The sequence below is a fragment of the Paraburkholderia panacisoli genome, from assembly GCF_008369935.1.
Classification (GTDB): domain Bacteria; phylum Pseudomonadota; class Gammaproteobacteria; order Burkholderiales; family Burkholderiaceae; genus Paraburkholderia; species Paraburkholderia panacisoli.
The window spans coordinates 115,343-156,822 of record NZ_VTUZ01000022.1 but is presented as its reverse complement, the minus strand read 5'-3'; the positions used below and the strand labels follow the sequence as shown (position 1 = coordinate 156,822).

At 63.8% G+C, this 41,480-nt stretch carries 41 protein-coding genes and 2 pseudogenes (1 of these 43 cut by a window edge); 25 read left to right on the top strand and 18 right to left on the bottom strand.

Translation table 11 applies throughout. From position 1 onward, the window contains the following. Positions 1-175: pseudogene (locus FVF58_RS29020) on the top strand (IS110 family transposase); the annotation flags it as partial. Positions 176-565: 390 nt separating this feature from the next. Here FVF58_RS29020 and FVF58_RS29015 read toward each other — a convergent pair. Next, entirely contained in the window at positions 566-1,186 is a 621-nt protein-coding gene (locus FVF58_RS29015; RefSeq protein WP_246217223.1) for a potassium channel family protein, read from the bottom strand. A gap of 1,392 nt (positions 1,187-2,578) precedes the next feature. Here FVF58_RS29015 and FVF58_RS29010 point away from each other — a divergent pair. Then, a complete protein-coding gene (locus tag FVF58_RS29010) occupies positions 2,579-3,637 on the top strand; it encodes an SDR family oxidoreductase (protein WP_188130957.1) in 1,059 nt (352 codons plus the stop codon). Positions 3,638-3,652: 15 nt separating this feature from the next. Here the strand turns inward: FVF58_RS29010 and FVF58_RS29005 are convergent, their stop codons facing one another. Beyond that, on the bottom strand, positions 3,653-4,516 hold the full coding sequence (locus FVF58_RS29005) for an SDR family NAD(P)-dependent oxidoreductase (RefSeq protein ID WP_188130956.1): 864 nt from the start codon (positions 4,514-4,516) through the stop codon (positions 3,653-3,655). Positions 4,517-4,762: 246 nt separating this feature from the next. On the opposite strand from FVF58_RS29005, the gene FVF58_RS29000 reads away from it, so the two are divergent. Continuing rightward, complete coding sequence (locus tag FVF58_RS29000; protein ID WP_149673215.1) at positions 4,763-5,191, top strand: ACT domain-containing protein; 429 nt, start codon at positions 4,763-4,765, stop codon at positions 5,189-5,191. Positions 5,192-5,605: 414 nt separating this feature from the next. Here FVF58_RS29000 and FVF58_RS28995 read toward each other — a convergent pair whose 3' ends face one another. Beyond that, positions 5,606-5,935, bottom strand: a complete 330-nt coding sequence (locus FVF58_RS28995; RefSeq protein ID WP_149673214.1) for a hypothetical protein — start codon at positions 5,933-5,935, stop codon at positions 5,606-5,608. Between the two features lie 352 nt (positions 5,936-6,287). On the opposite strand from FVF58_RS28995, the gene FVF58_RS53105 reads away from it, so the two are divergent. Together FVF58_RS53105 and FVF58_RS54470 are read left to right on the top strand one after the other, a co-directional pair. After that, on the top strand, positions 6,288-7,088 hold the full coding sequence (locus tag FVF58_RS53105) for a tetratricopeptide repeat protein (protein WP_246217222.1): 801 nt from the start codon (positions 6,288-6,290) through the stop codon (positions 7,086-7,088). 29 nt (positions 7,089-7,117) lie between these two features. After that, positions 7,118-7,894: pseudogene (locus FVF58_RS54470) on the top strand (sulfotransferase family protein). 102 nt (positions 7,895-7,996) lie between these two features. On the opposite strand, the gene FVF58_RS28985 reads toward FVF58_RS54470, so the two are convergent. Together FVF58_RS28985 and FVF58_RS28980 are read right to left on the bottom strand one after the other, a co-directional pair. Then, positions 7,997-8,242, bottom strand: a complete 246-nt coding sequence (locus FVF58_RS28985) for a hypothetical protein (protein WP_149673213.1) — start codon at positions 8,240-8,242, stop codon at positions 7,997-7,999. 216 nt (positions 8,243-8,458) lie between these two features. Beyond that, positions 8,459-8,671, bottom strand: coding sequence for a DUF3820 family protein (locus tag FVF58_RS28980; RefSeq protein WP_149673212.1), 213 nt, complete (start codon positions 8,669-8,671; stop codon positions 8,459-8,461). Between the two features lie 136 nt (positions 8,672-8,807). On the opposite strand from FVF58_RS28980, the gene FVF58_RS28975 reads away from it, so the two are divergent. Next, positions 8,808-9,860, top strand: a complete 1,053-nt coding sequence (locus FVF58_RS28975; RefSeq protein WP_149673211.1) for an NADP(H)-dependent aldo-keto reductase — start codon at positions 8,808-8,810, stop codon at positions 9,858-9,860. Between the two features lie 163 nt (positions 9,861-10,023). Here the strand turns inward: FVF58_RS28975 and FVF58_RS28970 are convergent, their stop codons facing one another. Next, positions 10,024-11,307 (bottom strand): MFS transporter, encoded by a 1,284-nt coding sequence (locus FVF58_RS28970; protein ID WP_149673210.1) that lies wholly within the window; start codon positions 11,305-11,307, stop codon positions 10,024-10,026. A 117-nt stretch (positions 11,308-11,424) separates the two neighbouring features. Beyond that, on the bottom strand, positions 11,425-12,861 hold the full coding sequence (locus tag FVF58_RS28965; RefSeq protein ID WP_149673209.1) for a M20 family metallopeptidase: 1,437 nt from the start codon (positions 12,859-12,861) through the stop codon (positions 11,425-11,427). Between the two features lie 228 nt (positions 12,862-13,089). On the opposite strand from FVF58_RS28965, the gene FVF58_RS28960 reads away from it, so the two are divergent. Both FVF58_RS28960 and FVF58_RS28955 read left to right on the top strand, forming a co-directional pair. Further along, positions 13,090-14,052, top strand: a complete 963-nt coding sequence (locus tag FVF58_RS28960) for a LysR family transcriptional regulator (protein ID WP_149673208.1) — start codon at positions 13,090-13,092, stop codon at positions 14,050-14,052. A 313-nt stretch (positions 14,053-14,365) separates the two neighbouring features. Next, positions 14,366-14,788, top strand: a complete 423-nt coding sequence (locus FVF58_RS28955) for a hypothetical protein (protein WP_149673207.1) — start codon at positions 14,366-14,368, stop codon at positions 14,786-14,788. A 143-nt stretch (positions 14,789-14,931) separates the two neighbouring features. On the opposite strand, the gene FVF58_RS28950 is transcribed toward FVF58_RS28955, so the two are convergent. Next, on the bottom strand, positions 14,932-15,759 hold the full coding sequence (locus FVF58_RS28950; protein WP_149673206.1) for an ABC transporter permease: 828 nt from the start codon (positions 15,757-15,759) through the stop codon (positions 14,932-14,934). Positions 15,760-15,852: 93 nt separating this feature from the next. Next, entirely contained in the window at positions 15,853-16,767 is a 915-nt protein-coding gene (nodI, locus tag FVF58_RS28945; protein WP_149673205.1) for a nodulation factor ABC transporter ATP-binding protein NodI, read from the bottom strand. Between the two features lie 278 nt (positions 16,768-17,045). On the opposite strand from nodI, the gene FVF58_RS28940 reads away from it, so the two are divergent. Further along, positions 17,046-17,510, top strand: a complete 465-nt coding sequence (locus FVF58_RS28940; RefSeq protein ID WP_149673204.1) for a universal stress protein — start codon at positions 17,046-17,048, stop codon at positions 17,508-17,510. Between the two features lie 77 nt (positions 17,511-17,587). Here the strand turns inward: FVF58_RS28940 and FVF58_RS28935 are convergent, their stop codons facing one another. The 3 genes from FVF58_RS28935 to lexA form a co-directional block, all read right to left on the bottom strand. Beyond that, a complete protein-coding gene (locus tag FVF58_RS28935) occupies positions 17,588-18,217 on the bottom strand; it encodes a DUF2939 domain-containing protein (RefSeq protein WP_149673203.1) in 630 nt (209 codons plus the stop codon). A gap of 164 nt (positions 18,218-18,381) precedes the next feature. Next, positions 18,382-18,726: a hypothetical protein gene (locus FVF58_RS28930; protein WP_149673202.1), complete on the bottom strand. Its 345-nt coding sequence runs from the start codon at positions 18,724-18,726 to the stop codon at positions 18,382-18,384. Positions 18,727-18,842: 116 nt separating this feature from the next. Then, complete coding sequence (gene lexA / locus FVF58_RS28925) at positions 18,843-19,493, bottom strand: transcriptional repressor LexA (RefSeq protein WP_149673201.1); 651 nt, start codon at positions 19,491-19,493, stop codon at positions 18,843-18,845. A gap of 313 nt (positions 19,494-19,806) precedes the next feature. Here lexA and FVF58_RS28920 point away from each other — a divergent pair, with 313 nt between their 5' ends. The 6 genes from FVF58_RS28920 (at position 19,807) to FVF58_RS28895 (ending at position 26,280) form a co-directional block, all read left to right on the top strand. Then, entirely contained in the window at positions 19,807-20,847 is a 1,041-nt protein-coding gene (locus FVF58_RS28920; RefSeq protein ID WP_149673200.1) for a sulfate ABC transporter substrate-binding protein, read from the top strand. A gap of 157 nt (positions 20,848-21,004) precedes the next feature. Further along, a complete protein-coding gene (gene cysT, locus FVF58_RS28915; protein ID WP_149673199.1) occupies positions 21,005-21,904 on the top strand; it encodes a sulfate ABC transporter permease subunit CysT in 900 nt (299 codons plus the stop codon). Beyond that, a complete protein-coding gene (gene cysW / locus FVF58_RS28910) occupies positions 21,901-22,989 on the top strand; it encodes a sulfate ABC transporter permease subunit CysW (protein ID WP_246217219.1) in 1,089 nt (362 codons plus the stop codon). Before cysT ends, cysW begins: the two co-directional genes overlap by 4 nt. Continuing rightward, complete coding sequence (locus FVF58_RS28905; protein ID WP_149673198.1) at positions 22,989-24,047, top strand: sulfate/molybdate ABC transporter ATP-binding protein; 1,059 nt, start codon at positions 22,989-22,991, stop codon at positions 24,045-24,047. Before cysW ends, FVF58_RS28905 begins: the two co-directional genes overlap by 1 nt. Before the next feature lie 99 nt (positions 24,048-24,146). Continuing rightward, on the top strand, positions 24,147-25,073 hold the full coding sequence (locus FVF58_RS28900; RefSeq protein WP_149673197.1) for a CysB family HTH-type transcriptional regulator: 927 nt from the start codon (positions 24,147-24,149) through the stop codon (positions 25,071-25,073). A gap of 169 nt (positions 25,074-25,242) precedes the next feature. Then, positions 25,243-26,280: an asparaginase gene (locus FVF58_RS28895; RefSeq protein ID WP_149673196.1), complete on the top strand. Its 1,038-nt coding sequence runs from the start codon at positions 25,243-25,245 to the stop codon at positions 26,278-26,280. A gap of 158 nt (positions 26,281-26,438) precedes the next feature. On the opposite strand, the gene lysM is transcribed toward FVF58_RS28895, so the two are convergent. The 4 genes from lysM to gcl form a co-directional block, all read right to left on the bottom strand. Beyond that, entirely contained in the window at positions 26,439-26,930 is a 492-nt protein-coding gene (gene lysM / locus FVF58_RS28890) for a peptidoglycan-binding protein LysM (RefSeq protein ID WP_149673195.1), read from the bottom strand. A 742-nt stretch (positions 26,931-27,672) separates the two neighbouring features. Then, complete coding sequence (locus FVF58_RS28880; RefSeq protein WP_281291300.1) at positions 27,673-28,713, bottom strand: 2-hydroxy-3-oxopropionate reductase; 1,041 nt, start codon at positions 28,711-28,713, stop codon at positions 27,673-27,675. Positions 28,714-28,717: 4 nt separating this feature from the next. Further along, entirely contained in the window at positions 28,718-29,527 is an 810-nt protein-coding gene (gene hyi / locus FVF58_RS28875; protein ID WP_149673192.1) for a hydroxypyruvate isomerase, read from the bottom strand. A 136-nt stretch (positions 29,528-29,663) separates the two neighbouring features. Then, a complete protein-coding gene (gcl, locus tag FVF58_RS28870) occupies positions 29,664-31,439 on the bottom strand; it encodes a glyoxylate carboligase (protein ID WP_149673191.1) in 1,776 nt (591 codons plus the stop codon). A 206-nt stretch (positions 31,440-31,645) separates the two neighbouring features. Here gcl and FVF58_RS28865 point away from each other — a divergent pair, with 206 nt between their 5' ends. The 10 genes from FVF58_RS28865 (at position 31,646) to FVF58_RS28820 (ending at position 39,632) form a co-directional block, all read left to right on the top strand. Further along, positions 31,646-32,560 (top strand): LysR family transcriptional regulator, encoded by a 915-nt coding sequence (locus tag FVF58_RS28865; RefSeq protein ID WP_149673190.1) that lies wholly within the window; start codon positions 31,646-31,648, stop codon positions 32,558-32,560. 143 nt (positions 32,561-32,703) lie between these two features. Beyond that, positions 32,704-33,522 carry an RNA polymerase sigma factor gene (locus tag FVF58_RS28860; RefSeq protein ID WP_188130955.1) on the top strand — a complete coding sequence of 273 codons (819 nt, stop codon included), beginning with the start codon at positions 32,704-32,706 and terminating at the stop codon, positions 33,520-33,522. Beyond that, positions 33,512-34,573 carry an anti-sigma factor family protein gene (locus tag FVF58_RS28855; RefSeq protein WP_149673188.1) on the top strand — a complete coding sequence of 354 codons (1,062 nt, stop codon included), beginning with the start codon at positions 33,512-33,514 and terminating at the stop codon, positions 34,571-34,573. Before FVF58_RS28860 ends, FVF58_RS28855 begins: the two co-directional genes overlap by 11 nt. 292 nt (positions 34,574-34,865) lie before the next feature. Next, complete coding sequence (gene rpsF / locus FVF58_RS28850; protein WP_006048823.1) at positions 34,866-35,240, top strand: 30S ribosomal protein S6; 375 nt, start codon at positions 34,866-34,868, stop codon at positions 35,238-35,240. A gap of 50 nt (positions 35,241-35,290) precedes the next feature. Further along, positions 35,291-35,590, top strand: coding sequence for a primosomal replication protein N (gene priB / locus FVF58_RS28845; RefSeq protein ID WP_007182110.1), 300 nt, complete (start codon positions 35,291-35,293; stop codon positions 35,588-35,590). Positions 35,591-35,592: 2 nt separating this feature from the next. Then, positions 35,593-35,868 carry a 30S ribosomal protein S18 gene (gene rpsR, locus FVF58_RS28840; protein WP_149673187.1) on the top strand — a complete coding sequence of 92 codons (276 nt, stop codon included), beginning with the start codon at positions 35,593-35,595 and terminating at the stop codon, positions 35,866-35,868. Between the two features lie 27 nt (positions 35,869-35,895). Beyond that, on the top strand, positions 35,896-36,348 hold the full coding sequence (gene rplI, locus FVF58_RS28835; protein ID WP_149673186.1) for a 50S ribosomal protein L9: 453 nt from the start codon (positions 35,896-35,898) through the stop codon (positions 36,346-36,348). Positions 36,349-36,493: 145 nt separating this feature from the next. After that, on the top strand, positions 36,494-37,879 hold the full coding sequence (locus FVF58_RS28830) for a replicative DNA helicase (protein ID WP_149673185.1): 1,386 nt from the start codon (positions 36,494-36,496) through the stop codon (positions 37,877-37,879). A gap of 116 nt (positions 37,880-37,995) precedes the next feature. Then, the gene (locus FVF58_RS28825) at positions 37,996-38,622 is read left to right on the top strand and encodes a DUF47 domain-containing protein (RefSeq protein WP_007182106.1); all 627 of its coding nucleotides are present in this window, start codon (positions 37,996-37,998) and stop codon (positions 38,620-38,622) included. Further along, entirely contained in the window at positions 38,622-39,632 is a 1,011-nt protein-coding gene (locus tag FVF58_RS28820; protein WP_149673184.1) for an inorganic phosphate transporter, read from the top strand. The genes FVF58_RS28825 and FVF58_RS28820 overlap by 1 nt, the downstream gene beginning before the upstream one ends. Positions 39,633-39,753: 121 nt before the next feature. On the opposite strand, the gene FVF58_RS28815 is transcribed toward FVF58_RS28820, so the two are convergent. Further along, positions 39,754-40,560, bottom strand: coding sequence for an SDR family NAD(P)-dependent oxidoreductase (locus FVF58_RS28815; protein WP_149673183.1), 807 nt, complete (start codon positions 40,558-40,560; stop codon positions 39,754-39,756). A 126-nt stretch (positions 40,561-40,686) separates the two neighbouring features. Further along, positions 40,687-41,480: the 3' portion of an NlpC/P60 family protein gene (locus FVF58_RS28810; RefSeq protein WP_149673182.1), read on the bottom strand. The gene runs 448 nt beyond the window's last position; 794 of the gene's 1,242 nt are visible here — the last part of the coding sequence; its start codon lies beyond the right edge, outside the window — the gene reads right to left on this strand; its stop codon occupies positions 40,687-40,689.

Below are 41,480 nucleotides of genomic sequence, written 5' to 3'. Positions count from 1 at the left end.
ACAGCGAGCAAAGGGCAGTTCGTATCAGGCCGCCGTCAGGGCATTGGCGTTCAAGTGGATACGGATCCTCTACCGCTGCTGGCAGACCGGAACGCGATACGACGAGAGCATCTATCTCAACGCTCTGAGGAAGCGCGGTTCGCCACTCCTCAGGAACCTCGGGCTTCCAGGGTAACCCGATTCCAATCGGCGCGGTTACGCAGTTGGATTCCTGGTCTGTGGCGTTCCTCCGTTTGACGCTCGCGAGTTGTCCACCGCTGGCCGGCGGGTCTCCTGTTATGACCATGACGCTGGCCGGCGGTGGGCAACTCGCCAGGCGGGGCGCATGGGCGTCTTCTTCGACATGGGAAGGCCTGCCCGATCCTTACGAACCGGAGTCTTGGAAACCAACTCTTCCCACTGAAAAACCTTGACTGACGACCTCAGGGCGTGAAACGGTCGGTCGTCACCAAGCGCTTGCGACGGCCGCTTGCGAGGTACGACCGCCCCTCAATCAGCCTCGTTGGCCGTCGAGTCCACGCATATCGCCAGCGGTCACACAGACACGACAAAGCTTCCTGACTTCCTAGGATTTGTCGTCGGTATAGCTCTCTCGCGGAGGGTAAACGCCGGCGAGGCGGGCGATCAGGATCGCGACGAACAAGCTGCCGGTGATCTGTTCCATCATGCACATGCCGCGTGCCGGGCGCGTGAGCGGCGTGATGTTGCCGAAGCCTGTGCTCGTGAGGACGGTTAGGCTGAAGTAAAGCGCGTCGGCATAAACGAGCCGGCCCGGCTGCCCGACGATCATGTACGACTGCGGATAGAAGAATCCGATGATTGCATAGATGTACGCCCACAGGTCACCGATCAACAGATACGCCGCCGCGGCGCCAAACAGCTTGTCCGCCGTCATGATCCTGGGCTGGAAAACGTAGCGGAGAAGATACGTAACAGTGATGAAGTAGAGTGAGGCGCTGAACATCCAGGATATAGCAAGGCTCGTCTCGTCGTCGTGCCACAGGCCGAGGTACTGGAACCACATGGCCGGAATGGCAAGTAACAGCACGATCACGAACGGCAGGGTCGTACGGCCGACTGCTGCCACGGTCGCAATTACGAGGAACATATTTACGACGTTCAGGATGAGGCGGCCGCTGTCGCTCGGGGGGACAAACGACACCGCGCCGATGAGCGTGATCAGCACGACAAACAGCCAGAAACAGCGCTGGTAGAAAATGCGAGACAGCGCTTCGCGCGTCGTACGGAGGGCCACGGTGATCTCTCCCCTGGTTCGGGTATGTCGCGGCCAGAGCCGCCGGGCCGCGTGTGACGGGAGTATAAAGCGGTAACACACCCTGCCGCTCCCACCCACGCTGGCAGAAGTCAACCCACTGCCGCCGGTCGAGTCGTCAGAAGTTCAATGGCAGGTATCAAGCGTTGGGCCGTCACGAGGTGCGGCGTGCCGAAACGCCGTCCGTTCGCGATCAGCTTTCGAGCAAGAGCAAAGCTACGCGCTCTTGCGCTACGTTTCTGGCGTCCTGGTCGCTTTGTGCGGCGCGCTACGTCGGTGAAGCCGCCAGCATGGCCAGGGTTCACACGCAAGCTTCTCGCGAACCGATGCCGTGACCTATCCTGTGATGAAACAGGTAGGAGTTCCGGCCATGCGAATAAAAAGTCGCCTTCGCGGTTACCTGATCCTGCTGACCATGCTGCTGGCGGGATGCCACGGTGGCGGTGACAACAGTTCAGTCGCTTTCGCTGGACCGATGAGCCGGGCGGCCCATCACATACATTGGCGACATGGCCGAGTTCCAGAACGACGTCGGCGCCTATACGCCGATCATTTACCAATGCGACCTTGCCAGTGATGGCAAGACAGTTCTCGCCGTCAGTGCGACCGCAGGCAGATTGCCGCCCTGACGACGCCCTGATCCAACCAGAGCATTGAATCATCCCGCTCGATCGTTTGTATCCGTTTGTCATCGTTCACTGTTGCGAACGAAAAGCTGATGGAGATCCAGACTAGTTATCGACTTGAGTCGGCGACGCCGCAGTCCGTGTTCCCCGACGACCCGACGGGTGAAGACGGAGCGCGAAGGTCCGTTTTCTGGTCCGGAGTTGACGTTCGAGTGTCCATGCGAAAGCGCGGGTCAATCCCAATGTTCCGACTCTTCACCGAGTTCGGCTATACCTCTGCGATTGGTTCAGCGGAGAACCCAGCGAAAAAAACCCGCGCAAATGGCGCGCTAAATCCACGTCTTGGAGACATGGAGAAGAGGTCATTACACCCTATGTCGTGACCCAGCATTACCTTTGTTTGAACGGTTGCTTCTTCGCGATGGTCGAATCAGCAACTCCCACCTATTTGACCTTCGCAGCCGCGGCAAAGGGGCTTCGCAGGCTGACATGTGGTCTGTGACATGTGAGCGCGGGTTTGACGGGTTATGCTGCTGCTTCGATGTTTCTTGGCTGGTGCACACCTTGTCGCGACACGAGAAATCGAAGGCAACGCGCGCTCGCGGCAAGCGAACGACCCGGCCACCCTTTATCGATTCTCACTCGAACGCAGTCAACCTCAACCGGCGAGAACAGTCGAATGTCACAAGAACCCGAAGCCTCGATCGATCCCGCCCGCGCCGCCACTTCAGCGAGGGACCGCAGAGGAACCGTTGTGGCAATTACAGGCGGCTCATCCGGGATCGGGCGCTGCACTGCGGGCCTCTTCGCTCGGCACGGATGGCGCGTCGGTTTGATCGCCCGCGGGGAAGTGGGGCTGCAGGCCGCATGCAAGGATGTGGAGGGTCACGGCGCCCTTGTCGCGATGGCGCAGGCAGACGTCACGGATCCGGTCGCACTGGAAGCGGCTGCGACCGCTATCGAAGAAGCCCTGGGTGCAATCGACGTCTGGGTGAATTGCGCCGGCAACGGCACCTATGGACGGTTTCTCGATACCCCTGCCGAGGAATTCCGGCGCGTAACCGATGTCACCTATCTCGGTACGGCGAACGGGACGAGGGTCGCGTTGAAACGCATGTTGCCGCGCGATCACGGCAGGATCGTCAACGTCTGCTCGGCAGTCGCCTTTCATGGCATGCCGCTGCTGTCTTCGTACTCGGGTGCCAAGCACGCGATTCGCGGCTTCGACCAGTCCATCCAGGCCGAACTGTCGCAGGAAGGAAGCAAGGTATTCCTCACCACCGTCTTCCCGCCTGCCGTCAACACGCCATTCTTCGATCACGCCGTGTCTCACATGGGACGCATGGGACGGCCGATGTCCCCCGTCTATCAACCCGAGATTATTGCGGAGGCGATCCATCTTGCTGCGATCACCCGTCGCCGCGAGATGTCGGTGACGTTCACCACGGTGCTGTTTTCCATCTGTTCACGGCTCATGCCGGGCCTGGTCAGCCGCGCAATCCGCAGGCTGGGTTATTCGGGCCAGTTGGCCGGCCACGCGGAGTCGCAGGCGCTGCACCGCCCGACATTGTTCGCTGCCTCCGACCAGGCCTCCCCGGTCAGGGGCGCGTTCGACGCGCAGGCACGCGCGACGAGCGCACACGTTAGCGTCTTGTGCATGCTTGCCAAGCTGACCGGCAAGGCGCGGCGCAAGCCGAAGGGCGTCTCCGTGCGGACGGCGGAAGACAGCTCGATCTAACAACGACGGTTGTCATTACTCCAGGCCGCCTTCGAGACCCTGTAGGGCAAGCTTGCGCGTCGCTGCGTCCACCTTACCGACGAGAACCGGATCGAGCGCACGCCGGTTCGGGCGCACCGCCGCGCGATCCTTCACATAGGCACCCGTGATGTTGGCCCACTTGGGCGCGAGAGCGGCGTCCAGGGGCGCGTCGGCGCCCTGCTCTTCGGTGCGCATGAACGGCGCCATGAGCCGCCATGCGATGCCAATCAGCCCGCTCTCCCGGATCAGGTCCGTGGCGACCGCGCCGGGATGTACGACATGAGCGACCACCCCAGAGCCTCGCAGGCGTTGCGCCAGCGCGAAAGTGGACATCATGATCGCGAGCTTCGACTGGCTATAGGCGCGCACCATGCCCCAGCCCCGCACGAGCTCGAGGTCATCGGGGTCGATGCTTGCGCGGTCCGAGGTCGAGGAGCCCACGTTGATCACACGTGACGGCGCTCCTGCGCGCAACGCGGCTTCGAGTTCATGGGTAAGGACATAGGGTGCAAGATGATTCACTGCCAGCACGCGCTCGTGGCCTTCGGCCGTGACCTGCCGACGCGCGGTGAAGATGCCCGCATTGTTGACGAGCAGCGCTACGCGTGGATGTCTTGCCGCTATCTCCTGGCCTGCGCGCTGCGTCGCAGCCAGCGAACTCAGATCGGCCAGCTCCACTTCGATACTGGAACCCGGCACGCGCTGCCCAATCCACGCGGCGGCGGCGTCCCCTCGCGCGGCGTCGCGGGCGATCATGACCACGTGATGCCCGGCACGGGCGAGCCCCAGCGCGATCCAGCGACCGATGCCGCCGGTGGCGCCGGTGACGACGGCGACTTGTTGCTCGCTTTCATTCATGTGGACTTGACCTTGCGGAACTGAGTGAATGGGGCTGGCACGGTCCTCTCTCTTTGTCGTCGTTGCGGAGGGGATCATAGCGCGAGACGATCGGGGGACAGGTTGGGCAGTTTCACGTCAAGCTCCCGCAGCTGATCGCCAATTTCCGTCGTTCGACGCTACGCACAAATTGGTCGACAATCCGCTGATGGCCCACGAACCGGGGGCGTTTTAAATGACGCAGAACGACGCTGCACAGGAGGTAACATGAGCCCAGTCTCGGATCTCGCCGTCTTGTTAAAAACCTTGGAGCCAGTGCTTAACCCGGGCGTGTTTGTGTTTGCCTCGGTCGAGGACGGTAACGCAATTGACCCTGCCGTCATCGTTGCGTCAATCCGCGAGCCCGAGGGCTTGTCTGTGGTGACGAGTGAGGCGGATGCGCGGATCAGCGGTTTGAATACCTTGTTCAAGTGCGCGTGGATTACCTTGACCGTGAATTCAGCATTGGAGGCAGTGGGCCTGACCGCAGCATTCGCTACTGCATTGGGTAATTCCGACATCAGCTGCAACGTGGTGGCGGGCGCTTACCACGATCATATTTTTGTCCCCCTGGAATTAGCAGACGCGGCGATGCATGTACTCCATCTGTTGCAGACGGATGGAGTCACCGGGCAACCACCGGCGAATATTGTTTAGTTTTTTCGGATCTAACGTTAAGAGGGGCCAAGTCAGACGCAAACCGGGCCAAGAAGGGTCATTCCTCTCTGCAGCTGCGTGCCGCCGAGTTCGGAAACCTTCATGTCACCCCGTCACTGTTTGCGCTGCGCCCCGTGCTACGTTGGTGCTACACGGTCAAAGTGCTACATACGCTCTCGCACGTCCTGCCGCTTCCTGCACCTTTTTAGTTGCTCCCATCCATCGGCGCCACGGAGACGCGGCGCGGGCTGGGAGTTTGAGGTGAAGACATGGGACGGCCAGACGGCTTGAATCAAAACATCGATCTTACCGCAAGGTGGGAAAGCGCTTGATCGGGCTGAAGAGGTCAGGTCGGCGAGGCCTACCCATGCTACTTCGCACCAACTGCGCTCGAGCCATCAAGCGTCGACCGCATCAATGCCCATGTCCACCATGTCCGCCGCCGCCGCTGCTCCACGTGCCGCCGTGCGATCCGCCAAAACCGCCGCCGTGCCAGCCACCGCCGCCATGCCCATGCCAATGGCCGCCGTGACCTCCGTGGTAGTAATAGCAGCAGGGACCACCGCCCCAGCCGCCCCAGATGCCGACCGTCCCGTAAGCCGGCACATAGGGCGGCCCGTACGCGTAGCCATAACCAGGGTAGTAGGGCTGCGCGTACGCATAGTCGTAGCCCGGCGCGACCGCGCATCCGGTGAGACTTGCCGCGAGGGTTATCAAAGCGATTGATGCAACGAGCCTGCTCACGATTTTCTCCTTCATATAAGCATCAGAAAAATCGCGTGCGAACGAGTTCAACAGCATTTGTGTCTGCGCATTACCGCATGTCGCGTGCCTGTACGCGTCGTCGATTTCGGCGGGGCGACCGAAACCCATCGCCACCAGCCACTGCGCGACACTTCCCCCCGTCTTACCGGTGTGCGTTGCCGTAACAGTTGGTTAACTATTAGACAACGAACTGTAGGGGGCGCTTGCTATTTTTCGTTCGGACAATTGCCTTTGAAGCCGCACTCATGCTTGCGCTGCCGCACGACGAAAAAGAACGCCAGTCCCGCTGCCAGGGTCGCGCGACGCGAGGTCTGCCCGCATCCAGCCGTCAATGAAGCACGCTCCCCAGCCGGCTAGCGCATCGGCATGGCGCGCACAGGGCGATGCGAGCATCGTGCGCGGCGACATCCCAGCCGCGCTGCAATGTTTCGAAGCCGCTCGCGCGCTCGCTCCCGATGACGCCGTCAATTACGAACGCCTCGCCGCGACGCTTGCCGCGTTGAAGCGTTTTCCCGAAGCCGCCGGCCGTTATCGTGAGGCGATCGAGCGCGATCCGTGCAATGCCGATTCGCATTACGGACTCGGCTGGACGCTCGAGCAGATGCAGCAACTCGAACCGGCGGTGGCAGCCTATCGCGAAGCGGTGCGCCGCAAGCCGGGCGCCGACGGTTCGCACAACAACATGGGCAACTGCCTGCAAGCACTCGGCCGTTTCGACGAAGCGCATGCAGCGTATCGCCTCGCGATCGACGGTGCGCCGCGCGTGCCGCTGTATTACCGCAACTTCGTGCAGACCACGCGCCTTGCAGCCGATGACCCGGTGTTCGCGTCGCTGGAGCGGCTCGTCGGTGACGCCGTGTCGCTGGACGAGGCCGATCAGGCACAACTTCACTTCGCGTATGGTGAAGCGCTGTCCGGAATGGGCCGCCATGATGCTTCGTTCGATCATCTTCTGAAGGGCAACGCGTTGCAGCGAGCCGGCCTGCGGTATAACGAAGCCGAATCGCTCGGCCTGTTCGCGCATTTGCCGCCGCTGCTGACTTCAGATGCGCTCGCGTCGGCGCATGGCTTGGGCGATGAGTCGGCGGCACCGATTTTTATCGTCGGCATGCCGCGCTCCGGTCGACGTTGATCGAACAGGTTCTCGCGAGCCACCCTCAGGTGTTCGGCGCGGGCGAGCGCACGGAATTCGGCGAGGCGCTGCTGAAGTGCATCCGGCGCGATCCCGGCGATCCGTTGAGGATCAGTCTCGAAGCGTTGCACGAGGCCGGCGCGGCGCAATGGCGCACGCTCGGGGCCGACTACCTGCAACGAATGCGCCGCGCGCTGCCGGAAATCGAGGGCGATGCGAGAGAGTTGGCACAGCCCGAAGCGCGCCACGACGTGCAACGCAATGCGCGACTCGAAGCACCGCACGAAGCACCGCGTCATACCCATTTCACCGACAAATATCCGTTCAACTTCATCAACGTCGGGCTGATTCATCTGGCGCTGCCGAACGCGCGCATCATCCATAGCCGCCGGTCGCCGTTGCAAACCTGCCTGTCGATCTTTTCGCGGATTTTTCACGACGTGCCGTTCGGCTACGACCTCGGTGAACTCGGTCGCTACTATCGCGCCTACGATGCGCTGATGGCGCACTAGCGAAGCGTGCTGCCCGAGGGCGTGATGACCGAGGTCGACTACGAGGAACTGGTCGGCGATCTGCAAGGCAACGTGCGCCGGATGCTCGCGCACTGCGGACTCGACTGGGATGAACGCTGTCTCGCGTTTCATCAGACGGCGCGTCAGGTGATCACGGCCAGCTCGGCGCAGGTGCGCCGTCCGCTGTACAGGACCTCGCTGCAGCGCTGGCAGCCACGGCAGACATTGCTCGCGCCGCTGCTCGATGCGCTGGGGCCGCAGTTGGCGTCGGCCGGGGCTCGAACGAGCACGTGACTGGTGCGGTGACGCAGCGTGCGGAGCCGGGCGTGGAAGGCGAATCGTGACGGGCGCGTGTGTGGTCTGGCGTCGCGGCGGAAACGGCGCGTTTGTCCCGCGCTAATGCAGCGCGGCAGCCGAATGATGCAGCGCGGGGTACACGCCGATGAGGAACGCCGCATAGATCGCGGCCATCGTTACGCCAGCTGCCGTGCCCCAGATGTCGCGCGCCGCGGCGCCCTGGCGAAAATGCAGGGGCAGCCCGACGATCACATAGCCGATCAGAAAAAAGACGATCACCGCGCGCACGGGTGAGAGATCGTGACCGAGAAAGTCCAGCAACGCGGACAGGCTGAATTCAGACATGGACAGGCAGGGCAGGCAAGGTCATGTGTAAAGGTGCGTGCGGTTTTCGATCATTCGTGATTGCGCGACGACCTACGCCGATTAAAGTCCACGGGACCGCGCGGTGCAAGAAAAATCCTGTATAAATTTGTACGGGCTTACATGGCTTGCACGATGCCTGCGTTGCAACTTTCGTCTTGCTTGCCCATGCTTCAGCCGGCTTTCATCGCAAACGCGTCAGCGCTTGCGCAAAGGCGCGAGCAGCGGCTTCAAGCCGTTGTGATCGATCTCGTGCATCAACGCGAGCAGGCGGCCGATCTCGCCCGGCGGAAAGCCTTGGCTGGCGAACCAGTTTAGGTAGTGGCCCGGCAGGTCCGCAATCACGCGGCCTTTATATTTCCCGTAGGGCATGACGCGCGTGACCAGCAGTTCGAGGTGTTCGGGATTCATCGCAGAAGTGGGTGCCAGGCTCATTGAGCGGGGGACAGCGGGCCGCCCGCCGCACTGGCATTCTAGCCTTGCTGCAGGCATCGCGCCGGCGTGGTAACTTCTGCGCTTTCCGATCACATTCGACAGGACAAACTAGATGGAATACCGCAGACTCGGCGACTCCGACGTGCAGGTTAGCCTGATTGGTCTGGGCACCATGACGTGGGGCGAGCAGAACACCGAACAGCAAGCGCACGCGCAGATCGACTACGCGCTCGATCATGGCGTCAATCTGATCGATACCGCAGAAATGTACCCGGTGCCGCCGCGCGCCGAAACGCAGGGTTCGACCGAGCGCTACATCGGCACGTGGCTCGCGCAGCATCGCAGCGCGCGAGAGAAAATCGTGCTCGCCACCAAGATCGCCGGACCGGCGCGTCAGCCTCACAACCCGCGCCATATTCGCGGCGCGGGCAACCAGTTCGATCGCCAGAATCTGACCGAGGCGCTCAACGACAGCCTCAAGCGCCTGCAAACGGATTACGTCGATCTGTATCAGCTGCACTGGCCGGATCGCAGCACGATGACGTTCGGCCGCCCCGCGTATCCGTGGGTCGACGACGCGTACACGGTGCCGATCGAAGAAACCCTGTCGGTGCTGGCCGAATTCGTGAAGGCGGGCAAGGTCCGCCATATCGGCGTGTCGAACGAAACGCCCTGGGGTGTCGCGCAATTCCTGCGCGCCGCCGAGAAGCTCGGCTTGCCGCGCATCGTGAGCATCCAGAATCCGTACAGCCTGCTGAACCGCACCTATGAAGTGGGCCTGTCCGAGTACGCGCATCGCGACAACATCGGCTTGCTTGCTTATTCGCCGCTCGCGTTCGGCTGGCTGTCGGGCAAGTACGAAGGCGGCGCGCGTCCGGCCGGCGCCCGCATCACGCTGTTCGAACGCTTCCAGCGCTACAGCAAGCCGCAAGCGGTGAAGGCGACCACGCGTTATGTGGAACTGGCGAAACGCCATGGCTTGTCGCCCGCGCAATTTGCGCTCGCGTTCGTCAATAGCCGGCCGTTCTTGACCAGCAATCTGATCGGCGCGACCTCGCTCGATCAGTTGAAGGAAAACATCGCCAGTGCCGAAGTGAAGCTGTCACCGGAAGTACTCGCGGAGATCGACGCGCTGCATGAATTGCAGCCGAACCCGGCGCCTTGACGCGGCGCCTGCGCGGCGGCTTTCGAGAGCCCGGTTCGGCGCAATGCCGGGTCAGGCTCGAGCCGCGCTCCAGAGTTTCCCCGGCTCGGCTGCCGGGGCGCCCACAATCCGCTCTGCTGCACTTCCTTAGTGTTTCACCAGGGTTGCGCAACCGCACGCATCCTCAGCGGATCTTCAACTTCGCTCGTACCGCGTAGAGCGCAAGCAGGCTCGCCCCCGCGCAGAACATCAGATAAAAGCCCGGTGCGAGCCGGTTGCCGCTTGCGTCGATCAGCCACGTAATCACGAACGGCGCGAAGCCGCCGAACACCGTCACGCCGATGTTGTAGCTGACCGCAAGACCGGTCGCGCGCGTTTGCGTCGGGAATATCTCGGACATCAGCGCGGGCAGCGCGCCGAAATACGTCGCCTTCAACACGCCGATCCAGATCAGCGCGAGCAGCATCGTCGCGAACGACGGATGCGCGTTCATGTACATGAACGCCGGATACACCGTCAGCAACATCAGCGCGGCGGCCGCGGCCATGATGCGGATGCGTCCGAAACTGTCGGACAGGTGGCCCGCGAACGGCGTGAGCACCGTCAGCACGACACCGGTCGCGAGCGTGGCCGCAAAACCGGTCGACGCGGGCAGATGCAGTTGTTTGATCGCGTAGGTCGGCATGTACAGGATCATGTAGTTGGCCGCCGTCGAAATGATCAGCGAGCCGACCGCGAGCAGCATGCGGACCTTCTGCGTGCCGAACAGATCGCGCAGCGGCGTGCGGGCTTTCGGTTGTGTGTCGAATTCGGCGCCTTCGTCGACGTAGCGGCGAATATAGAAACCGACCGGGCCGATCGCGAGGCCGAACAGAAACGGCACCCGCCAGCCCCATGATTCGAGTTGCGCGGCCGTGAGCTGGCTCGTCAGCAACGCGCCGAAGCCGGAGGCGAGGAGCGTCGCGAGGCCCTGGCTCGCGAACTGCCAACTGCCCATGAAGCCGCGCCGCTCGGGCGCATGCTCGACCAGAAACGCGGTCGACGCGCCGAACTCCCCGCCTGCCGAAAACCCCTGCACGAGCCGCGACAGCATGATGCCCGCGGGCGCCCACAGGCCGATCGCCGCATACGGCGGCATCACCGCGATCGTCAGGGTGCCGATCATCATCAGCCCGATCGACAGCAGCAGCGACGCCTTGCGCCCGGCGCGGTCCGCGAGGGAACCCAGCACGAGTCCGCCGAGCGGACGGATCAGGTACGAGATGCCGAAGGTGCCGAGCGTGAGCATCAGCGAAATCGCTTCGGTGCGTGCGGGAAAGAACAGCTTCGCGATCGTCACCGCGAAGAAGCCGTAGACGACGAGGTCGAACCATTCGAGCGCGTTGCCGATCGACGCCGCGAGAATGATGCGGTGGACCTTCGTGGCGGACGGCCGCGCTGAGCTGGCGGACAGGGTGGAGGTGATCATCGTGGACGGGTCTCGTAACGGATGCGGATAGCGGCATGCCGTGTGCACCGCGCGCGATCGATCGGGCGCGGCTGGGGTTTCGTTCAGGCGTGGTTCAGGCGTCGTTCGGCTCGCGGCTCACGCCGTGGGTGCCGTGTTCGCCGTACCTCGCGCATGCGTCGCGTCTGCCGTTGCACGCGGCGAGTTCTCGCCGAGGTCCCAGAACAGCCCGGCCATCATTTGCAGTCCCTCGCGCACGACCGGCCCGAGCAGGTGCTCGTTCGGCGCGTGCTGCGCGCAGGCCGGGTACGAGTGCGGCACCCAGATGGTCGGCAGGCCGAGCGTGTCGGAGAACACTTCGTTCGGCAGCGTGCCGCCCAGGTTCGGCAGCACCGCGGTTTTCTTGCCGGTAGTCTGTTCGAGCGACGCGACGGCCCATTTGACCCACGGATCGTCCGGGTTCAGACGTGTGGCCGGTGCGCCGCGCTCGACGGCGATCTCCACCAGCGAGAAGCCATGCGCATCCAGATGCGTGCGCAGATGCCCTTCGAGATGCGTCCAATCGGTGCCGATCACGAAACGCAACTGGCAATGCGCGTACGCCGACGGCGGAATCGCGTTGACCGGGTTCTCCGGATTGCCGGCCTTGAAGGCCAGCACTTCGAAGCTGTTCCAGCCGAACACCCGCTCGGGCGCCGTGAGACCGGGCTCCCCCCAGTTGTCGTCGATCTCCGGGTCGCCGGGGCCGCCGCCTACCGTGAGGTCGGCGAGCGCGCGGCGCACGGCGTCAGGCAGCGGCGGCGGACGCAAGCCGTCGACGGCAATCACGCCGCGCGCATCGACGAGGCTCGCCAGCGCGTTCGCCAGCACCGTGGCCGGGTTGCGCAGCAGGCCGCCCCAGTTGCCGGAGTGATGCGCGCCGTCGCGCAGATTCAGCGACAGCTTGAAGTTCACCGCGCCGCGCGAGCCGAGGAACACGGTAGGCCGCCGCGCGGCGACACGCGGGCCGTCGGAGGCGATCAGCACGTCGGCCGCCAGTTCGTCGCGGTGCGCGCGGCAGATCGCGTCGAGTCCCGGCGAGCCGGTCTCTTCCCCCATCTCGATCAGCAGTTTCGCGTTGAAGCCGAGCCGGCCGCCGCGCGCGGCGAGCACGCTCGCCAGCGCGGCCAGGTTGATGGTGTGCTGGCCCTTGTTGTCGGCGGTGCCGCGACCGAACCAGCGCTCGCCTTCGACCGTCACGGCCCACGGCGTCAGCGGCGCGCGCCACTGGCTGTCGTAGCCGCGCACGACGTCGCCGTGGCCGTAGATCAGCACGGTCGGAAGATGGTCGCCCTCATGGCGGCTCGCGATCAGGAACGGCCCGAAGCTGCCCACCGGGTTGTCGACGATGCGCGTGCTGAAACCGAGGCGCGCGGCTTCGGGCGCGATCTCGTCGGTCAGATACGACAGCAGCATGGCGGCGCGATCGGCTTCCTGACTTTCAGTGCGAAAGCCGACACGGCGATTGAGGTCCTCAAGGAAGGCGCCTGATTCGAAATGCTGGGTCGCGTGCTCGATCGCCTGGGTGCGGCTCATGGGGTGTCTCCATTGCGGGGTGCGGATGCGGGGGCGGCGGCGCGTGGCCGGATGCCCGGTCGGCATCGGCATCTGGCCTATCGTGTCGAACCGATTCTAGGAGGCCGTTTTTTTTGTCACAATGATCGTGTTTCGAATCTTGCGTTGCCGAAAAGGCAAAGCTCAACGCGCGCAGGCGCGCTTACGGATTTCACCGTGCGCTCGCGCCTCGCTGCATAAGGCGTCCCCATGGCACTTTCGCTGCACGGCATTGCATTGCGCTACTTCGTCGAAGTCGCGCGCACTGGCTCGCTTAGCGACGCGTCGCAACGGCTGCATGTGGCCGTGTCGGCCATCAGCCGCCAGGTTGCGCGGCTCGAAAGCGAACTCGGCGCGGCGCTGTTCGAGAGGCGCCCGCGCGGCATGGCGCTGTCCGAAGCCGGCGAGCGGCTGCTGGCCTACGCGCAGCGCAGCCTGCTCGAAGCCGAGCATGTGATGAAGGAGATCGGCGGTATCGAGACCTTGCACGGCAGCATGATCAAGGTGGTCAGCTCGGAGGGGTTCGCCGCGGACTTCCTGCCCGCCGCGATGGCGAGCTTTCGCGGGCAGTATCCCGGGGTCGACTTCACGCTGTCCGTGGTGTCGCCGGGTGAAGCGACGCGCCGCGTGCGTGACGGCGACGCCGATCTCGCGTTGACCTTCAGCCTCGCGCCGGAGAAGGGCGTCAAGGTCGAGCACACCGAACGCGCGCCGGTGCTGGCGCTGCTGCGCGCCGATCATCCGCTGGCCGCGCGTGCGAAGGTGTCGCTCGCGGATGTGCGGCACTATCCGCTGGTGCTGCCCGAGCCGGGCACGACGATCCGCCAGCTCATCGACATAACGTGCGCGCTCGAAGGCATCCTGCTCGAACCCGAACTCACGTGCAACAACAGCGGCGCGATGTATCGCTATGCGCAGAAGTCCGGCGCGATCATGTTCACGGGCCTGCTGTCCGTGCGCGACCGCTATGCCGGCGACGGCTTCGTCGTGATGCCGCTCACGCATCCGCAGATGCGCCAGCGCAGCATTCAGGTGCAGACCATGGCGGGGCGTGAACTGCCGCCTTCAGTGCGGGCGTTCCGCGATCATCTGATCGTCGAGATCGGCGGCGCGAAGCTGGGCGATGCAGGTGGATCGAAGGCGGCGCGTAAGCGGAGCGCGCCAGTGCGCTAGCGTCGCGCAAGCAGCGTTCGATATTGCAAATGCCCATGTATGTATCCGGCGCAGTGCATGACGTTGATACCGTTCGTAACCAATCGAGGGGCAAATGTCCCTGCCGGAACCCGATTCACGACCTAAACTGAGGTGGACGAGGAGACCGGGAAGAATAGCGATGCGAGCCCCATGCCCGCGCATGCCAAAGCTCTGCGCGGCTGGCGATGCTGCAACGCACACCAGTGGTACGATTCAGCCCGAAAAATGGAGCGCGGTGCGCAGTCGACGCCGCGTGCCGTGCACAACAGAGCGATAGGACCAAGGACATCGAATGGCCCAACAAAAAACCAACCCAAAACTCGAGCAGGCGCTGACGCGCGGGGATCTGGCAATCCGTCAGGCGAACTCGGCGCGAGCGACAGCGTTACTGCGCGCGCTGGCCAAGATGATCGTCGAGGCGTCGGCGACCATCGGCGTGGAAGCGTTCACGCTGATTCCCGATGGCGACAAGATTTACGATCCGGCCGACGGACTGTGGCCGCAGGAATTGCAGATCTCGCTCGACGGTCCCGTCGAGGAAGCCGATCCGGACGAAGTGCGCACGGTGCGCCTGATCGCCGACGATCCGGGCACGGTGTTCCGTGTTGAATGGCAGCGCGCCGATGGGAAGATCGGGCGTCAGGATGGCGGGCCGTTCGCGACGGTGGCGTTTATCTCCGACGTCGACATTCCGTGGACGGACGACGAGGACTGAAGCGGGTTGGTTGAGTACGGGCGCGAGGTGTGGAGTGCCGGGCGCCCGGCTTGACACCACTGCAACCGCGGCGGTCACAGAAGTTGCAGCGGGTTCGCCGGGCGCCCGCTGTCAGCCGCCCGGGGCTCTTCAAAGCCCGCGGCTTATTTCATCATCCGGCGGCGAAACAGCATTGCCGACACGATGAACCCGCCCACCGCATAAGCCATCAGCACGGCAAGATGCAACACCGCGTGCTCGATGGGCCGCGCCAGCATCGCCGGGCGCATCAGATCGACCGCGTGCGCGAGCGGCAGCACGCCGGTCACGGCCCGCGCGGCAGCGGGCAGTTGTGAAGCGGGAAAGAACACGCCCGAGAGCAACAGCATCGGCGTCAAGACCAGCGTTTGGTAAAACATAAAAAAATCATACGAGGGCGCGAGCGCCGTCACCACCATCGCGATACTCGCGAACGCAAGCCCGGTCAGGATGATGACCGGCAACGCCAGCAACATCGAGGGAAAATTCGCGTAGCCCAACACGCCGGCCACCAGCATGATCGCCGCGCCCGACAGCATCGACTTGCTGCCCGCCCACATCACCTCGCCGAGCACGATGTCGCCGAGCGTGAGCGGGGTGTGCATGATCGCTTCCCACGTGCGCTGTACATGCATGCGCGAAAAGCCCGAATACATCGACTCGAAACTCGCCGACATCATGACGCTCGACGCCACCGTGCCCGCCGCCAGAAACGCGATGTAGGACACGCCGTCGACCTGCCCGACCATCAGCCCGAGGCCGAAACCCAGGCCGAACAGATAGATCATCGGATCGGCGAGATTGCCGAACATCGACGCGAGCGCGAGCTTCTTCCACACCAGATAGTTGCGGCGCCAGACCGCGATCCAGTTCACCGCGTTGGCCGGGAAGGCGCCGAAGGGCGCCTGTTTCGACGGCGCGTCGCCCGGGGCTTCGTAAGTGCGTGCGTCCATTGCGTGTCTCGTGCGGTGGCGTTGCTGTGGCGTGGTGGTTTGGTTGCGGTCTTGTTATAGCTGTCGAGAGCGTGCGCTTATCGATGCGCACCTTCAGTCCTGCATCTCGCGGCCGGTGAGCCGCAGGAACACGTCTTCCAGATTCGCTGGCCGATGCAGATAGCGCAGATCGGCGCGCAGCTTGAGCCGCGCGTGCACTGGCTGGGCGTCGTTCACGTAGCAGAACAACGTCTCGCCGCTGATTTCCGTGCGTTCGACCAGCGGCGCCAGTTCATCGCGCAACGCCAGCGGATCGGGTCCGAAGATCTCGATTACATCGCAGCCGATCTCGGAGGCGATCAGCGCGCTCGGCGCGCCTTCGGCGATCTTGCGTCCTTCCTCGATCACGCACAGCCGGTGACAAAGCCGTTCGGCTTCTTCCATGAAGTGCGTGGTCAGCAGAATGGTCTTGCCGCGTGTGAGCAACGAACGCAGCCGCTCCCAGATCAGATGCCGCGCCTGCGGATCGAGGCCGGTGGTCGGCTCGTCCATGATGAGCACGTCCGGATCGTTGATGAGCGCGCGCGCCAGCGTGAGACGCCGCTTCATGCCGCCCGACAGCTCGCTCACGCGGGAATCCGCCTTGCTTTCGAGGCGCGCGAATTCGAGCAGCGACGGCACCGCCGCGCGGCATTGCGCGGCGCTCATGCCGAAGTAGCGGCCGAACACCAGCAGATTCTCGCGCACCGTGAAATCGGGATCGAGGTTGTCGAACTGCGGCACCACGCCGACCCGCGCGCGTGCCAGGCGCGCGCGGCCGGGGATCGGTTCGCCGCATAGCCGGATCGCACCGGCGTCCGGCGCCGCGATGCCGAGCAACATGCGCAGCGTGGTGGTTTTGCCCGCGCCGTTCGGGCCGAGCAGGCCGAAACATTCCCCGGCGTTCACATGAAACGACAGTCCATCGACGACCGTCTTTTCGCCGTAGGTCTTTTTGACCTCGTGGAACTCAATGGCGGCTTCAGGCATAAATATCGATCGAGGCTCCGCAAAACGGCGTTGATGACCGGGAAGGCCGCCTATTCTAGGCTATCGCCGGCTAACGTCGAGTGGCGGCGAGTCATTGCGCGAGCTTCTTTTGCACTGCGGCATCGGCGCGCAAAAGCATCCCGATGGACGACCAACCCAGTGTGCACCGGGTTAGGGCATGCCGGTCGTGCACTTAGCGTTTTCCATCCCTTGCCAGTTGAATTGCGGCGCACCATGATTGATTCAGACCGCGCTTTCCGCGCGAAGGGAGAAAAACGATGGCGAGCTACCAGAAAATCCTGCTGTGCTACGACGGCTCGCGCGAAGGCCGCAAAGCCCTGCGTTGCGGTGCCGATCTCGCGTTGGATCTGAAGGCGGAAACGCATCTGCTGTCGGTGGTCGACATGCGCTCCAGCATCGCGCAAAGCGCGGGCCTGCTGACCGATGTGGCCTGCGGCAGTTTCGAAAAGACCGCGCGCGATATCCTGCAGGAAGGGGTGAACTGGCTCACCGAGCGCGGCGTGAATGCGCAAGGGCATTTCGCGTTCGGCCATCCGATCGACGAGATCGCCAATCTCGCCAATGAATTGCATGTCGACCTCGTGGTGGTCGGGCATCGCTGCCGCACCGGCTTGTCGCGCTGGTGGATGGGCGCGGGCAACACGCCTTTGCTCGACCGGGTGTCGTGCAGCATTCTGGTGGCCTGTTCTTCCGCGCAGGAAGAGCAGCAAGCCGCGGCTTGAGGCGGCTTGCCGCTCGCTGACTGTTGCGCGCAAACGGGTAGTGCGTCGATCGAGTGGCTGGCCGTAGGGCCAGCTGATCACTCGTTCAGATTAATTGCGGCGAGCTTCCACGTGAACAGACCTTCGCGTCTGAAAATCGCCGAGTAATGCACGGCGGCCTCGCCGCCACGCCGGTAAGTCACGGCGAACTCGTTGAGGCTGCGATAACCCGCCGAGGTTTGCCGTTGCGCGGGAGCAGCGTTACTGTTATCAGCGGCCGCCGGGGACGCGGGTGTTTCCGCGGCTGCAGGCGGCGCATTGTTCGCGGCAGGGGCTTCGGGTGGGTGCTCGCCTGGGTTGCCGCTCGGGGGCATACCGTTTAGCAAGGCCGCGACGCCGTCCGGCGTCGCATAAGCATCGACCAGCGGACCGATCAGCGTCACGCCGATCATTGCGCCGATGGTGGCGAGTTTGCTGTTGTTATCCGCGTCCAGCCGACGTGTCAGCAAGCCGGCGATCTGCAGCTTCAGGCTGTCACGCAACGCGGGGAAATCCACATACTGATTGACGGTTTGCACGTCGCGCGCATCGGCCGCGCGTTTGAGGTTGTTCAGTGCGATATACGGTGATGCGTAAGCAAACCCCAACACGGCGATCACCGCAATCACGATCAGCGTGATGATCAGCGGCCGGGTGGCGATGCCTTTGCTGCGTGTCGGAACTGTCATTGAACGGGACTCCCCATCAGGTTTGATCTAACGTGGACCGCGGTCACGCAAAAACAATCCCATTCTAGGCAAATATCCGACGGCGGGTCTGAAAAGGGAGAAGCAGCGAACGATTACGCGCGATGCATCATGCCGCCGCTTTCGCGCTCAACACTGACTCGATCTCAAGACTCGAAGACCGCGCCGTGCACATTGGCTTCGTCGGCAATGCATCGATCGATCATGCGGCACACTGCGTCGACCGTGCCGACCATGATCAGCCGCGACGGCCCGTGATAGACCCGCACCGGCGCGCGACGCGCCGGCTCCGCCGTGTTCAACCCCGAGTTCAACGACACACGCGCAAACGCCGGCAACGCGGAGGGCAGGCTCGCTGCCTCGGCGGGCGTGTCGAACAGCGACGCGGTATTCGCGGCAGCCGCTTCGATCAATGAGCAGGGCACCAGATTGCGCAAATGGCGCAGACGACCGAACTGGCGAAAAGGCAGCAGGCGGGCAAGGCGATCCATGAGTCTCTCCAGGCGAGGCAGCGTTGATGCAGCGTGAGTGTGGCCAATAGGTACGAGCGAGGCGCAAGCGAGGTACGAGCAACGCCTATGCGCCGCCCGGGCGCCGCGCGTGCGGCTTAGAACTCGCCGGGGCGAATCAGCCCCACGGCGATGCCTTCCAGCGCGAAATCCGCACTGCCGGTCTCGACGAAGATGTTCTCGTAGTCCGGGTTCTCCGCGATCAGCTCGATGCCGTTGGGCCGGCGCTTCAGGCGCTTGACCGTGACGTCGTCGCCAAGGCGGGCAATGATGATCTGGCCGTCTTTCGCTTCGCTTCTCTTTTGCACCGCGAGCAGGTCGCCGTCGAAGATGCCCGCGTCGCGCATGGACAGTCCGCGCACCTTCAGCAGGTAGTCGGGCTTGCTCGAGAACAGCGCCGGGTCGCACGCGTAGTGCTGTGAGATATGTTCCTGCGCGAGGATCGGGCTGCCGGCGGCAACCCGGCCGATCAGCGGCAGCGACAATTGCATGATGCTGGCGTGGGGCAGCGTGAACTGGTACGGCGCCTCGTCCGGACCAGCCAGCAGGCGGATGCCGCGCGACGCGCCGGCCGCGAGTTCGATCACACCCTTGCGAGCGAGCGCGCGCAGGTGTTCTTCTGCCGAGTTGGCCGAGCTGAAGCCCAGTTCGGCGGCGATCTCCGCGCGGGTGGGCGGAAAACCGGTGCGTTCGATCGCCCGGCGGATCAGATCGAACACCTGCTGCTGTCGTGCGGTGAGTTTTGTCATGGCCACTGTATGAATGAACAGGTGACTGTATTTTTATACAGTATTCGGCGCAATTCAAGCTTTACTTTAAGTTCACCGTTTGAGGTGCCGCTCCAACGTCGTCCAGCGACGTCGAAACGGTCGTTTTCGTGCCGCAACGCCTTATCCAGCTGCCATTACCACTTTTGCGTATTAAAAAATGAAGAAACATTATTTTTAATGATGAAAGCCCTTCGATAGACTGGCCTCCAGTTGGCGCTCATGTGCACGTGACCGCGACGCAAAACGACACCAGACGCTGTTTCAGCGGACCACAACGCGGAGAAGATTGAACATGAACCATCGACAGACGGGGCTGGCGGGCAGGACGAGGCAACTCATCGCGGCGCTGGCGTTCGGCGCGGCCGGCGTGCTCGGCACGATCAGCCTGGCGCATGCGGCCGACAGTACGCTGCTGAACGTTTCCTACGATCCGACGCGCGAGTTGTATCAGGACGTCAACCAGGCGTTCGGCAAGGAATGGAAGGCCAAGACCGGCGAGTCGATCACGTTCAAGCAGTCGCACGGCGGCTCCGGCGCGCAGGCGCGCTCGGTGCTCGACGGTTTGCAGGCGGACGTGGTGACGCTGGCGCTCGCTTACGACATCGACGCGCTCGCCGGCAAGGGCCTGCTCGACAAGGGCTGGCAAAAGCGCCTGCCGGACAACGCGTCGCCGTACACGTCGACGATCGTGTTCCTCGTGCGCAAGGGCAACCCGAAGCACATCAAGGACTGGGACGATCTGATCAAGCCGGGCGTGTCGATCGTCACGCCGAATCCTAAGACCTCGGGCGGCGCGCGCTGGAACTATCTGGCGGCGTGGGCGTATGCCGAACATCAACCGGGCGGCAATGCGCAGAAGGCGAAGGAGTTCGTCGGCAAGTTGTACAAAAACGCTGGGGTGCTGGATTCGGGCGCGCGTGGCGCGACCACCAGCTTCGTGCAGCGCGGTATCGGCGACGTGCTGATCGCATGGGAAAACGAAGCGTTCCTGTCGTTGAAGGAGTTTGGTCCGGAGAAGTTTGAAATCGTCGTGCCGTCGGTGAGCATTCTGGCCGAGCCGCCGGTCGCGGTGGTCGACAAGGTCGTCGACAAGCACGGCACGCGCAAGCTCGCCGAGGCGTATCTGAACTTCCTGTACAGCGAAGAGGGCCAGGAGATCGCCGCGAAGAACTTCTACCGTCCGCGTTCGAACAAGGTGCCGGCCGACCTGACCGCGAAGTTTCCGAAGCTGAAGCTGTACACGGTGGATGATTCGTTCGGCGGCTGGACGAACGCGCAGAAGACCCACTTTGCCGACGGCGGCGTGTTCGATTCGATCTACCAGCCCCAGTAAGTCTGCCGATGCCTGCCTTGTCCGGCATCGGCGTCGACAACGGGGCGCGGCAACGCGCCACTTCCGAGCGCGCCCCTGGGCGCGCTTTTGGCTAACCGGAATCCGGCAGCCGAAGATCGGCATCACAACGCAAGCATCAACCTGAAGAGTATCCAGCATGACGACGTTGACCTTCCGAAAGCCGAGCGCGTTGCCCGGTTTTGGCCTGACACTCGGCATCACGGTGGCTTATCTGAGCCTCGTGGTGCTGATTCCGCTGGCGGCGACCTTTCTCAAGACCGCGACGCTCGACTGGGATCAGTTCGTGCGCGCGGTGACGTCGCCGCGGGTGCTCGCGTCGTATCGCCTGACGTTCTTTTCCGCGCTCGGCGGCGCGCTGATCAACGCGGTGTTCGGCTTTCTGGTCGCGTGGGTGCTGGTGCGCTACACGTTTCCGTTCAAGCGCATCGTCGACGCCGTGGTCGATCTGCCGTTCGCGCTGCCCACGTCGGTGGCGGGCATATCGCTCGCGGCGGTGTACTCGGGCAATGGCTGGATCGGGCAGTTTCTCGAACCGCTCGGCATCAAGATCGCGTTCACGCCGGCGGGCGTGCTGGTTGCGCTGACCTTCATCGGCTTGCCGTTCGTCGTGCGCACGGTGCAGCCGGTGCTCGAGGAGTTCGAGCGCGAGCAGGAAGAGGCGGCCGCGTGCCTGGGCGCATCGCGCTGGCTGACGTTTCGCCGCGTCGTGCTCCCCGCGGTGTTCCCGGCGCTGCTGACGGGCTTCGCGCTCGCCTTCGCGCGCGCGCTCGGCGAATACGGCTCGGTGATCTTCATCGCCGGCAACGTGCCGATGAAGTCGGAGATCACCTCGCTGCTGATCATCACCAAGCTTGAGCAATACGACTATGCGGGCGCGACCGCGCTGGCGGTGGTGATGCTGGTCGTGTCGTTTCTGATGCTGCTGTTCATCAACAGTTTGCAGTGGTACTTGCAGCGCCGCACGGGCCGCGGCAGCGCGGGGCCGGCGCCGGTTGCAGCAACCAGTGCGGCCGCGATCGGCGGAGGTGTGCAATGAGCCGCCAACCCGTGAACGATGCAAGTCGCGCGGAGGGTGCGAACCATGCGAACGACAGCGCAGCGGTGGCGCTTGCGCCGCGTGCGCCGCTGAACGTCGCGCGCCGTCCCGATCCGGTCACCGAACGGCCGCTGGTGCGTTGGCTGCTGACCGGCATCGCGCTGCTGTTTCTCGCGCTGTTTCTGGTCGTGCCGCTGGTGGCCGTGTTCTATCAGGCGCTGAACAAAGGCCTCGGTTTCTATTTCGAAGCGCTCGTCGATCCGGACGCGCTGGCCGCGATCAAGCTGACGGTGATCACCGCCGCGATCGCCGTGCCGCTGAATCTCGTGTTCGGACTCGTCGCATCGTGGTGTATCGCCAAGTTCGAATTTCGCGGCAAGGCGCTGCTGACCACGCTGATCGACCTGCCGTTTTCGGTGTCGCCGGTGATCTCGGGTTTGATCTACGTGCTGATGTTCGGCGCGCAGGGCTGGTTCGGCCCGTGGCTGCAGGACCATAACGTGCAGATCATCTTCGCGGTGCCGGGCATCGTGATGGCGACGATCTTCGTCACGTTCCCGTTCGTCGCGCGCGAGCTGATTCCGCTAATGCAGGCGCAAGGCAACGACGAAGAGGAAGCCGCGCATGTGCTGGGCGCCTCGGGCTGGCAGATCTTCCGCCGCGTCACGCTGCCCAATGTCAAATGGGGCCTGCTGTACGGCGTGATCCTGTGCAACGCGCGGGCGATGGGCGAGTTCGGCGCGGTGTCGGTGGTGTCGGGCCATATTCGCGGCCAGACCGACACGATGCCGCTGCACGTCGAGATTCTCTACAACGAATACAACTTCTCGGCGGCGTTCGCCGTGGCGTCGGTGCTGGCCTTGCTCGCACTCGTGACGCTGGGGCTCAAGCTGCTCGCCGAGCGCCATATGTCGGCGGAACTGTCGGCCGCGCGCGACGTGCCCGCGTATGCCGGGCCGCCGACGCAGTCCGCCGCTGCGCCGTCGGGCGCTGCATCGTCACGTTCCGCATCACATTCATTCTCGCAGTCCGTCAACGCGACGCATGCGACGCAGCAACACCCGCTCAAGCAAGGAGAGCTGTAATGGGTATCACCGTTCGTAACCTGCAAAAGCGTTTCGGCGATTTCGTCGCGCTCGACAACGTCTCGCTCGACTTCCCGCCGGGCGAACTGGTTGCGCTGCTCGGGCCGTCGGGTTGCGGCAAGACCACCTTGCTGCGCGTGATCGCCGGGCTCGAATACGCGGACGGCGGCCAGGTCGTGCTGCAAGGCCAGGACGTCGCGACGGTCGGCGCGCGCGAACGCGAAGTGGGTTTCGTGTTCCAGCATTACGCGCTGTTCCGTCACATGACGGTGTTCGAGAACGTGGCCTTCGGCTTGCGTGTGAAGCCGCGCAAGGAGCGGCCCTCGGAAGCCGTGATCCGCGAGAAAGTGCATGAGCTGCTGAAGCTCGTGCAGCTCGACTGGCTCGCGCAACGCTATCCGTCGGAATTGTCGGGCGGTCAGCGGCAACGGATCGCCTTGGCGCGCGCGCTGGCGGTCGAGCCGAAGGTGCTGCTGCTCGACGAACCGTTCGGCGCGCTCGATGCGAAGGTGCGCAAGGAATTGCGCAGCTGGCTGCGGCGCCTGCACGACGATCTGCATATCTCGACGATCTTCGTCACGCACGATCAGGAAGAAGCGCTCGAAGTAGCCGACCGCATCGTCGTGCTCAATCGCGGCCATGTGGAGCAGGTCGGCAGTCCGCAGGACGTGTACGACCATCCGCAGACTTCGTTCGTCTACGAGTTTCTCGGCGCGGCGAACCGTTTGCACGGCAAGGTCGACGCGAGCGGCTTCGTGGTCGACGGCGCGGCGCTGCCGGTTGCGATCAGCGCGGATTTCCACGGTCCCGCATTCGCGTATGTGCGGCCGCACGATCTGCAGTTGTATCCGCAGGCGTCGGGGCATCGCGAAGGGATTGTTGTCGACGTGCGGCGCGTGGTCACACTGGGCGGCTCGGTGCGGGTCGAACTGGCGGGGCGCGAGGGCAATCTGCTCGAAGCCGAACTCGATCGCGAATCGTGGCGTGATCTGCAACTGGCGATTGGCGATGGCGTGACGGCGGTGCCGCGTGCATTGCGCGTTTTTCCTGCGCAATAAGCTGTGCAATGTAACGCGTTAGCACCCAGCGTTCCAGTCGAATACTCGGATAGTCGAATACTCTAATAACTCAACTCTGGCTGAACCGGAGACATACAAATGAACTTCCAGCAACTGCGCTTCGTGCGCGAGGCCGTGCGTCAGAACATGAATCTGACCGAAGTGGCGAACGTGCTGTACACGTCGCAGTCGGGCGTGTCGAAACAGATCAAGGATCTGGAGGACGAACTCGGCGTCGACATTTTCATCCGGCGCGGCAAGCGTCTGACGGGGCTGACGGAGCCGGGCAAGGCGGTGCATCAGCTGATCGAGCGGATGCTGCTCGATGCGGAGAATCTGCGCCGCGTCGCGCGCCAATACGCCGATCAGGATAGTGGCCATCTGGTGGTGGCGACCACGCACACGCAGGCGCGCTACGCGCTGCCGAAGGTGGTCCGTCAATTCACCGAGGTGTTCCCGAAAGTGCATCTGGCGCTGCGCCAGGGCAGCCCGCAGCAGATCGCGCAGATGATCATCAACGGCGAAGCGGATATCGGCATTTCGACCGAAGCGCTCGACCGCTTCCCGGATATCGTCACGTTCCCGTGCTATTCGTGGCATCACGTGGTGGTCGTGCCGAAGGGACACCCGCTCGTCGGGCGGCCGAACCTGACGCTCGACGAGATCGCCGAATTCCCGATCGTCACCTACGACCAGGACTTCACGGGCCGCTCGCACATCGACCAGGCGTTCGCGAAAGCGGGCGCGTTGCCCGATGTCGTGCTGACCGCGATCGACGCCGACGTGATCAAGACGTATGTCGAACTCGGCCTGGGCATCGGCGTGGTCGCGGCAATGGCCTACGATCCCAAGCGCGACACCGAACTGGTCGCGCTCGACACGCAGCATCTGTTCGAAGCGAGCACGACGCGCGTCGGCCTGCGCAAGGGCGCGTTTTTGCGCGCCTACGCGTACCGTCTGATCGAGATGTTCGCGCCTCAGTTGAACGAGGCGGACATCGCCGCACAGCTGCGCGAAGCGGTTTGATGCAGGCGCCGGGCGTGCGGAGTCCGGCATCTGAAGCGTGCATTGAAGGTGCATTGATGCGCGCCGCGTCCGCGTGGACCCGGCGCGAAATTCCGGTAAGCCTCGCAACGAACGGGCGGCCGTTTTTTCTCGCGTGGCGGCGCGCGGCGCATCGCTTACAATCGCCGCCATGAATACATCAACTTCTTCTTCCGCGCCGACTTCCGGGCAGAGCGCCACGCTGCCGCGCATCGCCGTGCTGGCGACCGGCGGCACGATCGCCGGGGCCGCTGCCGACGCCACCAATACGTCCGGCTATCAGGCGGGCGTCGTCGGCGTCGATCAATTGCTGGCGGCGGTGCCGGCCTTGTCGACGGTGGCGCGTATCGCGCCCGAGCAGATCGCCAGCGTCGACAGCAAGGACATGGCGATGCCGCTGTGGACCACGCTCGCGCAACGCATCAACACGCTGCTCGCCGCCGACGACATCGACGGCGTGGTGGTCACGCATGGCACCGACACGCTCGAAGAAACCGCCTACCTGCTGCATCTGACGATCAAGTCGGACAAGCCGGTGGTGCTGACCGCGGCGATGCGCCCGGCGTCGGCGTTGTCGGCCGACGGTCCGTTGAATCTGCTGAACGCGGTGACGGTTGCCGCGCATGCGGGCTCGCGCGGGCAGGGCGTGCTGGTGGCGTTCAACAACCGGATTCATAGCGCACGTGACGTGGTCAAGACGAGCACGTACGCGGTCGATGCATTCCAGTCGCCCGAGATCGGCGCGCTCGGCTGGGTGCAGGACGGACGCGTCGAATTCCAGCGCGGCGTGGTGCGCGCGCATACGCTCGCGACCGAATTCGTGATCGGATCGACGTGGCCGCATGTGGAAATCGTCACGAGCTATGCGGGTGTGTCGCGCATCGCGGTCGATGCGCTGGTGGCCGCCGGCGTGCGCGGGATCGTCGTGGCGGGCACCGGCAACGGTTCGATTCATGCGTCGATGGTGCAGGGGCTCGGCGATGCCGTTTCGCAGGGCGTGGCGGTGGTGCGCTCGTCGCGCGTGGGTTCGGGACACGTGATGCACAACGGCGCGGCCGCCGACGATGCGCTCGGTTTCATCAGCGCGGGCTCGCTGAATCCGTACAAGGCGCGGGTTCTGCTGATGCTGGCGCTGGCCGCGGGTGGCACGGGACCCGTTGCGTTGCAGAAGGTGTTCGACACGTATTGATACTGATGCGGTACTGACCCAGTGGCAGGCAGCACGTGTCTGTTCTGTGCGTGAAGGCTCCATGAAAAAGCGCGGCGCCCGGTTTCAATCCGGGCGCCGCGTTGTCGTTTGGCGTGCGCGTTACAGAGGCACGTGATGCCCGACGACACCAGAGCGCATCACTGCGGCGGAATCACCAGCACCTGGCCCGGATAAATCTTGTCCGGGCTTTTCAGCATCGGCGTGTTCGCCTGGAAGATCACATCGTTCTTCGCGCCGCTGCCGTAATACTTCTCGGCGATCTTCCACAGATTGTCGCCGGACACGACCGTGTGGAACTGCGTCGGCGCGGCGGCGGGGGTGGTGACGGTCAGTTGATCGTCGACCTTGTCGACGTTCTGCACGTTGCCGGCCGCGACGAGGATCTTGTCCTTGGTCGGCTGATCGGCTGCTTCGCCGGCGACGGTGACCGTGTGGCTGGTGCCGTCGTAGCTCACCTGCAGATTGGTGGCGTCGAGGCCCTGGCTGCGGATGTAGGTGGCGATCGCGTCGCCCGCCGTTTTATTCAGCGCGGCGAGATCGGGCGCGGCCGGCGCGGCGGCCTGCGCGGGAGTAGAGGCGGCGCCGAACAGCTTTTCGCCGGCTTCCTTGATGAAACTGAGAATACCCATCGATCACACTCCTGACGTAGTGGCACAAGAACAAGTTGTGCACGGGGTTGGGGCACGGGTTGCGAGATTCCGCGGGAGATTCGAATCACACGCGCACGACATGCGGATGACACGCCTGCATGACGCAGGAAGCGATATACGGCGCGCGTCGCGTTCGCAAACTTAACGAACGCAGCTAACCGGACTCAACGAGTTTAGGAGAAAAGCGCGCGGCAGTGTGTCAAAAAAAGTGCGGGGGAGAGTGCGGAGTTGCAAGCAAATGCAAACGGACGTGCAAGCAGGCGGCATGCATGATTGCAGCCGCTGCGAGAGATTGGCGGAAAAAGCATGACGATGAATCCGACAGGCGGACACCCGACGACGACGTCTGACCGACCAAGGCTTCCCCGGCGTTGCCGGGTGCCGCTGCGGACCCCACTTGCCGCTCTCAGCCCAGAGCGGCACGATTTGCCCGTTGCGCCGCGCATACCGCGCGACGAACGGGCGCCCCACCTGTGCTTGCGATGATGTCGACGATGCAACGATCACGGCAAACCGTATGACTGTCTGAAGTACTTTTTATGTGCCGCCTGTGACGCTTGCGGCACGCTCCCCGATTAGCCTGTCGCTGTTTCGCGTGGTCTGTTGCGGCTCGCTGTTGCGCGTGCCCATACGATTCGCGCAGCAGCGCAGATTTGACGCAGCGCATGCTGCAACGAACCTGTGCGGCGAACCCCGCAACCCGTTCACACGATGACTCGCGTCAAGCCGCCTTCGCTTCGTTGCCCGGTGCTTGCGCGACCTCATGGTTCGCCATGATCTCCAGTGCGCGCACCATCGCCGAATGGTCCCATGCCTTGCCGCCGTGCGCCGCGCACACGCTGAACAGCTGCTGCGCGCTCGCCGTATGCGGCAACGCGATGCCCAGCTTGCGCGCGCCGTCGAGTGCGAGGTTCAGGTCCTTCTGATGCAGTTCGATTCGGAAGCCCGGATTGAATGTGCGCTTGGTCATGCGCTCGCCATGCACTTCGAGAATCCGCGACGACGCGAAGCCGCCCATCAAAGCCTTGCGCACGCGCTCCGGATCGGCGCCCGAACGCGACGCGAACAGCAGCGCTTCGGCCACCGCTTCGATGTTCAACGCAACGATGATCTGATTGGCCACCTTGCAGGTCTGACCTGCGCCGTTGTCGCCGATCAGCGAGATGTTCTTGCCCATCAGTTCGAACAGCGGTTTCGCAGTCGCGAACGCTTGTTCCGGGCCGCCCACCATGATCGTCAGCGACGCTTCACGCGCGCCGACTTCGCCGCCGGACACCGGCGCATCGAGATAGTCGACGCCGAGCGCGTTGATCTTCTTCGCGAACGCCTGCGTATCGAGCGGCGAGATCGAGCTCATGTCGATCACCAGCTTGCCCTTCGTGAGACCGGCGGCGACGCCGTCGTCGGCGAACAGCACGTTGGCGACGTCAGGCGTGTCCGGCACCATGATGATGACGATGTCGGCGGCCTGCGCGACAGCGGTCGAACTGGCGACCACGCTGGTCGTTTTGGCGAGGTCTTCCGGCACCGGGTAGGCGCCGTTCACGAACAGTGAATGACCGCCCTTGATGAGGTTGCGCGCCATGTGCGCGCCCATGATGCCGAGGCCGATGAAACCGATCTTTGCCATGTGTGTGAATCTCCGAGGTTGTTTAGTGTCCCGCGAGGGGACTTCGTTCGGGGTGTGAGGCGCGCGATATGCGCCTGCTTCGCTCGTTGCGCGTGATGCGGCTAAGGCGCTGCAGACGTGCCGCGCCTGCAAGCGCTCAAGCAGCCGCGTGCGCCGCGCCGCGCGCTTGCCCGGCCACGCTTTGCACCCAGCCGAGGCCGGCGGCGGTGGTCGTGCGCGGCTTGTACTCGCAGCCGACGTAGCCGTCGTAGCCGAGCGAGTCGAGCAGCGCGAACAGGTATGGATAGTTGATTTCACCGGTGCCGGGTTCGTTGCGGCCCGGGTTGTCGGCGAGCTGGATGTGCGCGATCTGCGGCAGGTTCTTCCTGATGGTCGCCGCGAGTTCGCCTTCCATCCGTTGCATGTGATAGATGTCGTATTGCAGGAACAGGTTGTCCGAGCCCACCGCGCGAATCACGTCGAGCCCTTCGCTCGAACGGTTCAGCGCGAAGCCGGGAATGTCGTACGCGTTGCACGGCTCGACCAGCAGTTTGATGCCCGCCTTCTTCAATTCACCCGCGGCGAAGCGCAGGTTGTCGACGATCGTCGCGCGCGCCTTGTCCGCATCGACGCCCGCCGTCGGAATGCCGACGAGGCAATTCACCTGCGGCACCTTTAGCGCGCTCGCATATTCGATCGCGCGTCCCACGCCTTCCTGAAACTCGCTCACGCGATCCGGCAGACACGCGATGCCGCGTTCGCCGGCTTCCCAGTTGCCAGCCGGCAGGTTGTGCAGTACCAGCTTCAGGCGGTTCTGCTGCAAACGCTCGCTCAACTCCGCGATCTGGTACGGATACGGAAACAGGAATTCGACGGCGTCAAAGCCCGCGTCCGCCGCCGCCGCAAAGCGTTCGAGGAACGGGACTTCGTTGAACAGCATGGTGAGATTCGCTGCGAATTTCGGCATGGTGCGTGTGTCTCTCTGGTCGGTCAGTGAAAGAACTTCTTGAGGTAACTTCGTTCGTGACGGGCATCGCGGGCGAGCGGGCAGCGCTGCATTGCGACGCTGCCCGCGCACTCACGTGATGCAAAGCCTGCGGCGCTCAGTCGAGCATGCTGATCGCGGTCGGCGCGTCTTCGCGCTTCGCGGCCAGTTCTTCGAACTCGTTGATCGCATCGATCTCGGTGCCCATCGAAATGTTGGTCACGCGTTCGAGAATCACTTCGACGATCACCGGCACGTTGAACTCGGCGAGCATCGACTGCGCGCGTTGCAGCGCGGGCTTCAGCTCTTCCGGCTTGAACACGCGAATCGCCTTGCAGCCCAGACCTTCTGCGACCGCGACGTGATCCACGCCATAACCGTTCATCTCAGGCGAGTTGATGTTCTCGAAGCCGAGCTGCACGCAGAAGTCCATCTCGAACGCGCGTTGCGCCTGGCGGATCAGCCCGAGGTACGAGTTGTTCACCACGACGTGAACGTAGGGCAGCTTGAATTGCGCGCCGGCCGCGAGTTCTTCGATCATGAACTGGAAGTCGTAGTCGCCCGAGAGTGCGACGATCGGCCGTTGCGGGTCGGCTGCGCGCACGCCCAGCGCTGCCGGAATCGTCCAGCCGAGCGGGCCGGCCTGGCCGCAGTTGATCCAGTTGCGCGCCTTGTACACATGCAGGAATTGCGCGCCGGCGATCTGCGACAAACCGATCGTGCTCACGTAGCAGGTATCGCGGCCGAACACCTGGTTCATCTCTTCGTAGACGCGCTGCGGCTTCATCGGCACGTTGTCGAAGTGCGTCTTGCGCAGCATGGTGCGCTTGCGTTGCTGGCAGTCGGCGACCCATGCGCTGCGGTCCTTCAGCTTGCCGGCGGCCTTCCATTCGCTCGCCACTTCGACGAACAGTTCGAGCGCGGCTTTCGCGTCCGACACAATGCCCAGATCCGGGCCGAACACGCGGCCGATCTGCGTGGGCTCGATGTCGATGTGCACGAACTTGCGGCCCTTCGTGTAGACCTCGACGCTGCCCGTGTGACGGTTCGCCCAGCGGTTGCCGATGCCGAGCACGAAGTCCGACGCGAGCATCGTCGCATTGCCGTAGCGGTGCGAGGTTTGCAGTCCGACCATGCCGGCCATCAGCGGATGGTCGTCGGGAATCGCGCCCCACGACATCAGCGTCGGGATCACCGGCACGCCGACGGTTTCGGCGAACGTCACCAGCAGGTCTTCAGCGACTGCGTTCAGCACGCCGCCGCCCGAGACGATCAGCGGCTTGTCCGCCTCGTTGAGCATCGTCAACGCGGCTTCGATCTGCTTGCGCGTCGCCTTCGGCTTGTAGACCGGCAGCGGCTCGTACGTTTCGATGTCGAATTCGATCTCCGCGAGCTGCACGTCGATCGGCAGGTCGACCAGCACCGGACCGGGGCGGCCCGAGCGCATCAGATGGAACGCCTGCTGGAACACGCGCGGCACCAGCGCCGGTTCGCGCACGGTCACGGCCCACTTGGTGACGGGTTTGGCGATCGCTTCGATATCGACGGCCTGGAAGTCTTCCTTGTACAAACGCGCGCGGGGCGCCTGACCCGTGATGGCGAGAATAGGGATCGAGTCGGCCTGGGCGGAGTACAAACCGGTGATCATGTCGGTGCCGGCGGGGCCCGACGTGCCGATGCACACGCCGATGTTGCCCGGCTGCGCCCGCGTGTACCCCTCGGCCATGTGCGACGCGCCTTCGACGTGGCGGGCCAGCACGTGGCTGATGTTGCCGGCCTTGCGCATCGCCGAGTAGAACGGGTTGATCGCGGCGCCCGGCACGCCGAACGCGGTGTCGATGCCTTCTTTTTCGAGCACCAGCACGGCTGCGTCGACGGCTCTCATCTTGGCCATGAATGTCTCCTGAATGTCTTGGGGAATAGCTGGGAATAGGCGAACCAAAGCGTGTTGAGAGCAACTGTAGGCCCGACCTAAAGGTTTGATAAGATCAGTCGGGGTCGCTTATTCCGAAACAAAAAGTATGTAATGGGGCGCAGCCTCGCGGTGGCGCGGGATGCGCCCCGGAATGCACCCCGGATTGCGCCCAGGAGGAGACGGAAATGGACCGCTTCAAACAGATCGAAACTTTTGTGCGTGTCGCCGACGCGGGCAGCCTCGCGGCGGCCGCGCTGGAAGAGGGCGTGTCGCCGGTGATTCTGGGGCGCCGCATTGACGCGCTGGAAAAGCGCCTCGGCGTGAAACTGATGTACCGCTCGACGCGGCGCCTGGTGGTCAGCGAAGACGGCGCCGCGTTTCTGGAACGCTGCCGGGGGCTGCTCACCGAGTGGGACCAGGCGGAAAACGAACTGAGCGCCGGACGGCGCGCGGTCAACGGCCATCTGATCGTGTCGGCGCCGGCTGCGTTCGGGCGCAAGCACGTCGCACCGCTCGCGCCGGTTTTTCTCGCCGACAAGCCGGAGCTGCAGGTGTCGTTCAATCTGACCGACCGGGTCGTGGACCTGGTGCGCGAGGGGTACGACCTGTCGATCCGCATCGGCGGCGTGGTCGATCCGAACTTCGTCGCGGTGAAGCTGGCGTCGAACCGGCGCGTGGTGTGCGGCACGCCGGATTATTTCCGCCGGCACGGCAAGCCGAAAACGCTCGAAGACCTGCCGCGCCACAACTGTCTCGCGTTCAATCTGCAAGGCGGGCAGAACCGCGGCTGGTACTTCCGCCGCAATGGCAAGCTGGCGACGGTGCGCGTGGGCGGCACGCTCGACTGCAACGACGGCGAACTGCTGCATCGCTGGGTGTCCGAAGGGCTCGGTCTCGGCTGGCGCTCGACATGGGAAATCCAGCAGCAACTGGCGCGCGGTGAACTCGAAACCGTGCTCGACGAATACGCGCTGCCCGACTACGACATTCTTGCGGTCTACCCGCAGCAGCGCTATGTGCCCGCCAAGGTGCGTTATTTCATCGATTATCTGAAAGAGGTGTATGCGAGCGAGGATTACTGGAACCGGTCGGCTTACTAGCGAGCGGCTTTTGCACGCTTTTTACGCCCATTTGCAAATCCGGCGGCGACGGCGGGAATAAACTCGGCAGATGGCCAGTTATGCGGTGAAGGGAGCGTTATGATGCGCCGCCCAGCATCGCCGCAATGCCTTGGAGGGCCGAGGTGGTCCAGACCGATTCAGATGCCGCCGCTCACGAGCGACGCGAAACCGACGCAGCCAGGAGCCGCCGCTTCGAGCAGCTCGCGCTGCCGCATCTCGACGCCGCGTACAACCTCGCGCGCTGGTTGTGCGGCAACACCAGCGACGCGGAGGACGTGGTGCAGGAAGCCTACATGCGGGCGTTCCGCTTCTTCGACACGTTTCGCGGCGACTCGGCGCGGCCGTGGCTGCTGGCGATCGTGCGCCGCACCTGGTACACCGAATGGCGGCGGCGCGCGTCGCCGCAAGACATGCTCGAATTCGACGACACCATGGACGACGCCGTGTTCGAAGGTTGGAGCGCGGGCGGCGCCGATCCGCAGGCGCTGCTGATTCGCGACGAGGACACGCGGCTGGTGCACGAGGCGCTCGCGCAGCTGCCAGTCGAATTTCGCGAGGTGCTGATTCTGCGCGAACTAGAAGAGATGGAATATCGGGAGATCGCCGCGGTGGCTGACCTGCCGATCGGCACGGTGATGTCGCGGCTCGCCCGGGGGCGTCGCAAGCTGGCGGCGCTATTGATGTCGAAGCCAGGGGTGGGGGCGTCGGCCGGGAAAGACGCGTACGGGTCCGCGCGTGGCCACGCGCCGCGGCAGCCGGAGTATCCGGAGCAACCACGGCATGGTCTTCCCGATTTGCCCGACAGTGCTCCGCGTATGGCCGCCGGCAAGCCGGCTACCGCGACGGTCATGCCACTGCGGGCGTCCGCCAACGGGCGGCCGCTCAACATTCCCGGCGGCGACGCCGCCGGCCCAGTCAAGGAGACGCCGGATGGACTGTAACGAAGCACGGCCGCTCCTCGATGCGAACGCCGATCATGAATTGCCCGCGCCGGATGCGCGGCGCGTCCAGCAGCATATCGAGAGCTGCGATGCTTGCCGGCGCGAGAGCGAAAGCTTGCGGGCGTTGAGTGGAGCGCTGCGGGCGGCGCCGTATCATCGCGCGCCGCAGTCGTTGCGAGCGCGGATCGTGGCGGGATTGCCCGCGCTCGAGGATGCGCTGGCCATGTCTGGAGCAGCGGCTGGGGGAGATGCGGCTGCGACCGCTGAGGCGGTTGGAGCAAGCGGGGCAAACGCAGAGGTGGAGAAGGCCGGGCCGGCAGATGTAGCTGGTGCAGCCGGAACGGCTGAGACCACGGGAGCCACGGGAGCCAGCGCGAGGCCGGACTCGGCGCCCAAGCCACGCCCACGCCAGCGCCGCTGGCCTGCCTGGCTGACCGGTTGGCGCATCCCGGAGGGCGGCTTTGGCCAGCCGGTCGCCGTGGGCGGTGCGAACGGTGTGCTCACACCGGGCTGGCTGGCCGCACTCGCTGTCGTGTTATGCGCGGCGACGGCGGTCATCACGCTGAATCTGCGCCGTCCGGCCGACTTCACGCCGTTCGCCGACGAGCTGGTGGAAAGCCACGTGAGAGCGCAAGTATCGGGGCGCGACATCGACGTGATTTCGACCGACCGGCATACGGTCAAGCCGTGGTTCAACGGCCGGCTCGACTATTCGCCACCCGTCGAGGACCTGGCGGCAAGCGGCTTCGCACTGGAAGGCGGCCGCCTCGACTACATCGGGCATCAGCGGGTGGCCGTGCTGGTGTACCGCTATCGCAAGCACGTGATCGACGTCTACGTGTTCCCGCAGGCCGGCTCCGGCGGTGCACGTGCGGGCCGGGGCGCGGCGCCGGCGGCGCTTGGGCACGAAGGCTATTCGATTGCGCGCTGGGACGCGGAAGGCATGACCTGGTGGGCCATCACCGACGCCGCGCCCGACGCGCTGAGCGGCCTCGAAGCGGCGCTGAAGGCGCGCTTGCAGGGCGGCAGCGAGCGGACCGAGGGCGGTTGACGGCCCGGCAGGGGACGCGGGGAGGCATGTGCAGGGGAAATAAGAGCCGCAGGAAGCGGGTAGAGGGTGGGGCAGGAAGCCGGGTGGAAGCAGGCAGGAACGACTGGCATACGGGCCAGCCGGCCCGCCCTGCATCGCCCCGCCACCCCTAAACCCTTGAAAACACACCCGATTCATGCGTCGCATCAACGGGATATCTTGCAACCCGGCCCCATTCGGGTTACACTGTTTGGCTTCTCACTTGCCACACCGGTTCCGACGCCCGGGTGGCTTTAATCCACAAGGAGTGTGTATGCGTCATTATGAAATCGTCTTTATCGTGCATCCCGATCAGAGCGAGCAAGTGCCCGCCATGATCGAGCGTTACAAGAGCACGATCACGTCGCACGGTGGCCAGATCCACCGTATCGAAGACTGGGGCCGTCGCCAACTGGCCTACATGATCGAGAAACTCGCGAAGGCTCACTACGTCTGCATGAACATCGAATGCGACCAGACCACGCTCGACGAGCTGGAACACGCATTCAAGTTCAACGACGCTGTCCTGCGTCACCTGATCGTCAAGATGAAGAAGGCCGAAACCGGCCCGTCGCCGATGATGAAGGAAGTGCAGCGCGAAGAAGCCAAGAAGTCGGCTGCTACGCAACCGTCCGAAGCGCAGGCTTAAGACACACTATTTAAGCTACCAGAACAAGCGTCGCTCTCGCCAAAGGCTTCATGAACCGGCTGCAACTCACGGCCAGCGTCGTCGAACGCGAACCGGTGCGGTACACCCCCGCCGGCGTTCCGATTGCAGGCTGCACGTTGCACCACCGCACGGAAGTCGTCGAAGCCGGCATCGCCAGGCAAGTCGAGCTGACCATGCAGGCGGTCGCCGCGGGCGAAGCGAGCGGTAAGCTGGAAAGCTGTCAGATGGGCGTGGAAACGCTCTTCACCGGCTTCCTGGCGAAAAAGCACCGCAACGCAAGAACTCTGGTATTTCACATCACAGCATTGCAGGACATTGGAAAGGACTGAACATGCCCCGCCCGACTGGTAAGAAATTCGACAAGCGTCGTCAGCAACAAAATCCGCTCTTCAAGCGCAAGAAGTTCTGCCGTTTCACGGCCGCTGGCGTCGATCACATCGACTACAAGGACCTCGAAACGCTGAAGGACTTCATCGGCGAAAACGGCAAGATCACGCCGGCGCGTCTGACGGGTACCAAGGCCCACTATCAACGCCAGTTGGACACGGCAATCAAGCGCGCACGTTTCCTCGCGCTGGTGCCGTACACCGACCAGCACAAGGCCTAACCCGACGACGCGATAAGGAGCATCTGAATGCAAATCATTCTTCTGGAAAAAGTCGTCAATCTGGGCAACCTGGGCGATATCGTGAAGGTCAAGGACGGTTACGCACGTAATTTCCTGATCCCGAACAAGCAAGCTCGCCGTGCAACGAAGGAAGCCCTGGCTGAATTCGAAGTGCGCCGCGCAGAACTCGAAAAGATCGCCGGTGAAAAGCTGGCCGCGGCTCAAGCTCAAGGCGAAAAGCTGGCAGGCTCGACGGTTCAGATCGGTCAGAAGGCTGGCGTCGACGGCCGTCTGTTCGGCTCGGTGACGAACGGCGACATCGCCGAAGCACTGGTCAAGCAAGGCTTCGTCGTGGAAAAGGCGCAAGTGCGTCTGCCGGAAGGCCCGCTGAAGACGGTCGGCGAGCACCCGGTTCAGATTTCGCTGCACACCGACGTTCTGGTCGATGTGACGGTGGCTGTGATCGGCGAACACGTCTAAAGCATCAGCTAGTATTTGCCAGGATGTTGCTGGCGAAGGGCAGGGGCCGGGTAACCGGCCCCTGCTTTTTTTGTGCCCGTTTTTTCGCGCGCTTTTTCGTTTTCCCGCTCGCCGCCGCCGCCCGATTACCCGATAATCCCTCTCCATGAACGCACCGTCCAAAGATCCCCAACTCGAGTCGCTGAAAGTCCCGCCGCATTCGATCGAAGCCGAGCAATCGGTGCTGGGCGGCTTGCTGCTCGACAACGCGGCCTGGGACCGCATCGCCGACTTCCTGTCGCAGAGCGACTTCTACCGCTACGACCATCGCATCATCTTCGAGCATATCGGCAAGCTGATCGCGGCCACGCGTCCGGCCGACGTGATCACCGTGTACGAGGCGCTAGGCACAGCGGGCAAGGCGGAAGAGGTCGGCGGTCTGGCGTACCTGAACGCGTTGGCGCAGAACACGCCGAGCGCGGCCAACATCCGCCGGTATGCGGAAATCGTGCGCGATCGCGCCGTGCTGCGCCGGCTGGTGTCCGTCGCCGACGAAATCTCCGCCGACGCATTCAACCCGCAGGGCAAGGAAGTCCGGCAGTTGCTGGACGAAGCCGAATCGAAGGTGTTCTCGATCGCCGAAGACGGCGCGCGCGGCACGCAGGGCTTCCTCGAAATCGGGCCGCTGCTGACCGAGGTGGTCGAGCGGATCGACACGCTGTATCACACCGCCAATCCAAGCGACGTGACTGGCACGCCAACCGGCTTTGTCGATCTGGACCGCATGACTTCGGGCATGCACGGCGGCGAGCTGATCATCGTCGCGGGCCGCCCGTCGATGGGTAAAACGGCGTTTTCGATGAACGTCGGCGAATACGTGGCGGTCGAGTATGGTCTGCCGGTGGCGGTGTTCTCGATGGAAATGCCGGGTTCGCAGCTCACCATGCGTATGCTCGGCTCGGTCGGCCGGCTGGACCAGCACCGCATGCGAACCGGGCGCCTGACCGACGAGGATTGGCCGAAGCTCACGCACGCGGTGCAGAAAATGAGCGAGGCGCAGATTTTCATCGACGAAACCGGCGGTCTGAACCCGATGGAATTGCGCTCGCGCGCACGCCGGCTGTCGCGCCAATGCGGCAAGCTGGGGCTGATCATCATCGACTACCTGCAGCTGATGAGCGGATCGTCGTCGGGCGAAAATCGCGCGACCGAAATTTCGGAAATCTCGCGTTCGCTGAAGAGTCTCGCCAAGGAACTCGACGTGCCGGTGATCGCGTTGTCGCAGCTCAACCGGGGTCTCGAACAGCGTCCGAACAAGCGGCCGATCATGTCGGATCTGCGTGAATCCGGCGCAATCGAGCAGGATGCGGACGTGATCCTGTTCATTTACCGTGACGAAGTGTATAACCCGGACAGCCCGGACAAAGGCACCGCGGAAATTATCATCGGTAAGCAGCGGAATGGTCCGATCGGGCCCGTTCGACTCACGTTCCACGGTCAATTCACGAAGTTCGACAACTTTGCCGGTGCGCAGAATTTCTACGGCGAGTAAAGAAACAGAGGCGGCGCCTGTTGTAACGGCGCTTTCGAAAGTGCGATATCAGTCCCGCAACGGTACAATATGGCGGTTTTATGTCAGCCATTACATGACCAATTTTCGGGATCCCAATGTTCGGTCGTTTCATGCCCACCGAGGGCAAGTTCTTTGAAATTTTCAATGCACACGCAACGTGCATCGTCTCGGCGAGCCGCGAACTCGAGCTGCTGATCGACAATCTGCAAGACGCGGAAACCCACAAGCAAAACGTGCAAAAGGCCGAGAAGGCCGCTGACAAACTCACGCACGAAACCATCGACCTGCTGCACAAGACTTTCATCACGCCGCTCGACCGCGATGAGATCCACAAGCTGATCACCACGATGGACGACATCCTCGACCTGATGGAGGACGTCGCCACCGCTATTTCGCTGTACGACGTGCAAGCGGTGACTTCCGAAGCAAGCCAGTTGGCACACATCTGCACGGCAACTTCCGAGCGCGTGCAGTTTGCCGTCAGCCTGCTGTCGGACATGAAGCAGGCGAGCCAGATCCTGAAGGCCTGCGAGGAAATCGACCGCCTGGAATCGGAAGCCGACCGCGTGCTGCGCTCGGCCATGTCGAAACTGTTCCGTGAAGAAGACAACGTCAAGACCCTGATCAAGCTGAAAGCAATCTACGAATTGCTCGAAACGATCACGGACAAGTGTGAGGATGTAGCGAACATCATCGAAGGCATCGTGCTGGAAAACGCATAATGCAATCGATACAACTTGCAATCTGGGTCGTCGCCGGCCTGGTCGCCGTCGCGCTGATTTTCGACTTCATGAACGGCTTTCACGACGCGGCGAATTCGATCGCCACGGTCGTCTCCACCGGCGTGCTGAAACCGCAGCAGGCGGTGGCATTTGCGGCGGCGTTCAACGTCATCGCGTATTTCGTGTTTCACTTGAAAGTGGCCGCGACCGTCGGCCGGGGCACGATCGATCCCAATATCGTCGACCATTACGTGATTTTCGGCGCGCTCGTCGGTGCGATCGGCTGGAACGTCATCACGTGGCATTACGGCATTCCTTCCAGCTCGTCGCATGCGCTGATCGGCGGACTCGTGGGCGCGGCGCTCGCCAAGTCGGGCTGGGGCTCCCTCAATATGGATGGCCTGATGAAGACGGTGGCCTTCATCTTCATCTCGCCGCTGCTGGGCTTCGTGCTCGGTTCCTTTTTCATGCTGGCGGTGTCGTGGCTCTACTTCCGCACGCCGCCCAGCAAGGTCGACCGGCGTTTCCGGCGTTTGCAAATACTGTCGGCGGGCTTGTACAGCCTCGGCCATGGCGGTAACGACGCGCAGAAAACCATCGGCATTATCTGGATGCTGCTGATCGCGACCGGTTTTGCGTCATCGGCCGCAGACGCGCCGCCGTTGTGGGTGATCGGCGGCTGCTATCTGTCGATGGGCCTCGGCACACTGTTCGGCGGCTGGCGGATCGTCCGCACGATGGGCCAGAAAATTACCAAGCTCAAGCCGGTCGGCGGCTTTTGCGCGGAGTCCGGCGGGGCGATCACGCTATTCACCGCTTCGTGGCTCGGCATCCCGGTGTCCACCACGCATACGATCACTGGCGCGATCGTCGGTGTCGGTGCTACGCAGAAGCTCAGTGCGGTGCGTTGGGGCGTGGCCGGCAACATCGTCTGGGCGTGGGTTCTGACGATTCCGGCCTCTGCGATCCTCTCTGCCGCGGGTTGGTGGTTTGGCCACCATTTCCTGTAAGTAGGCGTCGGGAAGCGCGTGACAGCGCTGCGCGCGGGTGTCACGTGTCGGGCTTTGACAGCTTTAACACGCGAGTCTCCCCACACGCAGACTGTCCCGCCTATCCGCAGCAGCGCGTCGCTCAGATCAGCGGCGCGCTGCCACCATCCATCGGGACGATCGCGCCCGTTACATAGCTCGCGCGGCGGCTCGCCAGAAACAGCGCGACGTCGGCAATCTCCTCCGGTTTTGCATAGCGTCCGAGCGGCACTTTGGCCTGCCCGCGCGCCAGCGCTTCTGCGTTCTCGACACCTTGCAGCGCGGCTTCCAGTTTGACCGCTTCCTCGACGCGCTCGGTCAGCGTCGCTCCCGGATTGATCGCGTTGATGCGGATGCCATAGCGCGCGTAGTAGTGGGCGAGGCCGACGGTGGCCAGCATCAATGCGGCATTCGCGGCGCCGCCGGCGATGTGGATATCGCTCGCGACCTTGCCGCCCATGCCGATAATGTTGACGATCGTGCCGGGCTCGCCGCCGCTGCCGGCTTTCGCGCGCTCTGCCATGCGGCGCAGCACTTCCTGCTGCGGATAGATGTAGGGGAAATACTTCGCTTCCATCGTCGCCTTGAACGCGTCGGCGTCGAGCGTCTCCGGGTCGTAGCGGCGCGCCGCGCCGGCGCTGTTGATCAGCACGTCGATCGGGCCGACCGCGGTGCTGACTTCCTCGACGATATCGGCGGCGCTGTGCGGTTCGTGCAGATCGGCGCGAGTGCGATGCACGTGAAAGCCTTCCTGTTTCAACTGCTCATACGCGCGAGCGAGATTGGCGGGATCGCGCGAAACGATCGCGACTTTCGCGCCTTCCTGAGCGAACGCGCGCGCGCAGGCGAACCCGATTCCCTTGCTGCCGCCCGTGATCAACACCACCTTGCCTTTCAGCCCAAGATCCATCGTTGCCACCTGGTGTCGGAAGAATATCGATGACGATAGCAGATCGGCGGCGTCGTTGTGCCGTGCTGTCCCTTTGATGCGGCGAGAAGGCGGCGCGGTTCGATAGAGCGAGGCGGCGCTACGGCGTCAGTAGTTGCCGTTCGCGAAGCGGGCGATCGGATCGTCGTTGGTCTGCGTAGGAGCGGGCATGCCGCGAGAGGTTGTCGAGGCTCGCATGATCTGCACGCCGCCATTCGTATCGGCTTGCTGAGCCTGACGTGCGGCGACAGAAGCGGGCGGCGGCGGCTCGAACGCATCGGCGGCAGCGTCGATCGCGTCGGGCACGCGAGCAGCCGGGCCTTGTGGTGCGGCGCGCGTGGCGGTTGCGGTCTGCTCCGGTGCGGCGGCAGGGGGCGCGTAGGCGCTTGCTTGAGCGGCTGGAGCCATGGTCGGCGCCACGGCGCCGGCTGCGCGCGCCTGCATCTGCGCGGCGGTCATGCCGGGCGGCGGTGGTTCGAACGGATCGGCTTGCGCTGCCGGCGCGCCGGCGGTAGTGACAGGGGCGGCCGAAGTCGGCTGTGCCGCCGTGCTCAACGATGCGCGCGGCGTCGTCGCAACCCGGACTGCTGGCTGCTGTGATGACAGTTGCGCTTGCGACGACCCGGCCGCATAGCCCGTCGACGGTACCTCACCCACTCCCGCGGCTGCTGAAGGCGCCTCGCTTGCCGTCACGGCCGTCATCGCGCCCGCATACGCCGGCGCCGCGCGCGCCACCCCCGGCGCAACCCGTTCCGGCGACTGCGGCGCCGCAGCCTGATAGCTCGGCGTATCGAACGGCGCAGGTGCGGCGGCCGGCCCAGCCACGCGGCGGATACCGTCGAAGCGCTTGGCCCAATAGGGATTGGTCAGGTAGTCGAGCCGCACCGTGCCGCCGGTGGACG

Excerpts from the sequence above, each read along its gene's own strand:
- FVF58_RS29010 (WP_188130957.1), top strand. The coding sequence starts at position 2,579 with ATGTCACAAGAACCCGAAGCCTCGATCGATCCCGCCCGCGCCGCCACT.
- FVF58_RS29005 (WP_188130956.1), bottom strand. The coding sequence starts at position 4,516 with ATGAATGAAAGCGAGCAACAAGTCGCCGTCGTCACCGGCGCCACCGGC.
- FVF58_RS29000 (WP_149673215.1), top strand. The coding sequence starts at position 4,763 with ATGAGCCCAGTCTCGGATCTCGCCGTCTTGTTAAAAACCTTGGAGCCA.
- FVF58_RS53105 (WP_246217222.1), top strand. The coding sequence starts at position 6,288 with ATGAAGCACGCTCCCCAGCCGGCTAGCGCATCGGCATGGCGCGCACAG.
- FVF58_RS28985 (WP_149673213.1), bottom strand. The coding sequence starts at position 8,242 with ATGTCTGAATTCAGCCTGTCCGCGTTGCTGGACTTTCTCGGTCACGAT.
- FVF58_RS28980 (WP_149673212.1), bottom strand. The coding sequence starts at position 8,671 with ATGAATCCCGAACACCTCGAACTGCTGGTCACGCGCGTCATGCCCTAC.
- FVF58_RS28975 (WP_149673211.1), top strand. The coding sequence starts at position 8,808 with ATGGAATACCGCAGACTCGGCGACTCCGACGTGCAGGTTAGCCTGATT.
- FVF58_RS28970 (WP_149673210.1), bottom strand. The coding sequence starts at position 11,307 with ATGATCACCTCCACCCTGTCCGCCAGCTCAGCGCGGCCGTCCGCCACG.
- FVF58_RS28965 (WP_149673209.1), bottom strand. The coding sequence starts at position 12,861 with ATGAGCCGCACCCAGGCGATCGAGCACGCGACCCAGCATTTCGAATCA.
- FVF58_RS28960 (WP_149673208.1), top strand. The coding sequence starts at position 13,090 with ATGGCACTTTCGCTGCACGGCATTGCATTGCGCTACTTCGTCGAAGTC.
- FVF58_RS28955 (WP_149673207.1), top strand. The coding sequence starts at position 14,366 with ATGGCCCAACAAAAAACCAACCCAAAACTCGAGCAGGCGCTGACGCGC.
- FVF58_RS28950 (WP_149673206.1), bottom strand. The coding sequence starts at position 15,759 with ATGGACGCACGCACTTACGAAGCCCCGGGCGACGCGCCGTCGAAACAG.
- nodI (WP_149673205.1), bottom strand. The coding sequence starts at position 16,767 with ATGCCTGAAGCCGCCATTGAGTTCCACGAGGTCAAAAAGACCTACGGC.
- FVF58_RS28940 (WP_149673204.1), top strand. The coding sequence starts at position 17,046 with ATGGCGAGCTACCAGAAAATCCTGCTGTGCTACGACGGCTCGCGCGAA.
- FVF58_RS28935 (WP_149673203.1), bottom strand. The coding sequence starts at position 18,217 with ATGACAGTTCCGACACGCAGCAAAGGCATCGCCACCCGGCCGCTGATC.
- FVF58_RS28930 (WP_149673202.1), bottom strand. The coding sequence starts at position 18,726 with ATGGATCGCCTTGCCCGCCTGCTGCCTTTTCGCCAGTTCGGTCGTCTG.
- lexA (WP_149673201.1), bottom strand. The coding sequence starts at position 19,493 with ATGACAAAACTCACCGCACGACAGCAGCAGGTGTTCGATCTGATCCGC.
- FVF58_RS28920 (WP_149673200.1), top strand. The coding sequence starts at position 19,807 with ATGAACCATCGACAGACGGGGCTGGCGGGCAGGACGAGGCAACTCATC.
- cysT (WP_149673199.1), top strand. The coding sequence starts at position 21,005 with ATGACGACGTTGACCTTCCGAAAGCCGAGCGCGTTGCCCGGTTTTGGC.
- cysW (WP_246217219.1), top strand. The coding sequence starts at position 21,901 with ATGAGCCGCCAACCCGTGAACGATGCAAGTCGCGCGGAGGGTGCGAAC.
- FVF58_RS28905 (WP_149673198.1), top strand. The coding sequence starts at position 22,989 with ATGGGTATCACCGTTCGTAACCTGCAAAAGCGTTTCGGCGATTTCGTC.
- FVF58_RS28900 (WP_149673197.1), top strand. The coding sequence starts at position 24,147 with ATGAACTTCCAGCAACTGCGCTTCGTGCGCGAGGCCGTGCGTCAGAAC.
- FVF58_RS28895 (WP_149673196.1), top strand. The coding sequence starts at position 25,243 with ATGAATACATCAACTTCTTCTTCCGCGCCGACTTCCGGGCAGAGCGCC.
- lysM (WP_149673195.1), bottom strand. The coding sequence starts at position 26,930 with ATGGGTATTCTCAGTTTCATCAAGGAAGCCGGCGAAAAGCTGTTCGGC.
- hyi (WP_149673192.1), bottom strand. The coding sequence starts at position 29,527 with ATGCCGAAATTCGCAGCGAATCTCACCATGCTGTTCAACGAAGTCCCG.
- gcl (WP_149673191.1), bottom strand. The coding sequence starts at position 31,439 with ATGGCCAAGATGAGAGCCGTCGACGCAGCCGTGCTGGTGCTCGAAAAA.
- FVF58_RS28865 (WP_149673190.1), top strand. The coding sequence starts at position 31,646 with ATGGACCGCTTCAAACAGATCGAAACTTTTGTGCGTGTCGCCGACGCG.
- FVF58_RS28855 (WP_149673188.1), top strand. The coding sequence starts at position 33,512 with ATGGACTGTAACGAAGCACGGCCGCTCCTCGATGCGAACGCCGATCAT.
- rpsF (WP_006048823.1), top strand. The coding sequence starts at position 34,866 with ATGCGTCATTATGAAATCGTCTTTATCGTGCATCCCGATCAGAGCGAG.
- priB (WP_007182110.1), top strand. The coding sequence starts at position 35,291 with ATGAACCGGCTGCAACTCACGGCCAGCGTCGTCGAACGCGAACCGGTG.
- rpsR (WP_149673187.1), top strand. The coding sequence starts at position 35,593 with ATGCCCCGCCCGACTGGTAAGAAATTCGACAAGCGTCGTCAGCAACAA.
- rplI (WP_149673186.1), top strand. The coding sequence starts at position 35,896 with ATGCAAATCATTCTTCTGGAAAAAGTCGTCAATCTGGGCAACCTGGGC.
- FVF58_RS28830 (WP_149673185.1), top strand. The coding sequence starts at position 36,494 with ATGAACGCACCGTCCAAAGATCCCCAACTCGAGTCGCTGAAAGTCCCG.
- FVF58_RS28825 (WP_007182106.1), top strand. The coding sequence starts at position 37,996 with ATGTTCGGTCGTTTCATGCCCACCGAGGGCAAGTTCTTTGAAATTTTC.
- FVF58_RS28820 (WP_149673184.1), top strand. The coding sequence starts at position 38,622 with ATGCAATCGATACAACTTGCAATCTGGGTCGTCGCCGGCCTGGTCGCC.
- FVF58_RS28815 (WP_149673183.1), bottom strand. The coding sequence starts at position 40,560 with ATGGATCTTGGGCTGAAAGGCAAGGTGGTGTTGATCACGGGCGGCAGC.